Annotated in this window: 58 protein-coding genes (2 of these 58 only partly in view); 29 read left to right on the top strand and 29 right to left on the bottom strand. The window is 68.5% G+C overall.

The genetic code is table 11. The annotated features are described in order from the left end of the window. Positions 1–94 carry the end of a cytochrome c biogenesis protein DipZ gene (locus AC1RKE_RS08750; RefSeq protein WP_395942271.1) on the top strand. Its footprint begins 1637 nt before the window's first position, so 94 of the gene's 1731 nt are visible here — the last part of the coding sequence; its start codon lies beyond the left edge, outside the window; the stop codon is at positions 92–94. Positions 95–100: 6 nt separating this feature from the next. Here the strand turns inward: AC1RKE_RS08750 and AC1RKE_RS08745 are convergent, their stop codons facing one another. From AC1RKE_RS08745 to AC1RKE_RS08700, 10 genes are read right to left on the bottom strand one after another with little or no spacing between them, the layout of a single operon-like run. After that, the gene (locus AC1RKE_RS08745) at positions 101–487 is read right to left on the bottom strand and encodes a HesB/IscA family protein (protein ID WP_054765631.1); all 387 of its coding nucleotides are present in this window, start codon (positions 485–487) and stop codon (positions 101–103) included. Continuing rightward, positions 487–876 carry an SUF system Fe-S cluster assembly protein gene (locus AC1RKE_RS08740; RefSeq protein WP_054765630.1) on the bottom strand — a complete coding sequence of 130 codons (390 nt, stop codon included), beginning with the start codon at positions 874–876 and terminating at the stop codon, positions 487–489. The genes AC1RKE_RS08745 and AC1RKE_RS08740 overlap by 1 nt, the downstream gene beginning before the upstream one ends. 4 nt (positions 877–880) lie before the next feature. Next, positions 881–2134 carry an aminotransferase class V-fold PLP-dependent enzyme gene (locus AC1RKE_RS08735; RefSeq protein WP_395942270.1) on the bottom strand — a complete coding sequence of 418 codons (1254 nt, stop codon included), beginning with the start codon at positions 2132–2134 and terminating at the stop codon, positions 881–883. Beyond that, positions 2113–3135 (bottom strand): Fe-S cluster assembly protein SufD, encoded by a 1023-nt coding sequence (sufD, locus tag AC1RKE_RS08730; RefSeq protein WP_395942269.1) that lies wholly within the window; start codon positions 3133–3135, stop codon positions 2113–2115. The genes AC1RKE_RS08735 and sufD overlap by 22 nt, the downstream gene beginning before the upstream one ends. Further along, entirely contained in the window at positions 3132–3893 is a 762-nt protein-coding gene (gene sufC / locus AC1RKE_RS08725; RefSeq protein WP_492896848.1) for a Fe-S cluster assembly ATPase SufC, read from the bottom strand. Before sufC ends, sufD begins: the two co-directional genes overlap by 4 nt. A 1-nt stretch (position 3894) precedes the next feature. Further along, positions 3895–4200 (bottom strand): type II toxin-antitoxin system RelE/ParE family toxin, encoded by a 306-nt coding sequence (locus AC1RKE_RS08720; protein WP_152950192.1) that lies wholly within the window; start codon positions 4198–4200, stop codon positions 3895–3897. Beyond that, positions 4197–4457, bottom strand: a complete 261-nt coding sequence (locus AC1RKE_RS08715) for a hypothetical protein (protein WP_054765625.1) — start codon at positions 4455–4457, stop codon at positions 4197–4199. Before AC1RKE_RS08715 ends, AC1RKE_RS08720 begins: the two co-directional genes overlap by 4 nt. Positions 4458–4509: 52 nt before the next feature. Further along, positions 4510–5976: a Fe-S cluster assembly protein SufB gene (sufB, locus tag AC1RKE_RS08710; RefSeq protein WP_348684022.1), complete on the bottom strand. Its 1467-nt coding sequence runs from the start codon at positions 5974–5976 to the stop codon at positions 4510–4512. Next, complete coding sequence (locus AC1RKE_RS08705) at positions 5976–7115, bottom strand: cysteine desulfurase family protein (RefSeq protein ID WP_348684023.1); 1140 nt, start codon at positions 7113–7115, stop codon at positions 5976–5978. Before AC1RKE_RS08705 ends, sufB begins: the two co-directional genes overlap by 1 nt. Beyond that, positions 7112–7594 carry an Rrf2 family transcriptional regulator gene (locus AC1RKE_RS08700; RefSeq protein WP_054765622.1) on the bottom strand — a complete coding sequence of 161 codons (483 nt, stop codon included), beginning with the start codon at positions 7592–7594 and terminating at the stop codon, positions 7112–7114. The genes AC1RKE_RS08705 and AC1RKE_RS08700 overlap by 4 nt, the downstream gene beginning before the upstream one ends. A 158-nt stretch (positions 7595–7752) precedes the next feature. Here AC1RKE_RS08700 and AC1RKE_RS08695 point away from each other — a divergent pair, with 158 nt between their 5' ends. Beyond that, the gene (locus AC1RKE_RS08695; protein ID WP_054765621.1) at positions 7753–8403 is read left to right on the top strand and encodes an alpha/beta hydrolase; all 651 of its coding nucleotides are present in this window, start codon (positions 7753–7755) and stop codon (positions 8401–8403) included. A 21-nt stretch (positions 8404–8424) separates the two neighbouring features. On the opposite strand, the gene AC1RKE_RS08690 is transcribed toward AC1RKE_RS08695, so the two are convergent. Beyond that, positions 8425–9417 (bottom strand): TerC family protein, encoded by a 993-nt coding sequence (locus tag AC1RKE_RS08690; RefSeq protein ID WP_483458124.1) that lies wholly within the window; start codon positions 9415–9417, stop codon positions 8425–8427. Positions 9418–9590: 173 nt separating this feature from the next. Between AC1RKE_RS08690 and AC1RKE_RS08685 the strand changes: the two genes are divergently transcribed. Further along, positions 9591–10907 carry an NAD(P)/FAD-dependent oxidoreductase gene (locus AC1RKE_RS08685; protein WP_348684025.1) on the top strand — a complete coding sequence of 439 codons (1317 nt, stop codon included), beginning with the start codon at positions 9591–9593 and terminating at the stop codon, positions 10905–10907. Positions 10908–10917: 10 nt separating this feature from the next. On the opposite strand, the gene AC1RKE_RS08680 is transcribed toward AC1RKE_RS08685, so the two are convergent. From AC1RKE_RS08680 to AC1RKE_RS08660, 5 genes are all read right to left on the bottom strand, one after another. Further along, positions 10918–11880 carry a DMT family transporter gene (locus AC1RKE_RS08680; RefSeq protein ID WP_348684027.1) on the bottom strand — a complete coding sequence of 321 codons (963 nt, stop codon included), beginning with the start codon at positions 11878–11880 and terminating at the stop codon, positions 10918–10920. Between the two features lie 68 nt (positions 11881–11948). Continuing rightward, positions 11949–13535: an alkyl hydroperoxide reductase subunit F gene (gene ahpF, locus AC1RKE_RS08675; protein ID WP_492896843.1), complete on the bottom strand. Its 1587-nt coding sequence runs from the start codon at positions 13533–13535 to the stop codon at positions 11949–11951. 142 nt (positions 13536–13677) lie between these two features. Further along, a complete protein-coding gene (gene ahpC / locus AC1RKE_RS08670; protein WP_464158466.1) occupies positions 13678–14241 on the bottom strand; it encodes an alkyl hydroperoxide reductase subunit C in 564 nt (187 codons plus the stop codon). 425 nt (positions 14242–14666) lie between these two features. After that, positions 14667–15869 (bottom strand): exo-beta-N-acetylmuramidase NamZ family protein, encoded by a 1203-nt coding sequence (locus tag AC1RKE_RS08665; protein WP_492896841.1) that lies wholly within the window; start codon positions 15867–15869, stop codon positions 14667–14669. Then, on the bottom strand, positions 15866–16372 hold the full coding sequence (locus AC1RKE_RS08660; protein WP_348683682.1) for a DOMON-like domain-containing protein: 507 nt from the start codon (positions 16370–16372) through the stop codon (positions 15866–15868). The genes AC1RKE_RS08665 and AC1RKE_RS08660 overlap by 4 nt, the downstream gene beginning before the upstream one ends. Positions 16373–16571: 199 nt before the next feature. On the opposite strand from AC1RKE_RS08660, the gene tyrS reads away from it, so the two are divergent. The 5 genes from tyrS to AC1RKE_RS08635 all read left to right on the top strand — a co-directional run bounded on the left by tyrS (position 16572) and on the right by AC1RKE_RS08635 (position 20566). Further along, on the top strand, positions 16572–17825 hold the full coding sequence (gene tyrS / locus AC1RKE_RS08655; protein WP_348683684.1) for a tyrosine--tRNA ligase: 1254 nt from the start codon (positions 16572–16574) through the stop codon (positions 17823–17825). A 59-nt stretch (positions 17826–17884) separates the two neighbouring features. Further along, complete coding sequence (locus AC1RKE_RS08650) at positions 17885–18250, top strand: GIY-YIG nuclease family protein (protein ID WP_054765613.1); 366 nt, start codon at positions 17885–17887, stop codon at positions 18248–18250. Further along, a complete protein-coding gene (locus AC1RKE_RS08645) occupies positions 18240–18704 on the top strand; it encodes a peroxiredoxin (protein WP_348683685.1) in 465 nt (154 codons plus the stop codon). Before AC1RKE_RS08650 ends, AC1RKE_RS08645 begins: the two co-directional genes overlap by 11 nt. 220 nt (positions 18705–18924) lie before the next feature. Next, positions 18925–20034 carry a peptidoglycan DD-metalloendopeptidase family protein gene (locus AC1RKE_RS08640; protein WP_348683686.1) on the top strand — a complete coding sequence of 370 codons (1110 nt, stop codon included), beginning with the start codon at positions 18925–18927 and terminating at the stop codon, positions 20032–20034. Then, a complete protein-coding gene (locus AC1RKE_RS08635) occupies positions 20018–20566 on the top strand; it encodes a bactofilin family protein (RefSeq protein ID WP_224762143.1) in 549 nt (182 codons plus the stop codon). The genes AC1RKE_RS08640 and AC1RKE_RS08635 overlap by 17 nt, the downstream gene beginning before the upstream one ends. A 53-nt stretch (positions 20567–20619) precedes the next feature. On the opposite strand, the gene prfB is transcribed toward AC1RKE_RS08635, so the two are convergent. Next, positions 20620–21742 (bottom strand): peptide chain release factor 2 gene (prfB, locus tag AC1RKE_RS08630; protein ID WP_152950166.1). Its coding sequence is split into 2 segments (ribosomal slippage): positions 20620–21672 and positions 21674–21742, totalling 1122 coding nucleotides; the frame shifts between segments, so codons are not numbered across the junction. A 120-nt stretch (positions 21743–21862) separates the two neighbouring features. Further along, complete coding sequence (locus tag AC1RKE_RS08625) at positions 21863–24274, bottom strand: penicillin-binding protein 1A (RefSeq protein WP_348683687.1); 2412 nt, start codon at positions 24272–24274, stop codon at positions 21863–21865. A 136-nt stretch (positions 24275–24410) separates the two neighbouring features. Between AC1RKE_RS08625 and AC1RKE_RS08620 the strand changes: the two genes are divergently transcribed. The 7 genes from AC1RKE_RS08620 to AC1RKE_RS08590 all read left to right on the top strand — a co-directional run bounded on the left by AC1RKE_RS08620 (position 24411) and on the right by AC1RKE_RS08590 (position 31592). After that, positions 24411–24839, top strand: coding sequence for an organic hydroperoxide resistance protein (locus AC1RKE_RS08620; protein ID WP_152950162.1), 429 nt, complete (start codon positions 24411–24413; stop codon positions 24837–24839). 169 nt (positions 24840–25008) lie between these two features. Further along, positions 25009–26013 (top strand): cobaltochelatase subunit CobS, encoded by a 1005-nt coding sequence (cobS, locus tag AC1RKE_RS08615; protein ID WP_348683688.1) that lies wholly within the window; start codon positions 25009–25011, stop codon positions 26011–26013. Positions 26014–26079: 66 nt separating this feature from the next. Next, positions 26080–27852: a response regulator gene (locus tag AC1RKE_RS08610; protein WP_348683689.1), complete on the top strand. Its 1773-nt coding sequence runs from the start codon at positions 26080–26082 to the stop codon at positions 27850–27852. Between the two features lie 63 nt (positions 27853–27915). Then, on the top strand, positions 27916–29808 hold the full coding sequence (mutL, locus tag AC1RKE_RS08605; RefSeq protein ID WP_395942240.1) for a DNA mismatch repair endonuclease MutL: 1893 nt from the start codon (positions 27916–27918) through the stop codon (positions 29806–29808). Between the two features lie 195 nt (positions 29809–30003). Further along, on the top strand, positions 30004–30465 hold the full coding sequence (locus AC1RKE_RS08600) for a low molecular weight protein-tyrosine-phosphatase (protein WP_395942239.1): 462 nt from the start codon (positions 30004–30006) through the stop codon (positions 30463–30465). A 159-nt stretch (positions 30466–30624) separates the two neighbouring features. Further along, complete coding sequence (locus AC1RKE_RS08595) at positions 30625–30975, top strand: endonuclease domain-containing protein (RefSeq protein ID WP_395942228.1); 351 nt, start codon at positions 30625–30627, stop codon at positions 30973–30975. Between the two features lie 164 nt (positions 30976–31139). Further along, positions 31140–31592 (top strand): hypothetical protein, encoded by a 453-nt coding sequence (locus AC1RKE_RS08590; protein WP_348685248.1) that lies wholly within the window; start codon positions 31140–31142, stop codon positions 31590–31592. Between the two features lie 72 nt (positions 31593–31664). On the opposite strand, the gene rsmD is transcribed toward AC1RKE_RS08590, so the two are convergent. Together rsmD and AC1RKE_RS08580 are read right to left on the bottom strand one after the other, a co-directional pair. Beyond that, on the bottom strand, positions 31665–32237 hold the full coding sequence (rsmD, locus tag AC1RKE_RS08585; RefSeq protein WP_348685250.1) for a 16S rRNA (guanine(966)-N(2))-methyltransferase RsmD: 573 nt from the start codon (positions 32235–32237) through the stop codon (positions 31665–31667). 3 nt (positions 32238–32240) lie between these two features. Next, on the bottom strand, positions 32241–33695 hold the full coding sequence (locus AC1RKE_RS08580) for a pseudouridine synthase (protein ID WP_395942229.1): 1455 nt from the start codon (positions 33693–33695) through the stop codon (positions 32241–32243). 12 nt (positions 33696–33707) lie between these two features. Here AC1RKE_RS08580 and tadA point away from each other — a divergent pair, with 12 nt between their 5' ends. Genes tadA through AC1RKE_RS08565 form a run of 3 tightly spaced genes read left to right on the top strand, consistent with a single transcriptional unit; the run spans position 33708 to position 35718 of the window. After that, the gene (gene tadA, locus AC1RKE_RS08575) at positions 33708–34166 is read left to right on the top strand and encodes a tRNA adenosine(34) deaminase TadA (RefSeq protein WP_228185586.1); all 459 of its coding nucleotides are present in this window, start codon (positions 33708–33710) and stop codon (positions 34164–34166) included. 39 nt (positions 34167–34205) lie between these two features. Further along, on the top strand, positions 34206–34631 hold the full coding sequence (locus AC1RKE_RS08570) for an MliC family protein (RefSeq protein ID WP_348684348.1): 426 nt from the start codon (positions 34206–34208) through the stop codon (positions 34629–34631). Positions 34632–34671: 40 nt separating this feature from the next. Beyond that, the gene (locus tag AC1RKE_RS08565) at positions 34672–35718 is read left to right on the top strand and encodes an NAD(P)H-dependent flavin oxidoreductase (RefSeq protein ID WP_348684349.1); all 1047 of its coding nucleotides are present in this window, start codon (positions 34672–34674) and stop codon (positions 35716–35718) included. On the opposite strand, the gene AC1RKE_RS08560 is transcribed toward AC1RKE_RS08565, so the two are convergent. Genes AC1RKE_RS08560 through AC1RKE_RS08550 form a run of 3 tightly spaced genes read right to left on the bottom strand, consistent with a single transcriptional unit; the run spans position 35715 to position 37971 of the window. Continuing rightward, on the bottom strand, positions 35715–36302 hold the full coding sequence (locus AC1RKE_RS08560; RefSeq protein WP_191558903.1) for a GNAT family N-acetyltransferase: 588 nt from the start codon (positions 36300–36302) through the stop codon (positions 35715–35717). The two genes, AC1RKE_RS08565 and AC1RKE_RS08560, sit on opposite strands and share 4 nt — an antisense overlap. After that, entirely contained in the window at positions 36302–37408 is a 1107-nt protein-coding gene (gene aroB / locus AC1RKE_RS08555) for a 3-dehydroquinate synthase (protein WP_348684350.1), read from the bottom strand. The genes AC1RKE_RS08560 and aroB overlap by 1 nt, the downstream gene beginning before the upstream one ends. After that, positions 37405–37971: a shikimate kinase gene (locus tag AC1RKE_RS08550; protein ID WP_182714836.1), complete on the bottom strand. Its 567-nt coding sequence runs from the start codon at positions 37969–37971 to the stop codon at positions 37405–37407. The genes aroB and AC1RKE_RS08550 overlap by 4 nt, the downstream gene beginning before the upstream one ends. Positions 37972–38096: 125 nt before the next feature. Between AC1RKE_RS08550 and AC1RKE_RS08545 the strand changes: the two genes are divergently transcribed. The 4 genes from AC1RKE_RS08545 (at position 38097) to AC1RKE_RS08530 (ending at position 41204) form a co-directional block, all read left to right on the top strand. After that, positions 38097–38999 carry a site-specific tyrosine recombinase XerD gene (locus tag AC1RKE_RS08545; RefSeq protein WP_348684351.1) on the top strand — a complete coding sequence of 301 codons (903 nt, stop codon included), beginning with the start codon at positions 38097–38099 and terminating at the stop codon, positions 38997–38999. Positions 39000–39115: 116 nt separating this feature from the next. After that, the gene (locus AC1RKE_RS08540; RefSeq protein WP_348684352.1) at positions 39116–40063 is read left to right on the top strand and encodes an acetyl-CoA carboxylase carboxyltransferase subunit alpha; all 948 of its coding nucleotides are present in this window, start codon (positions 39116–39118) and stop codon (positions 40061–40063) included. 71 nt (positions 40064–40134) lie between these two features. After that, complete coding sequence (locus AC1RKE_RS08535) at positions 40135–40683, top strand: response regulator (protein ID WP_287396416.1); 549 nt, start codon at positions 40135–40137, stop codon at positions 40681–40683. Then, positions 40680–41204: a chemotaxis protein CheE gene (locus AC1RKE_RS08530; RefSeq protein WP_348684353.1), complete on the top strand. Its 525-nt coding sequence runs from the start codon at positions 40680–40682 to the stop codon at positions 41202–41204. The genes AC1RKE_RS08535 and AC1RKE_RS08530 overlap by 4 nt, the downstream gene beginning before the upstream one ends. Here AC1RKE_RS08530 and AC1RKE_RS08525 read toward each other — a convergent pair. The 3 genes from AC1RKE_RS08525 to AC1RKE_RS08515 all read right to left on the bottom strand — a co-directional run bounded on the left by AC1RKE_RS08525 (position 41189) and on the right by AC1RKE_RS08515 (position 45104). Then, complete coding sequence (locus tag AC1RKE_RS08525; RefSeq protein ID WP_395942231.1) at positions 41189–43075, bottom strand: ABCB family ABC transporter ATP-binding protein/permease; 1887 nt, start codon at positions 43073–43075, stop codon at positions 41189–41191. The two genes, AC1RKE_RS08530 and AC1RKE_RS08525, sit on opposite strands and share 16 nt — an antisense overlap. 62 nt (positions 43076–43137) lie before the next feature. Beyond that, on the bottom strand, positions 43138–44154 hold the full coding sequence (locus AC1RKE_RS08520; RefSeq protein WP_054765588.1) for a threonine aldolase family protein: 1017 nt from the start codon (positions 44152–44154) through the stop codon (positions 43138–43140). Then, positions 44154–45104: a mechanosensitive ion channel family protein gene (locus AC1RKE_RS08515; protein ID WP_348683842.1), complete on the bottom strand. Its 951-nt coding sequence runs from the start codon at positions 45102–45104 to the stop codon at positions 44154–44156. Before AC1RKE_RS08515 ends, AC1RKE_RS08520 begins: the two co-directional genes overlap by 1 nt. Before the next feature lie 127 nt (positions 45105–45231). Here AC1RKE_RS08515 and bamJ point away from each other — a divergent pair, with 127 nt between their 5' ends. From bamJ to AC1RKE_RS08500, 3 genes are all read left to right on the top strand, one after another. Beyond that, complete coding sequence (bamJ, locus tag AC1RKE_RS08510; RefSeq protein ID WP_348683840.1) at positions 45232–45786, top strand: BamJ family beta-barrel-assembly machinery protein; 555 nt, start codon at positions 45232–45234, stop codon at positions 45784–45786. A gap of 117 nt (positions 45787–45903) precedes the next feature. Beyond that, complete coding sequence (locus AC1RKE_RS08505; protein WP_348683838.1) at positions 45904–47859, top strand: M61 family metallopeptidase; 1956 nt, start codon at positions 45904–45906, stop codon at positions 47857–47859. A 165-nt stretch (positions 47860–48024) separates the two neighbouring features. Further along, positions 48025–50010 carry a M61 family metallopeptidase gene (locus tag AC1RKE_RS08500; RefSeq protein WP_348683836.1) on the top strand — a complete coding sequence of 662 codons (1986 nt, stop codon included), beginning with the start codon at positions 48025–48027 and terminating at the stop codon, positions 50008–50010. 4 nt (positions 50011–50014) lie between these two features. Here AC1RKE_RS08500 and AC1RKE_RS08495 read toward each other — a convergent pair whose 3' ends face one another. Beyond that, positions 50015–50818, bottom strand: coding sequence for a class I SAM-dependent methyltransferase (locus tag AC1RKE_RS08495; protein ID WP_348683834.1), 804 nt, complete (start codon positions 50816–50818; stop codon positions 50015–50017). 147 nt (positions 50819–50965) lie between these two features. On the opposite strand from AC1RKE_RS08495, the gene hemB reads away from it, so the two are divergent. From hemB to AC1RKE_RS08475, 4 genes are read left to right on the top strand one after another with little or no spacing between them, the layout of a single operon-like run. Continuing rightward, on the top strand, positions 50966–51964 hold the full coding sequence (gene hemB, locus AC1RKE_RS08490) for a porphobilinogen synthase (RefSeq protein WP_348683832.1): 999 nt from the start codon (positions 50966–50968) through the stop codon (positions 51962–51964). After that, positions 51964–52533, top strand: coding sequence for a GNAT family N-acetyltransferase (locus tag AC1RKE_RS08485; protein WP_287104428.1), 570 nt, complete (start codon positions 51964–51966; stop codon positions 52531–52533). Before hemB ends, AC1RKE_RS08485 begins: the two co-directional genes overlap by 1 nt. Positions 52534–52572: 39 nt before the next feature. Continuing rightward, positions 52573–52914 carry a hypothetical protein gene (locus tag AC1RKE_RS08480; RefSeq protein WP_348683830.1) on the top strand — a complete coding sequence of 114 codons (342 nt, stop codon included), beginning with the start codon at positions 52573–52575 and terminating at the stop codon, positions 52912–52914. A 52-nt stretch (positions 52915–52966) separates the two neighbouring features. After that, positions 52967–54310, top strand: a complete 1344-nt coding sequence (locus tag AC1RKE_RS08475) for a hypothetical protein (protein ID WP_348683828.1) — start codon at positions 52967–52969, stop codon at positions 54308–54310. A 4-nt stretch (positions 54311–54314) separates the two neighbouring features. On the opposite strand, the gene AC1RKE_RS08470 is transcribed toward AC1RKE_RS08475, so the two are convergent. Both AC1RKE_RS08470 and pyrG read right to left on the bottom strand, forming a co-directional pair. Further along, the gene (locus tag AC1RKE_RS08470) at positions 54315–54473 is read right to left on the bottom strand and encodes a hypothetical protein (protein ID WP_183215693.1); all 159 of its coding nucleotides are present in this window, start codon (positions 54471–54473) and stop codon (positions 54315–54317) included. A 99-nt stretch (positions 54474–54572) separates the two neighbouring features. Beyond that, positions 54573–54825 carry the final stretch of a CTP synthase gene (gene pyrG / locus AC1RKE_RS08465; RefSeq protein ID WP_054765579.1) on the bottom strand. It continues 1400 nt past the right edge of the window, so only the last 253 of its 1653 coding nucleotides appear in the window; the start codon falls outside the window, past its right edge — the gene reads right to left on this strand; the stop codon is at positions 54573–54575.

The following is a 54825-nucleotide window of genomic DNA, read 5'->3' as shown; positions in this document are numbered from 1 at the left end:
GCTGATCCGCCAAGCCGGCCCGGTGGGCGAACGCACCTTCGAAATCGAATTTCTGGATCCCGGCGTCCAGGTCTTCGCCTTCACCTTCGGCTAGTTCGGCTCAGCCCGCCGCCGGCACGATGGTGACGCTCTCGCCGCAGCCGCAGGCGTCGGTCTGGTTGGGATTGTTGAACACGAATTTCGAGGCCAGCCGGGTCGTCTCATAGTCGATCTCGGTGCCGATCAGGAACAGGACGGCCTTGGGCTCGATCAATATGGTGACCCCCTTGTCCTCGACCACCTCGTCCAGGGGACCGATCTCATCGGCATAGGCGAAGGTGTATTCCTGGCCTGCGCAGCCGCCGTTCTTGACCCCGATCCGCAGACCGATGTGGCTGTTGTCGGCCTTGTCCAGGATCTCACGCACCCGCTCGGCGGCCCGGTCAGTCAGGGTCACGACCTTGGGGCGCGGGCGGCGCGGACGGGATGTGGTTTGAAGTTCGCTCATCAGAACATGTTCAGGGCCAGCTTGGCCTCATCGCTCATCTTGGAGGCGTCCCACGGCGGGTCGAACACCAGATTGGCCTTGGCGCTGCGGACGCCCTCCACCTTCTCCACCGCCGTCTCCACCCAGCCCGGCATTTCGCCGGCGACGGGACAGCCGGGCGCCGTCAGGGTCATGTCCACCACCACGTCGCGGTCGTCATTGACGTCCACCCGGTAGATCAGCCCCAGCTCGTAGATATCGACCGGGATTTCCGGATCATAGACGGTTTTCAGCGCCTGAATCAGATCGTCGGTCAGCTGATCCAGCTCGGCCTGAGACAGGGCGCTCTTCTGCGGCTCGGCCCAGGCTTCCTTGAAGGCGTCGCTGTCTTGAATAGGGTCGTCTGTCATGGCGTTATACGAAGAAGTTCCGCGCCTTGATCAGCGCATCCACGAAGGCGTCGGCATCCTCCACGGTGTTATATAGGGCGAAGGAGGCGCGGGTGCTCGACGTCACCCCCATTCTTTTCGCCAGCGGCTCGGCGCAGTGCAGTCCGGCCCGCACCGCCACCCCGTAACGGTCCATGATCTGGGCCACGTCGTGGGCGTGGGCGCCCTCGACGGCGAAGGTCAGGATCGCGCCCTTGCCTTCCGCCTGACCCAGGATCCTCAGCCAGTTCTGCCCCTGCAGGCGATCAACCGCATGCTGGTACAGCGCATGCTCATGCGCCTGAACCGCTGCCCGATCATATTGGGTCAGCCATTTCAGCGCCACGCCCAGGCCGATGGCCTCCAGGATGGGCGGCGTCCCCGCCTCGAACCGATGAGGCGGCTTGGCGTAGGTTACGCGGTCCTGCTCGACCGTCTCGATCATCTCGCCCCCGCCCTGATAGGGCGGCAGGGCCTCCAGCGCCTCGGCCTTGCCGTACAGGGCGCCGATTCCGGTCGGAGCGAACAGCTTATGCCCCGTCAGCACATAGAAGTCGCAGCCGATGGCCTGAACGTCCGGCGTCGCATGGACCGCCCCCTGGCAGCCGTCGATCAGCACCTTGATCTGGGAGTGGGGGGCGCCGGCCGCGTGCGCCAGTCGCGTGATCTCGGCCACCGGATTGATGGTGCCCAGCACGTTCGACATATGGGTGACCGCGACCATCCGCGTCCTCGGCCCCAGCAGATCGGCATAGGCCGCCATGTCCAATGACCCGTCGTCCAGAACCGGAATCCATTTGATCACCGCCCCGCGCCGTTCGCGCAGCAGATGCCAGGGCACGATGTTGGAGTGATGCTCCATCTCCGAGACGATGATCTCGTCACCCGGCTGGATTTGAAGCCCCAGCCCATTGGCCACCAGATTGATCGCCTCGGTGCCGCCCTTGGTCCAGACGACCTGTTCGGGGCTCTCGGCGTTCAGGAAGCGGGCCACGATCTCGCGCGCCTTCTCGAAGGCCTCGGTCGCCTCGTTCGACAGGGTGTGCAGACCGCGGTGGACGTTGGCGTATCCGCCCTCCATCGTCGCCACCAGGGCGTCGATCACCGCGCGCGGCTTCTGGGCCGAGGCGGCGTTGTCCAGATAGACCAGCGGTCTCCCGTTCACCTGCCGCGACAGGATCGGAAACTGCGCCCGGACGGCGTAGGGATCAAACAGGGTCACGACCGAGCCGTCAGCCATTCCCGCGCCACCTCTCTTGCGCCCTCGTGCTCGATCCGGTCGATGACCTCGATCAGGAAGGCCTGGGTCAGCAGGGCGCGCGCTTCCTCGGCCGGAACCCCGCGCTGCTGCATGTAGAACAGGGCGCTCTCGTCCAGCGCCCCGACCGTATTGCCGTGGGCGCACTGCACGTCGTCGGCGTAGATGATCAGTTCCGGCTTGGCGTCGATCTCGGCCCGTTCGGAGGCGATCAGGGCGTGGTGCCCCATCCGCGCATCCGTGCCGTCGGCCCCGCGCTCGACCACGATCTTGCCCTGGAAGACGCCCCGCGCCGTGTCGCGCGCCACGCCCTTGATCAGCTGGCTGGTCGCGCCGTCATGCTCCAAGTGCCGCACCACGCTGGTCAGGTCGGCGTGGCGCGATCCGTTCAGCAGATAAAGACCGTCGGCCTGGACCTGTGCGCCCTGGGCGAAGTGGGAAATCCGGGTCTCGATCCGTTGCAGCCTGGCTCCGGTGGCGATGACGGTCTGGCGATAGACGCCGCCCGCCTCGACCTTCACATGGGCCTCGGACACGGAAATGGCGTCCTCCGGCTCCTCGACCAGGACGACGCGCGTCACCTCGGCCCCGGCCGCCACATCCAGCTCCAGCGTATTGTGGGCGACATAGGCCGAGCCCGCCCCCTCATGCGTCTCCAGCAGCAGCAGTTTGGCGCCCGCCCGCGCCGCCACCCGCGCGCTCGCCGTATGGCCCGTGCCCACGGCGTCGGAGATGTAGCGCAGCCGCAGCGTCTGCTCGCCCGAGGCGATGAAGTCGGTCACGCCCACGGCCCGCCCGTTGGCGAAGACGACAGCCTCGCCGCCCAGGTCATAGAAGGGCCCCGGCGCGCCCACCGTCGCCGTGCCGGACAGCTCAGGCGCCTCGCGAAGATACCGCTTCAGATCGCTGTATTTCCACGCCTCATCTCGCCGCGACGGAAAGGTCGAGGCGTCGGTCAGGTCGATGGCGAAGGTCGCGCTCACGCCGCCCCCTCGAGCACCGGCGGCAGGTATTTGTCATACCCCTCCGCCTCCAGCTGCAAGGCCAGTTCCGGCCCGCCCGAGGCCACGATCCGTCCCCCCGCCAGCACATGGACCCGGTCCGGTTTGATATAGTCCAGCAGGCGCTGATAGTGGGTAATGACCAGCATGGCCCGATCGGGCGAACGCAGGGCGTTGACCCCTTCGGACACGATCCGCAGGGCGTCGATGTCCAGCCCCGAATCCGTCTCGTCGAGGATCAGCAGCGACGGCTCCAGCAGGGCCATCTGCAGGATCTCCATCCGCTTCTTCTCTCCGCCGGAGAAGCCGACGTTCAAAGGACGTTTCAGCATGTCGAAGTCCATCTTCAGGCTTCGGGACGCCTCGCGGACCAGCTTCAGGAAGGCCGGCGCCGCCACCTCCTCCTCGCCCCGCGCGCGCTTCTGCGCATTCAGCGCCGTCCGCACGAAGGTCAGGGCCGGGACGCCGGGAATCTCGATCGGATACTGGAACGACAGGAAGACGCCCTTGGCCGCCCGCTCGGCCGGCTCCAGCGCCAGCAGGTCCTCGCCCGCCCATTCGACCGATCCTTCCGTCGCCTCATAGCCCGGCCGGCCCGACAGGGCGTAACCCAGGGTCGACTTTCCGGCCCCGTTCGGCCCCATGATGGCGTGCACTTCCCCCGCTGGCACTTCGAGCGTCAGCCCCTTGAGGATCGGCTTGTCGCCGACGGAGACGTGGAGGTTAGAGATGGAAAGCATCTTAGTTCGAATCTGACTTGGGCTGGACGGCGGCAAGGTCTTGCCGGGCGTCATAAAATGAAACGATCACCACCTCGTCAGGCAGAACCTGAAAGACGACGACCTTGCGCCAGCGTAGAAGGCTGGCTTCGCGAAATCCTCTCCATCGCGACGGCCGATAGCGAAAGGGATGATCGCCAAGCTTCAGCGACAAGGCTTCGCTTTCAGCCAGGGCTCGATCCGTCAGGCGCGGGTCCTGCTGCTCCAGCAGATCCAACCACTCCCTCTGCCCATCCCTGGCCTCCTTCGACCATCGGACGGTCCTCATCGCTTGAAGCGCGCCTTCAGTTCATCGAAGACCTCTTCATGGCTATAGACCCGTCCGGCCGCGACATCTTCGACGCCGCGACGGATCGAGGCGAGCTGCGCCTCCGAAAGCGGCGCTCCCAGTTGCGCTTCGCCGTCGGTGACAACCTGCTCGGCGGCCGAGGCGATGAATTCTTCCAATGGCATGCCGATCTCTGCAGCAGCGCGCTTCAGCCGATCGGCGGCGTCGGTATCGAACGGAACGGCGATGGTTTCCATTATGATTTCCCGCGCATAGGACTGATGCGCGGATCATACCACAGCGTCGCCATCACCCCACGCTCCCTTCCAGACTGATCGCCACCAGCTTCTGCGCCTCGACGGCGAACTCCATCGGCAGCTCCTGCAGCACGTCGCGGACGAAGCCGTTGACCAGCAGGGCCACCGCCTCCTCCTGCGACAGCCCGCGCTGCTGGGCGTAGAACAGCTGATCGTCCGACAGGCGCGTCGTCGTCGCCTCGTGCTCCAGCTGGGCCGAGCCGTTGCGGGCCTCGATATAGGGGATGGTGTGCGAGCCGCACTCCTTGCCGATCAGCAGACTGTCGCACTGGGTGAAGTTTCTCACCCCCGTCGCCTTCGGATGCACCGAGACCAGGCCGCGATAGGTCGAGTCTGATTTCCCCGCCGACACCGCCTTGGCGATGATCCGCGACTTCGAATTCTTGCCCAGATGGATCATCTTGGTGCCGGTGTCGGCCTGCTGACGCCCGTTGGTGATGGCGATGGAGTAGAATTCGCCCGAGCTTTCCTCGCCCTTCAGGATGCAGGACGGATATTTCCACGTCACCGCAGAACCGGTCTCGACCTGGGTCCACGACACCTTCGACCGGTCGCCGCGGCAATCGGCCCGCTTGGTGACGAAGTTATAGATGCCGCCCCGCCCTTCCGCGTCGCCGGGGTACCAGTTCTGGACCGTCGAATATTTCACCTCGGCGTCGTCCAGCGCCACGATCTCGACCACGGCCGCATGGAGCTGGTTCTCGTCGCGCATCGGCGCCGTGCAGCCTTCCAGATAGGAGACGTAAGCGCCCTTGTCGGCGATGATCAGGGTGCGCTCGAACTGGCCCGTCTGGCTCGCATTGATGCGGAAATAGGTCGACAGCTCCATCGGGCAGCGCACGCCCGGCGGGATGTAGACGAACGACCCGTCCGAAAAGACCGCGCTGTTCAGGGCCGCGAAATAGTTGTCCGAGACCGGCACCACCGACCCCAGATATTTCCGCACCAGCTCAGGATATTCGCGCAAGGCCTCGGAAATCGGCATGAAGATCACGCCCGCCTTGGCCAGCTCCTCCTTGAAGGTGGTGACCACGGACACGCTGTCGAACACGGCGTCCACGGCCACGCGCGGGGCGCCCTGCACCCCCGCCAGAACCTCCTGCTCCTTCAGCGGAATGCCCAGCTTCTTGTAGACGTCCAGGATCTCGGGATCGACCTCGTCCAGCGACTTCGGCCCTTCCTTCTTCTTCGGCGCGGCGTAGTAGAACAGGTCCTGATAATCGACGGGCTCGTAACGAACCGCCGCCCAGGTCGGCTCCTCCATCGCCAGCCAGCGTTCATAGGCGGCTAAGCGCCATTCCAGCATCCATTCCGGCTCGCCCTTCTTTTCGGAGATGAAGCGCACGATGTCGGCGTTCAGCCCCCTGGGGGCGAACTCCTGCTCCACATCCGAGGTGAAGCCGTACTTGTACCGTTCCAGTTCGGCGACGGTGTCGATGGTTTCCTTGACGGCGGCCATCAGGCGACCTCTCTCACGCGCGCGGCGGCGCGTGCCTTGTGTTTGGTCCAGGCGTCCACCCAGGCGTCGGCGAACCGCGCCCAGTCGCCCTCGGTCGTGCCCCAGCCGCCGGAGACGCGCACGCCCCCCGTGGCCAGCCTATTCAGTCCCATCGCGCTGATCGTCTTGGACGGCTTGACCTTGCCCGAGGAACAGGCCGAACCGGCGGACACCATGATCCCGGCCAGATCCAGGGTGATCAACTGTTGCGGGCTGTCCCAGCCCTCGACGGCCAAAAACAGGGTGTTGGGCAGGCGATCGGCGCCCTCGCCGATGATGGTCGCCCCGGCCGCCTTGACGCGCGCCTGGGCGGCGTCACGCCAGGCCGCATGCGACGCGACAGTCTCCAGATCGCGCGCGGCGCAAACGGCGGCGACGCCGAACCCGGCGATCCCGGGCCCGTTCTCGGTCCCGGCGCGCAGGCCCCGTTCCTGCCCCGCCCCGTGCAGGATGCGCACGCCCGACACGCCTTCCTTGAAGACCAGGGCGCCGACGCCCTGGGGACCGCCCAGCTTGTGCGCCGACAGGGTCAGGCTGTCCGCATCCAGAGCCCGTATATCGACGGCGATCTTGCCCGCCGACTGGATGGCGTCGACGTGCAGCCAGCCGCCGGCGGCCCGCACCAGGGCCGCCGCCTGCGCGATCGGCTGGATCACGCCGCTTTCATTGTTCGCATGATGGATGGCGACCACCGCCCGACCGGGCCGCGCCAAGGCCTCGGCCAGCCAGTCCAGATCGACCACCCCGTTCGCATCGACCGGCAGAATCTCGACCGGCGCGCCTGCCGCCGCCGCCGCCTCGGCCACGCACGGGTGTTCGCTCGCCGACACGATCAGCCGTTCGCACCCGGCCGCCAGGGCGCTGGCGATCGCTTGCGCATTGGCCTCGGTGCCGCCCGAGTTGAACACCACCGCCGTCGGATCGGCGCCGACCAGTTCGGCGACCTGGGCGCGCGCCGTCTCGATCCGCGCCCGCGCCCGACGGCCGGCGGCGTGGACCGCCGACGGATTGCCGTTGTCGGCCAGGGCCTTGGTCATGATCTCCAGAACCTCGGGCCGCACCAGCCCTGAGGCGTTGTAATCCAGATAGACCGCGCTCATGCCGCCGCCTCCACCGCCACGGGCGGATCGACATGCTGGCGTCGCCGGCCGGTGCGGTTCATCACCACATCCTCCAGCGAAACCCCGGCCAGATAGCGATGGATCTCGTCGCCCAGATCTTCCCAAAGGTTGTGGGTGATGCAGCGCTCGCCGGCCAGCATGCAACCCTTGGGTGTTCCGTGCGCCACGCACCGGGTCGCGCGGATCGGCTCGTCCACGGCCAGCACGATTTCCGCCACCACCGTCTCATCCGCGCCCTTGGCCAGGCGATAGCCGCCGCCGGGCCCGCGCACGCTCTTGACCAGGCCGCTCTTGCGCAGCCGGGCGAACAGCTGCTCCAGGTAACTCAGCGAAATCTCCTGCCGCGCGGCGATCTCGGCTAAGGAAACCGCCCGGATTTCCCCGCCCGCGCCGCGTCCATTCTTCGCCAGATCGGCCATCGCCATGACGGCGTATCGTCCCTTGGTCGACAGACGCATATCGCACCTTCAAAAATTGCGCGCTTTCCGGGGCTCTTGTGTTAGAACCCGCGCCTTCGCAAAGGCGGCGCGCTTGCGGAGGGACTTAGAAAGTCCCACCTCGGCGGTCAAGTATTACGCTCGCGCGAAATGACAGTTGAACGGATTCCAGAGCCCCTATGCCTGAAGTCATCCTGCCCGGCGCCTCCGGCCGCATCGAAGGCCGCTATTCTCCGGGCAAGCGCCCGAACGCCCCGATCGCCCTGATCCTGCACCCGCATCCCAAGGCGGGCGGTCATATGAACAATCCGGTCGCCGTCACCCTGCACCAGTTGTTCCAGCAGCGCGGCTTCGCCACCCTGCGCTATAATTCGCGCGGCGTCGGCAAGTCGCAGGGCGAATTCGATTCCGGCATCGGCGAGCTGGCGGACGCGGCCACGGCGCTGGACTGGCTTCAGGCCAACAATCCCGGCGCCAGCCAGACCTGGGTCGCGGGCTATCAGTTCGGCGCCTATATCGGCATGCAACTTCTGATGCGCCGACCCGAGACCGACGGCTTCATCTCGGTTTCGCCCCCGTCCAACATGTACGACTTCAGCTTCCTGGCGCCCTGCCCCGCCTCGGGTCTGTTCCTGCACGGCACGGCCGACACCATCGTCCCGCCCGTCGAGGTCGAGCGGGTGGTCAACAAGCTGCGCACCCAGAAGGGCATCGTCATCGACTATGAGCTGGAAGAGGGCGCCAGCCACTTCTGGCAGGACCATATGGCCGCCGTCGATCGCCGCGTCGGCGCCTATCTGGACAAGCGGCTGGAAGAAAAGCCGGCCTGATCGTCAGGCCGGCCTCTCGGTTCACACGGGCTTGGCGTCCTCCGATCGGGTCCGCCACAGCGAATAGCCGACGCCTGCGGCCAATATGGCCGCCGTCACGCTCAGCGAGACGGCGGGCGGGATCTTGTCCAGTCCCATCAGGGGCGCGGCGATCACCTTGCCGCCGATGAAGATCAGCAGCACGGCCAGGGCCTGTTTCAGATAGGCGAAGCGGTGGATGACCGCCGCCAGGGCGAAATACAGCGCCCGCAGGCCCAGAATGGCGAAGATGTTCGAGGTGTAGACGATATAGGGGTCGGTGGTGATGGCGAAGATGGCCGGCACCGAATCCACCGCGAACACCACATCCGCCAGTTCGATCATCAGCAGGGCGAGAAACAGCGGCGTGACGTGCAGCGCCGTCCGGCCCGCCTTGTTCGGCTGGCGGACGAAGAAGGCGTGTCCGTGCAGGGTCTCCGTCACCGGCAGGCGGCGACGCAGCCAGGCCAGCAGCCGATTGTCGGCGATGTCCTGCTCGGTCTCGTGGCGAGCGGCGAACATCTTGATCCCGGTAAAGACCAGGAAGGCCGCGAAAAGATACAGCACCCACTCATAGCGGCTGACCAGGGCCGCCCCGCCCGCGATCATCAGGGCCCGCAGGACGATCACCCCGACGATGCCCCAGAACAGCACCCGGTGCTGGTAGATGCGCGGTATGGAAAAGGCCCCGAAGATCATGGCGATGACGAAGACATTGTCCATCGCCAGGCTCTTTTCGATCGCAAAGCCGGTCAGATATTCCAGCCCCTTTTCCGACCCCAGCTCCCACCAGACGAAGCCGCCGAACGCCAGGGCGATCGCAATGTACATCGAAGACAGCAGCAGGCTCTCGCGAACCCCGATTTCATGATCCTTGCGGTTCAGAACGCCCAGGTCGAGCGCCAGCAGCAGGGCTACGATTCCGATAAAGCCGACCCACATCCATGCGGGCTTGCCCAGCCATTCGGCCAGCAGAAAATCCACGTCTACCTCCATCAATGTCGAGAGGCGGCCGACATCGCGATCGGAAGGATCGCCAGAGGAGCCCGGATCGCCGCCTCTTATGGCTAAGATAGAGCCGAATGCGCGTCAACGGGCGCGACAAACGGTCTCGCCGGGTCCACATAGGGGCCAGTGGAACCCTGCCGAGAAGGCCTCGCTAGATCCCCATGACGCAAACCGCTTCCTCCTCCCCTGCCGCCGCGCCGCGGCCCGTTCATGACATCGTCATCATCGGCGGCGGCGCAGGCGGGCTTGAGCTGGCCGCCCGCCTCGGTCGTCGGTTCGGTCCGCGCCAGGGACGCCGGCGCGTCCTGCTGATCGACCGCTCCATCTTCCACCTGTGGAAGCCCAGCCTGCACGAGGTGGCGGCGGGGTCGCTGGACAGCCATCAGGAGGGCCTGTCCTATCCGGTCTTGGCGCGCCGCAACCATTTCAGCTTCGCCTTCGGCGACCTGACCGGCCTCGATCCGGCGAACAAGACCCTGACCCTGGGCGAAATCCGCGATCAGGACGGCGCCGTGCTGGTCGCCCCGCGCACCCTGGCCTTCAACACCCTGGTCCTGGCGATCGGCAGCGGCTCGAACCTGTTCAACACGCCCGGCGCCGCCGAACACGCCCATCTTCTGGAAGACGTCGCCGACGCCGAGGCTTTCAACAAACGCTTGACCAGCGCCTTCCTGGCTGCGGCCTATTCGGATGATCGCAGGCTGAGCATCGCCATCGTCGGGGCCGGCGCGACGGGGGTGGAGCTCTCCACCGAACTGATCGAAGGCCATGACGAACTGTCTGCGGGCCTGACGCCGGACCAGAGGTTCGACATCGACGTCACCATTGTGGAGGCCGCGCCCCGTATCCTGGGCGGTCTTCCGGAACGGGTTTCGACCAAGGCGGCCCAGGCCCTGGAGGCCAAGGGGGTGAGGCTGCTGACCGACGCCAAGGTCCAGGCCGTCCATGCCGACCGGCTGGAGACGTCCAGAGGCGCAGTCCCCGCCGACCTGATCGTCTGGGCCGCCGGGGTCAAGGCCGCCGAGACCAACCGCGACCTCGGCCTGACGACGGGACGTCTCAACCAGTTCGTCGTAGACGACCGGCTGCGGACCTCCGCGCCCGACATCTACGCCCTGGGCGACTGCGCCGAAGCGCCAGGCCCCGAGGGGCGCCCGGTCCCCGCTCGCGCCCAGGCGGCCGCCCAGCAGGCCGCCTATCTGGCCCAGGCCCTGGCGGACCCTGCCCGCGATCCCGGCCCCTATGTCTATCGCGACCGGGGCTCGCTGGTGTCGCTGGGCGGGGACCGGGGCGTGGGATCGCTGATGGGCAATCTGAGCGGACCGAACTTCCTGATCGAGGGGCTGATCGCCAAATGGGCCTATATGGCCCTGCACCTGGACCACCACCGGGCCATTCTGGGCGTCCGTCGCACCGTCATCCTGGCCTTGTCGCGGCTACTGCACCGCCGCGTCTCGGGTCGGCTCAAGCTGCACTGAGCCGCCGTGATCAGTGCGGCGGCTCCTCCGCGCCGCGTGGCGGGGCGTGGGCGCGCACGCACCAGATGACGCTGACGATCATCATCAGTATGGCCAGTATCTCCACCAGGGCCGGCCCCCGCCCCTCCCAGACATAGCCGTAGACGAAGGCGAACACCGTCTCGAACACGATCATCTGGCCAAGCATGGACAGGGGCAGGCGGCGGCTGGCCTGGTTCCACAGGGCGTTGCCGATGATGGAGGCCAACAGGGCCACGCCCAGGCAGACCCCCGCCAGATGCAGCCACTGCCCCCCGCTCCAGTCCTGGGCGGTCCAAACCGCCGGGACCGCCAGGATCAATGCCAGGCCGCCGGTCACGACGCCGGTCAGCAGGGACCAGTCATGGGGCGAGACCTCGGGCAGCCGCGCCATCCAGCGGCTATTGCCCACCGCATAGGCCGACCAGGACGCCAGGGCGCCCAGGGCGCAGACCAGGCCGATCAGGGCCTGAGCCCCCGTCGGTCCCTCCGCCCCCGCCTCCCCCTGAGCCAGGGCCCGCCAGCCGATCAGGGCCACCGCCAGGGCGGCCAGGACGATGGGGGGCGCCGCGCGCGACAGGGACGGTCCGCTGCGGTCCCTCAGCCCCCACAGGGCCACCACCACCGGCACCATGCCGACGATCAGTGCCGAGGCCGCCACCCCGGCCAGATGCACCGCGACCACGACAAAGGCGAAATAGACCAGATTGCCCGCCAGGCTCAGCCAGACCAGGGCGCGCCATGTCCGCGCCTCGATCAAGGGCGCCAGCCGCCGCCAGCGCGGGGCGATCAGGACGGCGGCGATCAGCCCATAGGCCAGATACCGCCCGGCGGTCAGCAACAGGGGCGAGGCCTCGGGCGCAAACTTGGGCGCCAGGAAGACCAGCCCCCACATTGCGCCTGCGCCCAGGCCGGAGGCGACGCCCCACAGCCGGCCCGAGGATGCCGCCGTCATATCGCGCTCCGCCTTAAACCTGGCCTGCGCTTACACGGTTCGCCTTGCAGCGAAAACCGCCCTGGACGTCAGGCCGCCTCGACCGCCTCTTCGGCCGGGACGGTGCGGATCATATAGTCGAAGGCGGCCAGGCCCGCCTTGGAACCCTCGCCCATCGCCACCACGATCTGCTTATAGGGCACGGTCGTCACGTCGCCCGCCCCGAAGACGCCCGGCTGAGACGTCTCGCCCCGGTGATCCACTTCGATCTCGCCGCGCGTCGTCAGGGCGACGGCGCCGTGCAGCCATTCGGTGTTCGGCACCAGGCCGATCTGGACGAAGACGCCTTCCAGATCGACGTCGTGATGGGCGTCGGAGTTGCGGTCCTTGTAGACCAGGCCCGTCACCTTCTCGCCGTCGCCGCGCACCTCGGTCGTCAGGGCCGAGGTGACGATCCGCACGTTCGGCAGGGTCGCCAGCTTGCGTTGCAGCACCGCATCGGCCCGCAGTTCGCTGTCGTATTCGATCAGGGTCACATGGGCCACGATGCCCGCCAGGTCGATCGCCGCCTCGACGCCGGAGTTTCCGCCGCCGATCACCGCCACCCGCTTGCCCTTGAACAGCGGCCCGTCGCAGTGCGGGCAATAGGCCACACCCTTGTTCTTGTACTGGTCCTCGCCCGGCACATTCATCTGCCGCCAGCGGGCGCCGGTCGACAGGATGACGGTGCGCGACTTCAGACTGGCGCCGTTCTCCAGCACCACCTCGTGCAGACCGCCCGGAACCTTGGCCGGGATCAGCTTGGCCGCCTTCTGCAGGTTCATCAGGTCCACCTCATATTCGCGGACATGCTGCTCCAGATGGGCGGCCAGTTTCGGCCCCTCGGTATGGGGCACCGAGATGAAGTTCTCGATCGCCATGGTGTCCAGCACCTGGCCGCCGAACCGTTCGGCCACGATGCCGGTGCGGATGCCCTTGCGCGCCGTATAGATGGCGGCCGCCGCCCCGGCGGGACCGCCGCCGACCACCAGGACGTCGAACGGGTCCTTGGCCTTCAGCCGCTCGGCGGCCCGCGCCTCGGCGCCCGAATCCAGCTTGGCGACGATCTGCTCCAGCTCCATCCGGCCCTGGCCGAACAGTTCGCCGTTCAGGAAGACCGTCGGCACGGCCATGATCTTGCGCTCCTCGACCTCGTCCTTGAACAGGCCGCCCTCGATGGCGACGTGTTTGATGCGCGGATTCAGCACGCTCATCAGGTTCAGGGCCTGCACCACGTCGGGGCAGTTCTGGCACGACAGCGAGAAATAGGTCTCGAACACATAGTCGCCCTCCAGGTCCTTGACCTGCTGGATCACCTCCTGCGCCGCCTTGGACGGATGGCCGCCGACGTGCAGCAGGGCGAGAACCAGAGAGGTGAACTCGTGGCCCAGCGGAATCCCCGCGAACCGCACGCCGATGTCCGTGCCCTTCCTGCGGATCAGGAAGCTGGGCTGGCGTTCGTCGTCATAGTCGCGGCCCATCTCGACCTTGCCGTGCGAAACCGAGACGATCTCCTCCAGCAGGGTCTTCAGCTCCTGCGACTTGGGCCCGGCGCCCAGAGAGGCGACCAGTTCGACCGGATGGACGATGTTCTTGAGGTAGCTCTCGAGCTGAGATTTCAGATTGGCGTCCAGCATGGGGCAGTCCTCGAATTCCAGGGTGACGCGCCGCCTTCGAGCCGATCCCGGCGAGGCTTGCGCGATAGGGTCCGGCCCCCACGAAACAGGGCGGCGGCCGGGTGGGTCCGACCCGAAGGCCGGACCCGATAGGCGTTCCGTCTTAGATCTTGCCGACGAGGTCGAGCGACGGCGCCAGGGTGGCTTCGCCCTCTTCCCACTTGGCCGGGCAGACTTCACCCGGATGCGACCGCACATATTGCGCGGCCTTGACCTTGCGCAGCAGTTCGGCGGCGTTGCGGCCGATGCCTTCCGAGGTGGTCTCGGTGAACTGGATCACGCCGTCCGGATCGACCAGGAAGGTCGCACGGTCGGCCAGGCCCACGCCCGGCCGCATGGCGTCGAAGTTGTTGGTCACCAGGCCCGAGGGATCGCCCAGCATGGTGTAGGTGATCTTGCCGATGGCCGGGGAGGAGTCGTGCCAGGCCTTGTGCGAGAAATGGGTGTCGGTCGACACCGAATAGATCTCGACGCCCAGCTTCTGGAACTCGGCGTAGTTGTCGGCCAGGTCTTCCAGCTCGGTCGGGCAGACGAAGGTGAAGTCGGCCGGATAGAAGAAGAAGATCGCCCACTTGCCCGCCACATCGGCCTCGGTGACGGTCAGGAACTTGCCGTCCTTATAGGCCTCGGCCGTGAAGGGTTTGATGGTCGTGTTGATGAGGGCCATGCAGGGCTTCCATTCCGTTGGGAGGTTGGGGAGGCCCGCTTCCTACCGCATCGCAGCAGATAAGCCCAATCACTTATTTGCAGATGCGTGATAGATTTTGGTTATATCCATCACCCCGCCCAACTCCGTCGTCCTCGGGCTCGACCCGAGGACCGGATTATTCGCCGCATTGCGCCGGAACAGACGCACACGCGCCTCAACGCTCGATCCTCGGGTCAAGCCCGAGGATGACGAAAAGCGACATCAATCCAACAGGAACGCCCGCCTCGCCCCTTCCCAAGCTCAGCCACCCCGCCTTCGCCCTCTCCGTCATCCTCGGGCTTGTCCCGAGGATCCAGACTCCCGGTGTTTGGACAGCGTGCACACACGGCAAACACCGGGAGTCTGGATCCTCGCCACAAGGGCGAGGATGACGAGAGGTGAAATCAATACAGCAGGAACGCCCGCCGCGCCTCTTCCCACGCCGCCTCATCCGGGCGCGTCGCCGCATCCAGATCCCCCGGCCCCGCCGCCGCATCGTCCACCCATTCCCGCAGACCCGGCCCGCCGTTGATCACGTCGATGGGCAGTTTCCCGAACGCATATTCATAAGGAAAATCCCGCCACAGATCGTAGTCGGGATACAGCCGCCGGATCGCCTTGAAGCCCAGGGCCTGCACCCGCCACGGCCTGAAGGCGGCGTGGTCATAGCCGGGGTGATCGACATGGATCTGCACCCCGCTGCACAGTTTGCCGACATGTTTGTGGAAGGTCGGCTCGAACCACATGTCACGCAGCACGCCGCCGCCCAGCCACTCCGGCGCCAGGGCGTGCATCTCGGCGATCACCGCCCGCGCGTCTATGTCGGGCGCCCCGAACAGCTCCAGCGGCCGGGTCGTGCCCCGGCCTTCCGACAGGGTCGCCCCCTCCAGCATCACCGTCCCTGCGTAGCAGCGCGCCATCGACAGGTTCGGCGCATTGGGGCTGGGATTGACCCAGGCCCGCTCGCCCAGTGGCCAGCCGAAGCCCGGCCCCGCCTCGGGGGCCCAGCCCTGCATCTCCACGACGCGGTAGTCCACATCCAGCCTGAACCGGTCGATGAACCACAGGCCCAGTTCGCCCATCGTCATGCCGTGCCGCATCGGCATCGGCCCGGCCCCGACGAAACTCTCCCAGCCGGGCTTCAGCGTCATCCCCTCGACCGGCCGCCCCGCCGGATTGGGCCGGTCCAGCACCCAGACCGACTTGCCGTGTTTCGCCGCCGCCTCCAGCACATATAGAAGCGTCGTCACATAGGTGTAGATGCGGCAGCCCAGGTCCTGCAGGTCGATCAGGACGACGTCGAACGTCTCCATCCACTCGTCCTTGGGCCGCCGCACCTCGCCGTACAGGCTGAAGACGGGGAAGCCGTGCACCGGATCGCGATAATCCGGGCTCTCCATCATATTGTCCTGCAGATCGCCCTTCATCCCGTGCTGCGGCCCGAAGGCGGCGGTCAGCTCGATCTCGGGACAGGCGGCCAGGGCGTCCACCGCATGACCCAGGTCCTTCGTCACCGAGGCCGGGTGCGCCAGCAAGGCCACGCGCCGCCCCTTCAGCTGCCCCCTCACGGCGTCGTCGGACAGCAGGCGGTCGAGACCGAAATTCATGGCAGTTCCAGCGCGAACGAGTCGGGATGATGAAAGTCCGGCTTATCCGATGGATGCGCCAGGGCCCAATAGGCGATCGCCCCGTCCAGACCCTCGACCACTGCCGTCAGCCCGACCGGCCCCGTCGCATCCTCGGGCAGCTCCACATCGACCGTCAGAACGAACCGCCCCTGGGCCATGCGCGTGACGATGAAGGGCGCCGCGATCTCCAGCCCCCGCATCCCCTCGCGATAGCCGTCGAACCGATAGGCCGCCCAGGCCCCCGACGGCGACAGATTATATTCGACATAGCCGCCCTCCGTCCGCACGAAGGCCTCGAAACAGGTCGTTCGCCACAGTTCGTCCGTCCTCACCCGCGCCGCCGCCTGCGGCCACCGCACCCTCTCGACCGGCCCGGCCAACAGATACTCCAGGCTCAACACCCGCCCCGCCCGTCGCGCCTCGACCTCCAGCGTCAGCCCGGCGGGGGAACAGGTCGGGTGCGGGATCAAGGGCAGACGCATCCCGTCTTCGTAGCGCAGGCTTGACGCCGGTCAACGCTCCGCCCTATCCAGACCCCATGTTCGCCGCCCGCGCCATCGCCGGCCTGTATTACCGCCCGCTGTAAGCGAGCGGCCCGCGAACCTGCGCCGCCTTCGCTGGCGACGCGCTCTTCGGAAATGGAAGACGACCGCCGGCATCCCTGCTAACGGAGCCTCCGCCATGACCGACCAAGCTTTCAAATCCGACTTCCTCCGCACCCTCCAGGCGCGCGGCTACATCCATCAGATCACCCATCCGACCGAGCTGGACGAGGCGGCCGCCTCGGGCGGGCTTGTCGGCTATGTCGGCTTCGACGCCACGGCCAAGAGCCTTCATGTCGGAAACCTGATCTCGGTCATGATGCTGCGCCGGCTCCAGCAGGCGGGCGGCAAGCCCATCGTCCTGATGGGCGGCGGCACCACCAAGGTCGGCGACCCGACCGGCAAGGATGCGTCGCGCCCCCAGCTGACCCAAGAGACGATCCAGTCGAACATCGACTCCATCAAGACGGTCTTCGCCAAATTCCTGACCTTCGGCGACGGCCCGACCGATGCGGTCATGGTCAATAACGACGACTGGCTGTCGACCTACGGCTACATCCAGTTCCTGCGCGACTTCGGCACCCATTTCACCGTCAACCGGATGCTGAGCTTCGACTCGGTCAAGCTGCGGCTGGAACGCGAACAGCCGATGACCTTCCTCGAGTTCAACTACATGCTGATGCAGTCGGTGGACTTCCTGGAGCTGAACCGCAGCCTGAAGGTCACGCTGCAGATGGGCGGGTCGGACCAGTGGGGCAATATCACCTCGGGCGTGGATCTGGTGCGCCGGGTGGACCAGAAGGCCGCCTTCGGCCTGACCACCCCGCTTCTGACCACAGCCTCGGGCGGCAAGATGGGCAAGACCGCCCAGGGCGCCGTCTGGCTGAACGCCGAACAGCTGAGCCCCTATGACTACTGGCAGTTCTGGCGCAACGCCGAGGACGCCGACGTCGGCCGCTTCATGCGCCTGTTCACGGACCTCAGCCTGGAGCAGATCGCCGAATACGAAGCCCTGGAGGGCGCGGCCATCAACGAGGCCAAGAAGGCCCTGGCCGACGCCGCCACCACCCTGCTGCACGGGGCCGAGGCCGCCGCCACCGCCCGCGCCGCCGCCGAAAGCGCCTTCGAAAAGGGTCAGCTGTCCGCCGACCTGCCGACCGTCGAACTGCCGGCTGCCGAGGTCTACGGCGCCATGATCGCCGCCGTCGTGACCAAGGCCGGCCTGACCGCCTCCAACGGCGAGGCGCGCCGCCTGGCCCAGGGCGGGGGCTTGCGCCTCAACGACGTCGCCGTCTCCGACGGCGCCCAGCTGCTGACCGAGGCCGATCTGAAGGACGGCGTGATCAAGCTGGCGGCCGGCAAGAAGAAGATCGTGCTGGTTAGGCCCGTTTAGGGTAACTTTTCAGCTCCGCTCATCCCCGCGTAGGCGGGGACCCAGATAGGTGTCAAAGCTTGGCCTTCTTCACCTACATCGTGGCCAGTCGCCGAAACGGCACCCTTTACACGGGCTCGACCGACGATCTGATCCAACGGGTGAGGCAGCACAGGGACAAGACCTTCGCTGGATTCACGGCGAAGTACGACGTCCATTTGCTCGTCTGGTACGAGGCGCATGAAAGTAGAGACGCGGCCTTCCACCGGGAGCGGCAGATCAAGAAATGGAACCGGCTTTGGAAACTGCGGATGATTGAGCGGCAGAACCCAGACTGGCTCGACCTTTACGATCACCTTCGTCTTGGCGGCATGAAGGACGCCAAGGACTGGGTCCCCGCCTTCGCGGGGATGAGCGGAGTAAGTGAGACACCCGATGACCGATGAACGCCACCCCGCCCCCGCTCTCGACCTGCCGACCGACAACGGCGGCCGGATCTCCCTCGCCGCCCTGAGGGGCAAGCCCGCCGTCGTCTACTTCTATCCCAAGGACGACACGACCGGCTGCACCCGCGAGGCCCAGGACTTCACCGCCCTGTCCGCCGACTTCGCCGCCTTGGGCTGCCCGGTCATCGGCGTGTCCAGGGACACGGTGAAGAAGCACGACAAGTTCAAGGCCAAGTACGACCTCGCCGTCGTCCTGGCCTCCGACGAGGACGGCGCCGCCTGCGAGGCCTGGGGCGTCTGGGTGGAGAAGAAGCTCTACGGCCGCGAATATATGGGCATCGAACGCGCCACCTTCCTGATCGACGCCCAGGGTCGGATCGCCCGCGCCTGGCGCAATGTGAAGGTCGCCGACCACGCCGCCGAGGTTCTCGCAGCGGCCCGCGCCTTGGGCTGAGAACGCCGAATCGCCTTCAAGGGGAATCCCGTCCAAGCGGGTTCTCGCATTCCGGGATTCTCAAGGCACTTTTGCGTGAAAATGCCCGAAAAGGCCGGAAATGATAGTTAACAACAGGTGAACCATCTTGCCGCTGTCATAAAGGCGGCGGATAAACCCCACCTCGACGTGGGGGCGTTGCTTTATGGACCTGGAAGAGAAAGCGCCGAAACGCTCCTTCATGGATCGTTTTTTGCCCGTCCGTTACGTCTATCTCCGCAGCCATGACGAGGTTCGGGCCTACGCCCTCACCGCCCGGCGTCAGATCCTGCTCGGCCTGGCGGCATCGGCCTTCTTGGTCTGGTCTCTGGTCGCCTCGGGCGCCTTCCTCTTCGACATCGTGACCCGGCGCCACGCCGATTCCGAGGTCATCCGCGCGCGCGCCGCGTCAGAGCGGCTGAACGCGGACCTTCAGGCGCGGCTGGAAAGCGCGGTCGTCCGCATGTCCGCCACGAACGGCGCCCTGGACCAGACGGCCGCCATGATCGAGCGGCGTCACGCCGCCCTGGCCCAGATCATGACCGGTTTGAACGGCGTGGACGGGGCGGTCCAGGCCTTGGCGCCCAAGCCCCTGCGCCCCGACATGCCGCCGATCCAGCGCATCCTGGCGGTACGGCTGGACCAGGAACGGCTGCTGGATCGAGCGGAGACCTTCGCCCAGACCCGCGCCGAACGGCTCCGGCTGGCCTTCCGCCTCGCCGGCCTCAATCCCGCCGCCTATGTCGCCGCCGCCGAACCGCTGGGCGGCCCCCTGGTGGAGGCGCGCGATCCCCGGGCCCTGGCCGCTATTCTGGACGTGGACGAACCCTTCGCCGTCCGCATCCGCCACGCGGCGACCAATCTTAACGAAATGCGGACCCTGTCGGAGGCCGCCGAAGAGCTGCCGTTCAAACGACCGACCCAGGCCCGCACCACCTCCGGCTTCGGCGTCCGCTTCGACCCCTTCAACGGCCGTCCCGCCATCCACCAGGGCCAGGACTTCGCCGCACCGCTGAACACCCCCATCTACGCCACGGCGCCCGGCGTCGTTTCCTTCGCCGGCGTTCGTTCAGGGTATGGCAATACGGTCGAGATAGACCACGGGCGCGGCTTCAAGACGCGCTACGCCCATCTGAACGCCCTGGCCGTCCAGCCGGGGCAGTCGGTCGCGCTCGGCCAGAGGATCGGCGCCATGGGCACCACCGGCCGATCGACCGGCGTCCACCTCCATTACGAAGTCTGGCTGAACGGCCGGCCGCAGAACCCCGCACGCTTCCTCAGAGCAGGAGATCAACTTGTTCAACAAAATTAGCAAACCCGCGACCCCGACGCCGTCGTCGCCTCGTCCTGCGGCCCCGGCCATTCCGCCGCTGCCGGACATGCCGGCCGCCCCGCGCCCCGGCGCAGCCCCGGCCGCCACGACGCCAGGCCGCGGCCTGTCCACCCTGTCCTCCGACCTGGCCTTTGAAGGCAATATCACCGGCGCGGGCGATCTGCAGATCGATGGACAGATCAAGGGCGACGTCCGCGTCGGCCGCCTGATCGTCGGCGAGACCGGCGCGGTCGAGGGCAATGTCCAGGCCGACTATATCGAAGTGCGCGGCCGCATCGTCGGCGGCGTCCAGGGCAAGCAGATCAAACTGGTCGCCACAGCCTATGTGGAAGGCGACATCACCGCCGAACAGCTGTCGATCGACGTCGGCGCCTTCTTCCAGGGCCGCGTCGCCCAGGGCCAGCGTCAGGCCCCCGCCCCCGCGCCGGTCGCCCCCGTCGCGCTCCAGCCGACGCCCGCCCCGGCGAGCGAGGCCAAGGCTGACGTCGTGGCCCTGAAGCCGAACGCCTGATCCGCGTCGCGGCCTGATCGCCGGATTTCAGCGATCAGGCCGCGCCCTCGCCGTCAATCGGCGACCGAGCCCCGCGTCTGGCCGACCCGCGCCGCCAAGGCCGCCCCCATGAAGGCGTCAAGGTCACCGTCCAGCACCCCTTGCGTATCCGAGGTCTCGACCTCGGTCCGCAGGTCCTTCACCATTTGATACGGCTGCAGCACATAGGATCGGATCTGGTGCCCCCAGCCGATGTCCGTCTTGGCGTCGTTCAGGGCCTGGGCCGCCGCCTCGCGCTTCTGCAGTTCCAGCTCATACAGACGCGCCCGCAGCATCTTCCACGCCTGTTCGCGGTTCTGGTGCTGCGACCGGCCGGTCTGGCAGGACACGACCGTATTGGTCGGAATGTGCGTCAGACGCACGGCCGAATCCGTCTTGTTGATGTGCTGACCGCCGGCGCCCGAGGCGCGATAGGTGTCGGTGCGCACGTCGGACGGATTGATGTCGATCTCGATCGTGTCGTCGACGACTGGCGAGACGCCGATCGAGGCGAACGAGGTGTGCCGCTTGGCCGCCGCATCATAGGGGCTGATCCGCACGAGGCGATGGACGCCGGATTCCGACTTCAGCCAGCCATAGGCGTTGGGGCCGCTGATCAGAACGGTGGCCGACTTGACCCCCGCCTGTTCGCCGTCCTCCTGAGCCTCGACCGTGACTTCATAGCCGTGAGCCTTGGCCCAGCGGCTGTACATCCGCAGCAGCATGCCCGCCCAGTCGTTGGATTCTGTGCCGCCGGCGCCGGAGTTGACTTCCAGATAGGCGTCGTTTCCGTCGGCCTCGCCGGACAGCAGGGCCTCCAGCTCGGCCCGCGCCGCCCGCTCCTTGATGCCGCGCAACAGGGCGCGCGCCTCTTCCAGAGCGGCCTCGTCGCCTTCTTCATCGGCCATATCGGCCAGCATGACCCCGTCTTCCAGGTCCTGCTCCATCGCCTTGACGGCGTTGATCTGGCCTTCCAGGCGCGAACGGTCGCGGCTGACGGCCTGGGCCTCTTCCGGCCGGTCCCACAGGGTCGGGTCCTCGACCCGTGCGTTCAGCTCATCGAGCTTTCTGACGGCGACGTCCCAGTCAAAGACGCCTCCTGAGCAGAGCGACGCTCTGCTCGATGTCGGCCTTCATGGCCTCGACATCCGGTCTCATCGCAATCTCCAGCGACACTAGGCCCTCAAGCAGCGCGGCCCGCAGGTCGCGCGATAGGGCGAAAAGAATGAAGAACGGCGCGCCACGAGGACGCGCCGTTCGGAAGGCCTACCTAGAGCCTCAGTACAGTCCGCTCAAGTCCTCGGCCGGCGCCTTCTTCGGCGGCGGCGGGGCGGCGGCGGGCGGCGGGGCGTTGGCGCCGGCGGCCGCCGCCTCCTGTTCGCGACGGATCACGTCATAATAGTTCTGGGGTCCGACCGGCTGGCTCGGGGCCTGGACCGGGGCCGGCGCCTGGCGTTCAGTGCCGGGGCGGAAGGCTTCCTCGATCCCATTCACCGTGCGGAAAACGGCGTTCTTGGGCCGCACGAATGGCCGGGCCGGCCGCTCCTTCAGCGCCGTCTGCATGAATTCGGTAAAGACCGGCACGGCGGCCGAGGCGCCGGCCTCGCCGGACCCCAGCGACCGGTTGTCGTCAAAACCGATGAAGACCCCGACCACTATGTCGGTGGTGAAGCCGACGAACCAGGCCGAACGGTATTCATTGGTCGTGCCGGTCTTGCCGGCGACCCAGCGACCCAGGCCGCGCGCGCTGGCGGCCGTGCCCCGCTGGACCACGCCTTCCAGCATCGAACTCATCTGATAGGCGGTGATCGGATCGATCACCTGGGTTCCGCGCGGCTGAAGACGCGGCGATTCCTGACCGGAGAAGCCCCGCCCGCATTCGCGGCAGTTGCGGGCGTCCGCGCGGAAGATGGTCTGGCCGTCCCGGTCCTGAACATAGTCGATCAGATAGGGGGTCACGCGCCGTCCGCCGTTGGCGAAGGCCGAATAGGCGGCCGTGATCTCCAGCGGCGTCACCTCGCCCGCGCCCAGGGACACCGACAGATTCGGCGTCAGCCCCGGAATACCCATCCGGGCGGCCTGATCGACGATCTTCTTCATGCCGACCGACTGGGCCAGGCGCACCGTCATGACGTTGCGTGACAGCTCCAGCCCGCGCCGCAGCGTCTGGGGTCCGTAATATTCCCGGCTGTAGTTCTCAGGCGTCCAGCGCTGGCCGTTGGGGCCGCCGGCGAAGCTGATCGGGGCGTCCAGAACGATGGAGGCCGGGGTGAAATCCCCCTCCAGCGCCGTCGCATAGACGAAGGGCTTGAAGGCCGACCCCGGCTGTCGCTTGGCCTGGGTCGCCCGGTTGAAGCTGGACAGGGCAAAGGAATAGCCGCCCACCATGGCCAGAACCCGGCCCGACTGGGGCTCGATCGCCACCAGGGCGCCGTTGACGCGCGGCACCTGTTTCAGGGCGAACTGGCCGTTCTTCTTCTCGACAAAGATCAGCTCGCCGCGCCGCAGCTGCCGATTGGCGTTGGCCCAGGCGGCGTCGGCGGCGATCAGGGTTCCGCTCTCGTCGCCCTTGGCCGTGCGGATGCGAACCGTGTTTCCGCTGACGCTCTCGATGGCGGCGGCCTGCCAGCTGCGGCGTTCGGGCGGCGCCTGTTCCTTCAGGGCGGCGGCCTGCCAGCCCTCGGCGAAGTCGGTCGAGCCCCACCCTCCGCGCCAGCCGTGGCGACGGTCATAGTTCTCCAGACCTTGCATCAGCGCCTGACGCGCGGCCGTCTGCAAGGTCGGGTCCAGGGTGGTGCGCATATAGAAGCCGCCGGCGCGCAACTGGGCGCCGAAATCGGGATTGGCCGCCGCCTGACGCCGCGCCTCCTCCACAAAGAAGTCCGCGTCCTTATATTCCGACCGCTGCGGCGCGTCGCGCGTGACCAGGGGCCGGGCGCGCGCCTCGGCCAGCTGAGCCTGGGTCAACCAGCCGCTCTGCTCCATCTCGCCCAACACCCAATCCCGCCGGCCCTTGGCCGCGCCCGGATGACGTTTGGGGTGATAGTTGTTCGGCCCCTTGGGCAGGGAGGCCAGGAAAGCCGCCTCGTCCGGCGTCAGCTGGTTCAGCGACTTGCCGAAATAGTTGTAGGCGGCCGAGGCGATGCCGAACGACCGGTAGCCCAGGAAGATCTCGTTCAGATACAGGCTGAGGATCTGCTCCTTGGACAGGGTCGCCTCCAGGCGATTGGCCAGTATGGCTTCCTTCAGCTTGCGGTTCAGGCTCGATTCATTGGTCAGCAGGACGTTCTTGGCCACCTGCTGGGTGATGGTCGAGCCGCCCTCCAGCCGGCGCCCCTGCACCAGGTTGAAGACGTTCTTCAGAGACGCCCGGCCGATGCCGCCCACGTCGATGCCGCCGTGCTGGAAGAAGTTGCGGTCCTCGGCGGCCAGGAAGGCCTGCACCACCGTCGCCGGAATCTGATCGTAGGAGACGTAGATTCGCCGCTCGTCCGAAAACTCGCCGATCAGGGTGCCGTCGCCCGCATAGACTCGCGTCGCCGTCGGCGGACGATAGTCCGCCAGTTCCGAGGCGTCGGGCAGGTCGTGGAACAGCCAGGCCGCATAGACGGCCACCGCCACCCCCGCCAGGGCGATGCCGCCCAGCAGGACCATGCCCGCCCATACGAACCAGCGTTCGGCAATCTTCACGGCCTACTCCGACGACACGCCCCGAATTGGTGCTTTAGCCCGCGTCGGCCCCGAAAGGCTAGGGTGCGGATGCAACGCCCCCTTTCCCTGCCTCGTTCAGCCCCCATCTGAAGCCTTCCCAACACAGGAGACCGCCATGGAAGTTCTGTACCGCGCCCAGGCCACCGCCTCGGGCGGCGGCCGCGAAGACGGCCGCTCGACCACCGACGACGGCAAGATCGACGTCAAACTCTCTACGCCGAAGGAAATGGGCGGAAAGGGCGGCGACGGGACCAATCCCGAACAGCTGTTCGCCACCGGCTATGCGGCCTGTTACCTGGGGGCGCTTCGTCTGGTCAGCGGCAAGGCGGGCACGCCCGTCGGCCCCGACACCAAGATCACCGCCGGCGTCGGCTTCGGCAAGAACACCCGGGGCGAAGGCTTCAACCTGGACGTCGATCTGACCGTCACCGACCACGGCCTGGACCAGGCTGTGATCGAAGACCTGATCGAAAAGGCCCACCAGGTCTGCCCCTATTCCAACGCCACGCGCGGCAACGTCGACGTTCGCCTGGCGGCGAAGTAAGACCTCCGCTCATCCCCGCGAATGCGGGGACCCAGTGCCTTGGGCGATGATCGCCGCCGTCTTCAAAAGCGCATCGTCCAACGCACTGCCGAGCAAAAGAGCGGGATCCCCGCTTTCGCGGGGATGAGCGGGGTTTAAGTGATCCCCAACGTGCGCTAATCGCTCGGGCATGACCTCCCCGCTCGACGCCTCCCCCGATCCGCTGATCACCCTGGAACCGACCCGCCGCGTGACCCTGCGCGAGGCCTTCGGGATCGACAGCGACATGACCGTGCCCGCCTTCGCCGAGCGCGACAGCCATGTGCCCGAGATCGACGAGGCCTATCGCTTCGACCCTCAGACCACGATCGCCATCTGCGCCGGCTTCGCCTTCGACCGCCGCGTCATGGTCCAGGGCTATCACGGCACCGGCAAGTCGACCCATATCGAACAGGTTGCGGCCCGCCTGAACTGGCCCCTGGTCCGCATCAATCTGGACAGCCACGTCAGCCGCATCGACCTGGTCGGCAAGGACGCCATCGTCCTGAAGGACGGCAAGCAGATCACCGAGTTCCGCGAGGGCATACTGCCCTGGTCGCTGCAACGCCCCGTCGCCCTGGTCTTCGACGAATATGACGCCGGCCGTCCCGACGTCATGTTCGTGATCCAGCGCGTGCTGGAGGCGCAAGGCCGCCTGACGCTCTTGGACCAGAACCGCGTCATCCGCCCGAACAAATATTTCCGCCTGTTCGCCACCACCAACACCATCGGCCTGGGCGACACCACGGGCCTGTATCACGGCGCGCAACAGATCAATCAGGCCCAGCTGGACCGCTGGAACATCGTCACCACGCTGAACTACCTCGACCACGACGTCGAGGCCGAGATCGTCGCCGCCAAGGTCCCCGAATGGTCGGACGCGGAAGGGCGCCGCCGCATCGCCGCCATGGTCCGCGTCGCCGACATGACCAGGAACGCCTTCATGAACGGCGACATCTCCACCGTCATGTCGCCCCGCACCGTCATCACCTGGGCCCAGAACACCCTGATCTTCGGCGGCGACGTGGCGCTCAGCTTCCGCCTGACCTTCCTCAACAAGTGCGACGAACTGGAACGTCCCACCATCGCGGAATTCTACCAGCGGGCGTTTGGGGAAGACCTCCCCGAAGCGGCGACGCGGGTGAAGGTCGGTTAGCCCCCGGATTGAGGGCTCATTAAGGTCCTCCCCTTATGGCGAAGCTCGTAAGAGGGGCGCCGCCGCGTGATCCAGAAAGCCGACTATATTCGGGCCTATGCCGACCGGTATCGCGACATGTTCGCGGTCCGGCTGACGACCATCGTCGCCGTCATTCTGGTGGCCGCCTGGGTGCTGGACTGGGGCTGGGCGGCGAACTTCGGCCTGATCCAGCTGGGCCTCTATGTCCTTTTGTGGCGGACGGTGGAGATCGCCCGCACCCGGCCCGAGGCGCCGGGCGCCGGGCGGCGGTTCCGTCTTCGGACCGAATGGATCACCCTGGGCCTGGCCTCGCACAACGCCGTCTACATCCTGGCCGCCTGGTGGGTTCGGCCCGATACGATCGACTATCTGCGGCTGCTGCTGGCGGGCAATCTGATGGTGGGCGCCCTTCAGGTCCACATCAGCCGGCGCAGCTTCCTGGCGGCCGTGGCGCCGCCGTCGATCGCGGCCATGATCATCGCCGCCCACCAGCCCCAGGCCACGCCGACGCTGAAGTTCGCCGTCGCCCTGTTCGTCCTGGGCATCATCGCCGCCGCCTGGCGTCAGTGGCGCGGGGACCGCGAGACGGTGGAGCTGATGGTGGCCCTGACCGAACGCAGCCGCCAGCTTCAGGCCGCCCTGGGCCAGGCCGAGACCGACCGGGCCGCCGCCGAACGGGCCAACAAGGCCAAGTCCCGCTTCCTCGCCATGATCAGCCATGAGGTCCGCACCCCTCTGAATGTCATCCTGGGCCTGACCGAGGTGCTGCGCGGCCGGCGCCGGCCCAAGGCCGAGGCGGTCATCATCGACGACATGGCCGAGGCGGGCGGCATGCTGCTGCGGCTGCTGAACGGGGCGCTGGACATCTCCAAGATCGAATCGGGTCAGTCCGATCTTCAGATCGGCCCCGTCGACGTCGCCGCCCGGATCGAGGCCATCGCCCGGGTCTGGCGCACCCGCGTCGCCGAACTGGGCCTGACGCTGGAGGTCGTGCTGGACGGCGACCCTGCCGATTTCGCGGTCCTGACGGATCAGGCGCGGGTCGAACAGGTGCTGATCAACTATCTGTCCAACGCCCTGAAACTGACCCCGGCGGGAACCATCCGCCTGGTCGCCCAGGCCCGGCCCCAGGCGGACGGCCGGATCAACCTGAGCCTGGAGGTCCACGACCAGGGCCCCGGCGTGCCCGAGGATCAGCGCGAGCGCATCTTCCAGCCGTTCGAACAGCTGGCCGCCGGGCGGGCCGCAGGCGGGGCGGGTTTGGGCCTGGCCCTGTGCCGCGCCGCCGCCGAGGGGCTGGGCGGAAGCGTCGGCGTGCGTCCGGCCGAGGGCGCGGGCGCCGTCTTCTGGTTCCGTTTCACCGCCCCGCGCGCCCCCGTCGAGGCCGACGCGGAGGCCGCTCCGCCCGCACCGACGCCCGACGCGCCCCCAGCCCTGCGCGTCCTGGCGGCCGAGGACCATCCGGCCAATCGCAAGCTGCTGGCCCTCTTGTTCCAGTCGTTCGGCCTGGACCTCGCCCTGGTCGAGAACGGGCGCAACGCGGTGGACGCCCTGCGCGCCGACCGGTTCGACCTTGTGCTGATGGACGCCATGATGCCGGTGATGGACGGGGTCGAGGCGGTCAGGCTGATCCGCGCCGAGGAGGCCGCCGAGGGCCGCCCCCGCACCCCGATTCACATGCTGACGGCCAATGTGTTCGAGGACGACGTGGCCCGCTATCGGGCCGCCGGGGCCGACGGCGTCCTGGGCAAGCCGATCCAGATCGGCGCGCTTCAGGCCCTGCTGGAACAGACGGCCGCCTCCGCCGTCCCCGCCTGACGGAAACGGTCCGGCCCTGACCGGCGTGGCGCGAATCCCTTCGCCCCCCTATCTTGGCGGCCCATGCCCATTCGCCGCCTCTCCCCCGAAACCGTCAACCGCATCGCCGCCGGCGAGGTGGTCGAGCGCCCGGCCAGCGCCATCAAGGAACTGGTCGAGAACGCCCTGGACGCCGGGAGCCGCAATATCGAGATCCAGGCCGACGGCGGCGGCCTGTCGCGCATACTGATCGCCGACGACGGCAAGGGCATCCCCAAGGAAGAACTGCCGCTCGCCGTCGAACGCCACGCCACGTCCAAGCTGGAGCCCGACGACGCCGGCGACGTGGACCTGCTGCGCATCCACACCCTGGGCTTCCGGGGCGAGGCCCTGCCCTCGATCGGCTCGGTCGCCCGGCTGTCGATCACCACCCGAGCTAGGTCCGATTCCGGCGACGCGACCGAGGCCTGGGTCATTCAGGTCGAGGGCGGCGCGACCCGCCCCCTGGCCCCCGCCCCCTTCCCCGGCCCGCACGGCGCGCGGGTCGAGGTGCGCGACCTCTTCTACGCCACCCCCGCCCGGCTCAAATTCATGAAGTCCGAACGGGCCGAGGCCATGGCCATTTCCGAAGAGATCAAGCGCCAGGCCATGGCGCACGAGGCCGTCGCCTTCACCCTGTCGCTGGACGGCAAGGTCGCCCTGCGCCTGCCCGCCGAACATCCCGGCGACGAGGGCCGGCTGAAACGGCTGTCGGCCCTCCTGGGCCGCGACTTCGAGGCCAACGCCCTCTTGATCGATCAGGAGCGGGACGGGGTGCGCCTGTCGGGCTATGCGGGCCTGCCCACCTATTCGCGCGGCAATGCGGCGCATCAGTATCTGTTCGTCAACGGCCGCCCGGTGAAGGACCGGCTGCTGCAAGGGGCCCTGCGCGGCGCCTATGCCGACTTCCTGGCGCGCGACCGGCACCCGGCCGCCGCCCTCTTCCTCGACATCGACCCCCTGTACGTGGACGTCAACGTCCACCCGGCCAAGGCCGAGGTCCGGTTCCGCGATCCGGCCCTGGTGCGCGGCCTCATCGTCGGCGCCCTGAGGCACGCGCTCCACGCCGCCGGCCACCGGGCGAGCACGACCGTGGCGGCGGATGCCCTGAGCGGGTTCAGGCCGCACACGGGCGTGACGCAGAGTGGCGAGTGGCGAGTGGCGAGTGGCGAGGGCTGGTCCGGGTGGACAGGCTGGTCCCAGCCCGCGGCCGCGGCGCAAGTCCTGCCTGGCCTCCACGAACGCAGCGCCCGCGTCGAACCCGGCTGGGACGGCGCCTCATACGGCGAACTCGCCACTCGCCACTCGCCACTCGCCACTGCCCCCCAGCCACTCGCCCCTCCCCCTTCCGACATCGACCTGCCGCTGGGCGCCGCGCGGGCTCAGCTGCACGCCAACTATATCGTCGCCCAGACCCGCGACGGCCTGGTCATCGTCGATCAGCACGCCGCCCACGAGCGGCTGGTCTATGAGCGGTTGAAGGCCCAGATGGCGCAAGGCGCCGTGACCCGCCAGGCTCTGCTGACGCCCGAGGTGGTCGAGCTGGACCCGGCCGAGGCCGAACGCGTCGCCTCCCGCGCCGAGGAGCTGGCCGAGATGGGCCTGATCGTCGAGGCCTTCGGCGCCGGCGCCGTCCTGGTGCGCGAAACCCCGGCCCTGCTGGGCGACACGGACGTGCAAGGGCTGATCCGCGACATCGCCGACGACCTGGCCGAACACGGCGCCGCTCTTACGCTGAAGGAGCGGATGGCCGAGGTCTGCGGAACCATGGCCTGCCACGGCAGCGTCCGCTCCGGCCGCATCCTCACCGCCCCCGAAATGAACGCCCTCCTCCGCCAGATGGAGGCCACCCCCCATTCGGGCCAGTGCAACCACGGGCGGCCGACCTATGTGGAGTTGAAGCTGCACGATCTGGAGAAGCTGTTCGGGCGGCGGTGAACGCCTCACCGGCGCCCGCCCACCGTTCCCTAAACCGTCATCCTCGGGCTTGTCCCGAGGATCCATACGCCCGACCTAGACGCCCGCGCACCCTGCGGACACACCGGGAGTCTGGATCCTCGCCACAAGGGCGAGGATGACGAGTGGGGGAACGGCGGCCTAACCTGACGCAACCCCATCCGCTAAGATCCCCCCATGCCCTCGATCCTCTTCGTCTGCCTCGGCAACATCTGTCGCTCCCCCCTCGCCGAGGCCGCCCTCCGCGCCGAGGCTGAGCGCCTGCGTCTCGACCTGATCGTCGACTCCGCCGGCACGGGGAATTGGCATGTCGGCCACCCGCCCGATCCGCGCGCCCAGGCCGTGGCGCGCGAACATGGGATCGATATTTCCGGCTATCAGGGCCGGCAGGTGACGCCGGCCGACTTCCGCCGCTTCACCCACGTCATCGCCCTTGACCACGACAACCTGGCTGATCTGCGCCGCATCCAACCCGCCGACGCGGTCGCCGAACTCAGCCTGCTGCTCGACCACGTGCCCGGCCGCGAGGGCCAGGCCGTGACCGATCCCTATTTCGGCGACGACGCCGGGTTCGAGGTCACCTGGGCCGAGGTGACGGCGGCGGCGCGGGGGCTGGTCGAGAAGCTGGGCCGCGGCTGACCCCCTCCGTCGGCTGCGCCGACACCTCCCCCAGAGGGGGAGGATTTCGGTCGTCGCCGTTCGCATTCCTCCCCCCTTGGGGGAGGGGGACCGCCGCGCCTCTTCGCGCGGTGGTGGAGGGGGCTTGCCGCGCACGCGGTCTCGCCACACAGTCCCGCCATGGATGCGACCCGCAAAACCCAGGATCGCGCACGCGACCTCCGCCGCAACCTGACCCTGCCCGAAGTCCTGCTGTGGCAGGCGTTGCGCAGACGGGGGCTGTGCGGCGCGCGGTTCCGGCGCCAGCATCCGATCGGGCCCTATATCCTGGACTTCTACTGCGACACGGCCCGGTTGGCGGTCGAGATCGACGGGTCGAGCCATGATACGCCCGATCAGGCGCGGCATGACGCCCGCCGCACCGATTGGCTGAACCGGAGGGGCGTCGCCGTGCTGCGCATACCGGCGCGGGACGTGCTGACGGACCTGGCTGGGGTGCTGGAGGAGATCGGGCTGCGGCTCAAAGCCTAGCCTGACCCCCTCCGTCGGCTGCGCCGACACCTCCCCCAGAGGGGGAGGATTTCGGTCATCACGGTCGCATTCCTCCCCCCTTGGGGGAGGTGTCGGCGAAAGCCGACGGAGGGGGCTCGGCTCCACGTCCGACTCTGACGTATCGCCGGTTTACCGATACGGCCATGACCCAGCCCTATCGCATCCGTGAATCCCGCATCTGGGCCCAGGCCCGCGCCGACTATCTGTCGGGTCTCAGCGCCGAGGCCGTATGTCGGCGTCATGACCTGGGTCTGTCGGCCTTTCGCCGCCGCGCCCGCAAATACGGCTGGCGGCGCAGCGATCAGGTCGAGCCGCCGCCCGGCGAGACCGACCTGTCCCTGTATGAGGACATCGACCTGGACGAACTGGCGCGCACCGCCCGCCTGCGGTTCATCGAGGCGGTGGAGGGCGGGCGCGCGTCGGACGCCCGGCGCTGGCGCGCCCTGGCCGACGACCTGACCCGCGAGGCCCGCGCCTTCGACGCCGACTTCTTCAGGGGCATGAGCCACGAAGAGGTGGCCGCCTCGCTCGAAGGGATGCGGCGCGAGATCGACGAGGAGGACGAGGCCCTGCTGGGACCGCCGCCCGAGGACTGACCGTCCTGCGACTCCCTCGCAAAAATCTGCACGAAAGTGCACTAAAAGAATTCGGAGTGCACTTTCGCCCCGTCAGGCGGCGGGGGCGACCTTCAGGAACAGCACCCGCGCCGCCCCATAGTCCCGCGCGTCCAGCCGGTCATAGCCGGGGGTGTCGATGTCCGGCTCGTCCGAGCCGCGCTCGAACACCACCAGGGCGCCCGGCTTCAGCCAGTTCCCCTCCAGCAGCCGCACAAGGGTCTGCTCGCCCAGACCCTTGCCGTAGGGCGGGTCCAGGAAGGCCAGGTCGAAGGCCTCGCCGTCCGATCCGGGCCGGACGCCCAGGTCGGTCGCGCTGCGCCGATGGACCCGGGTGCGGCCCATCAGCCCGTACGCGTCGGCGTTCTCCCGGATGGCGCCCCTGGCCCCGTCGTCGGTCTCGACGAACAGGCAGAAGCCCGCCCCCCGGCTGATCGCCTCAAAGCCCAGGGCGCCCGATCCGGCGTACAGGTCGATGACCCGCAGGCCGTTCAGGCTCTCGCTCCAGGCGGCGTGCTCCAGCACGTTGAACACGGCCTGACGCGCCCGGTCCGAGGTCGGGCGCGTGCCCTGCCCCTCCGGCGCGACGATGGCCCGGCCCTTCAGGCTTCCGGCGACGATCCGCATGGATCAGCCGCGCGGCGTGCGGGGCTTGCCCCCCGGCGAACGGCCGCTGGTCCCCGACGGTCCCGCCGGCTTGCCGCCGCCCGCGCGCGGGGGCCGCACCGGTCGATCGCTGGGGCCCCCGCTGCGCACGCCGCCGCTGCGGCCTGCAGGCTTGCGCCGGTCGTCTATGAACTGGTCGTCGCGGGGTTTGAACACCCGCTTGGGCCGGTCGCCGTCGGCGCGGGCGGGGCGTTCGCCCTCGGGGGCGGTGCGCTCGCGCGGCTTGAAGCTCTTGGAATGTTCAAACTTGGGCTTGGCCTTGGCCCAGCCGTCCTTCTTGGGCGCCCGCTCGCGGCGCTCGACCGCCTCGGCCTGGGCCGTCTCGGCGGCGCGGACGCGGCTGGGCTTCCTCGACGGATCCGACATGGCCGAACCGGAGCGCCCCTTGACGATGGGGGTCGCGATCCGGCGACCGGGAATGGGCGCAGGCGTCTCGACCGTATTGCCGGTCGGCAGGTTCTCGGGCCGGATATGGTCGGCCAGCAGCTCGCGGATCACGCGCGGCCCGACCTCCTCCACCGCCCCGACCGGCAGGACGTCCAGGCGGAACGGCCCATAGGCCAGACGGATCAGCCGGTTGACCGTCAGGCCGACCGACTCCAGCACCTTACGCACCTCGCGGTTCTTGCCCTCGGTGATCGAGACCGAGATCCACAGATTGGCCGGCGCCTTGCCGTCCTCGGACTTGGACTCCTTGGCCTTGTCCAGGGTGGCCTCGATGGGCCCATAGGAGACGCCGTCCACGACGACGCCCTCCTTCAGCCTGTCGAGCTGTTCCTGGGTGATCTTGCCGCGCGCCCGCGCCCGGTACTGGCGCACCAGGGCGGTCGAGGGCAGTTCCAGCGCCCGGCTCAGCTCCCCGTCGTTGGTCAGAAGCAGCAGACCCTCGGTCGCCAGATCGAGCCGCCCGACCGAGATCACGCGCGGCAGACCGGCCGGCAGGGCGTCGAACACCGTCGGCCGGCCCGCCGGGTCCTTGTGGCTGGTCAAGAGGCCGGCCGGCTTGTGATAGCGCCAGACGCGCGTCGCCTGGGCCCCGCCGATCGGCTTGCCGTCCACGGTGATCACGTCGTCGCGCGTCACCAGGGTGGCGGGCGTGTCCAGGATGCGGCCGTTGACCGCCACCTTGCCCAGGCCGATCAGCCGCTCGACCTCGCGGCGCGAGGCGATGCCCGCCCGCGCCATGGCCTTGGCGATTCGCTCGCTGCGGACCGGGGCGGCCTCGGCCTTGGCCGGTTTGGCGCCCGCGCGGGGGCGGTCGTCGCCCGGCTTGCCGGCAAAGGCCTTGCGCGGCTTGTCGCCGAAGGGGGTCTTCCCGTCGCCGCTCTTGCGAGGACCGGAGGATTTGAAGGGCCCAGGCGACCGTCCGTCTTGACGGGCGCGGGGCTTCTTGTCGTTGTCGTTCGTATGGCGGACCATGATGAGCGGTTCATGCGCATGGCGCTGGACCAAGCGCAAGCGGCGGCGGACGCAGGAGAGGTGCCTGTGGGCGCAATTCTTGTCGATCCCGCCTCAAACGCGGTGATTTCCACCGGCGCCAACGGCCCGATCTGCGCGCACGACCCTACAGCCCATGCCGAGATCGTGGCCATGCGACGCGCGGCGACGGCGCTGCAGAACTATCGCCTCACCGGCCTGACCCTCTATGTGACGCTTGAGCCCTGCGCCATGTGCGCCGGCGCCATCAGCCACGCCCGCATCGGTCGCGTGGTCTGGGCGGCCGATGATCCCAAGGGCGGCGCCGTGCTCCACGGCCCCCGTCTGTTCGAGCAACCCACTTGCCACTGGCGTCCGGCGACGGAGTGGGGTCTGTTGGCCGAGGAGGCGTCCAGCCTGCTCAAGTCCTTCTTCCGTCAACGGAGAGGAACGGCCGCAGGCGGCGCACGTTAGACCGCCGCCCCAAGCGGCGCTGTTGTGAGGAGTATCGCCTTGTCCAAGCCGGTTCTGCGGCCGTCCTTCGCTCTCGGCGGCCTCGCCGCCGTCCTCCTTCTGACGGCCTGCGGCCCTGACCCCGACAAGGCTCCCACCACCGGCGACGAGGTCAAGGAACGCGCCATCGAGGCCCAGACCGCCCGCAAACGCACCGGCGCCGAGGTCCAGGACCGCACCCTGAACCGCGTCGTCCATACGGTCTATCTGTGCGACAACGGCGAGCGGTTGTCGGTGGATTTCGACAATCCGCGCCAGATGGCCACGGTCCGCAACTCCTCGGGCGAGGCGGTGGATCTTTATCAGGAACGCGCCGCCGACGGCATCTGGTACCGCGCCTCCAACGTCGAACTGCGCGGCAAGGGGGTGCTGGCCACCTGGTCCGTCGAAGGCCGACAGCCGACCGAATGCCGGGCCGTCGACTGACCCCATTGCCGAAGCCGACCCGGCTCCCTAGCTGCGGCCCATGTCCCTGATCGAACAGCTTGGCCTGACCGCGCCCATCGTTCAGGCGCCCATGGCGGGCGTCTCGACCCCGGCCATGGCGGCGGCCGTTTCGAACGCCGGGGCGCTGGGCTCCATCGCCGTCGGCGCGACCGATGCGGCGGGGGCCGGCCGGATGATCGCCGAGACCCGCGCCCTGACCGACCGCCCCTTCAACGTCAATCTGTTCGTCCACGCCGCGCCCCGCCGCGACGAAGGTGCAGAGGCCGCCTGGCTTCAGGCCCTGACGCCGTCGTTCGCCGCCTTCGGCGCCGCGCCCCCCGCCCTGCTGAACGCCCCCTATCGCAGCTTCGCCGACGACGACGCCATGCTGGCGCGCCTGATCGCCGACGCCCCCGCCGTGGTCAGCTTCCACTTCGGCCTGCCCGATGGAGAGCGGATCCGGGCGCTGAAACAGGCCGGCTGCCTGCTCCTGGCCACGGCGACCAATCTCGATGAAGCCCTGGCTTGCAGGGCGGCGGGCGTCGACGCCGTGGTGGCGCAAGGATGGGAGGCCGGCGGCCATCGCGGGATGTTCGATCCTGACGCCGACGACGGCCGCTTGGGGACTCTGGCCCTGACCCGCCTGCTGGCGCTTCACAGCGGCCTGCCGGTCGTCGCCGCCGGAGGGATCATGGACGGCCGGGGCGTCCGCGCCGCCCTGGACCTGGGCGCCGTTGCGGCCCAGTTGGGCACCGCCTTCATCGCCTGCGACGAAAGCGCCGCCGACGCCGCCTATCGCGCCGCCCTGTTCAGCGACGCGGCGCGCCATACCGTCATGACCTGCGCCGTATCGGGCCGACCCGCCCGCTGCCTGCGCAATCGTTTCACCGAACTAGGGGCGCAGACGACGGCCGCCGTCCCTGACTATCCCGTCGCCTATGACGCCGGAAAGGCCCTGAACGCCGCCGCCAAGGCCGTCGGCGAATACGGCTTCGGCGCCCAATGGGCCGGCCAGGGCGCGCCCCTGGCCCGCAGCCTTCCCGCCGTCGACCTGATTGCGGCCCTGGTGGCGGAGATGGTCGCCTAGCCGAACGCCGCCAGCCTTCGATCCAGCCCGTCCCGCACCTCGGGCCAGTCGTCGTCGATCACGGCGAACATGGCCGTATCCCGCGCCCGGCCGGTCCAGGTGGTCTTGTGCTTCCTCAGAACGCCCTCGGCCTTGGCGCCCAGTTTGCGGATCGCCGCCTGGCTCTGGGCATTGACCGCGTCGGTGATGATCTCGACCCGCACCGCGCCGGCGTCGAAGGCGTGGCCCAGCAACAGCCGCTTGCAGGCCGGATTGACCGGCCCGCCCCGCGCCTCGGGCCGATAGAAGGTCGAACCGATCTCACAGCGTCGATAGGCCGGGTGGATCTCGTAAAGGCTGGTCGTCCCGACCACCGCCCCGTCCGACAGCCGCCGCACGGCGTAGGCGATGCGCGTTCCGGCCCCCATGGCCTTGAGGGCGGCGGCCCACCAGCCATCGAAATGCGCGCCATAGGCGGGCGCGACCATGATCTCCCAGGCGGCCGGATCGCAATCCAGCGCCGCCTTCACCGTCTCCCGCAACCCCTCGGTGAACGGCTCCAGCCGCACGAACCGATCCTCCAGGGGAACGGCGGCGATCTGCATCAGCCCGTCGCCCCTTCGGCGATCAGGAAAGTCCGCACCTTCGCCGCATCCACCCCCTTGGCGACAAAGGCCCGGCCGACGCCGTGCGCCAGGATCAGGGTCAGGGCCCCGCCCTCGGCCTTCTTGTCCCCGGCCATCAGGGCCAGCAGCCGGTCGGCTTCGAAGGCGCCCGCCTGATCCAGCCGCGTGGGCAGGCCCGCCGCCGCGACCACCGCCTCGACCCGCGCGGCGTCCTCGGCCGAACACAGCCCCTCGCGCGCCGAATAGCGCAAGGCCATGCAGCAGCCGAGCGCCACCGCCTCCCCATGGGCCAGGGCGTCTTCGTCGAACCCGACCTCGGCCTCTATGGCGTGGCCGAAGGTGTGGCCCAGGTTCAGCAGGGCGCGGCGTCCCGCCTCCTTCTCGTCCTCCCCGACCACGGCGCTCTTGATCTCGACTGAGCGGATCACCGCCCGTTCCAGGGCCGCCGGATCGCCCGACGCTCCGGCCGCCCCCTCGCCCGCCAGCCAGTCGAAGAAGGCGGAGTCGCAGATCAGCCCGTGCTTCAGCACCTCGGCCCAGCCGGACTTCACCTGCCGCGCCGGCAGGGTCGCCAGCACGTCGATGTCGGCCAGGACCAGGCGCGGCTGATGGAAGGCGCCGACCAGGTTCTTGCCCCGCGGCGTGTCGATGGCCGTCTTGCCGCCGACGGACGAGTCGACCTGGGCCAGCAGGGTCGTCGGAATCTGCACGAAGTCGATGCCGCGCATGTAGAGCGCCGCCGCCAGCCCGGCCAAATCCCCCACCACCCCGCCGCCCAGGGCGATCACCACGTCCTTGCGGTCCAGCCCGATCTCCAGCAGCCGGTCCAGCACCCGCTCCAGCTGGGCGAAGGATTTCGCCCCCTCGCCCGGCGGCACGGCGACGATCCGGCTCTGGACCCCCGCCGCCGCCAGGGATGCGGTCACGGCGGCGCCGTGGACGGCCTCGACCGTCTCATCGGTGATGATCACCGTCCGTCCCCGGGCCAGGGGCGCGATCCGAGCGCCCGCCTGCTGCAGCAGCCCGCGCCCCACGATCACCTGATAGGCGGCGAAGGCGCCGCCGCTGACGGGAATGGTCGTCATGCTTTCGTCTCCGCACGGCGGCGTGTGCGCCAGTGTCGGCGCAGGGTCTTGTGAATGGCGTCCACCGCCTGGCCGTGAGACCCCTGCCCCACGTCCACGGTGACGTCGGCCTCGCCATAGATCGGATAACGGACCTCGGCCAAGGCCGTCAGCACCTCCAGCGGGTCCTTGCCGCGCAACAGGGGCCGGGTGTCGCGCCGCGCCACCCGTTCGGCGATGACCGCCAGATCGGCCCTCAGCCAGACCGTGTCGGCTCTTTCCTTCAGCAGGGCGCGGGTCTCCGGGTTCATCATCGCCCCGCCGCCGGTGGCCAGGACCAGGGGCGGCCCCTCCAGCAGGCGGCGGATCACCCGCGCCTCGCCGGCCCTGAACTCGGCCTCGCCCAAGGCGGCGAAGATTTCGGACACGGTCATTCCCGCCGCCTCCTCGATCTCCACATCGCCGTCGGCGAAGGGCAGTTTCAACCGATGGGCCAGCCGCCGCCCCACCGACGATTTGCCCACCCCCATCAGGCCGACCAGGGCTATGGTGCGGGTCGGACCCGGATTCGCGCGCCGCCTCATCCGGCGGCTCCGGCGGAACGGACGGTGAAGGAAACGGCGAAGGCGACGGCGCAGGCGGACATGATCGTTGGAACCTCTACACCAAGCCCGGCCTCGCGCCATCCGTTCGCAGGAACGATCGCCGCATGACGCCCCAAATCGAAGCTTTTCTGGAGATGATGGCGGTGGAGCGTGACGCCTCGCCCCACACCCTGGCGGCCTATGGACGGGATCTGGCCGACGCCGAGGCCGCCCTGTCGTCGGACGGCGGCCTGATGCAGGCCCCGGCCGAGGCGGTCGAGGCCTGGTTCGCCGACCTGTCGCGCCGGGGCCTGTCGGCGGCCACCGCCGCCCGACGCCGGTCGTCGGTGCGGCAGTTCTACCGCTTCGCCCTGGCCGAGGGCTGGCGGGCCGACGATCCGTCGCGTCGCCTGGACGCCCCCAGACAGGGCCGCCCCCTGCCCAAGTCCCTCAGCCGGGACGAGATCGACCGGCTGCTGGCCGCCGCCGCCGCCCGAGACGCGGCCGCCGGCCTGCGTCTGGTCGCCCTGGTGGAGATGGCCTACGCCTCGGGCTTGCGGGTGTCGGAACTGCTGGGCCTGAAGGTCGAGGCCGTGCGCCGCGATCCCGCCTATCTGATCGTGCGCGGCAAGGGCGGCAAGGAGCGGTTGGCCCCGCTGAACCCCGCCGCCCGCACGGCGCTGAAGGCCTGGCTGACGGCGCGCGACGCCCTGCGCAAGCCCGAGACGCCCGACAGCCCCTGGCTCTTTCCATCCTCCGGCCGGTCGGGCCATCTGACCCCGCGCCGGTTCGCCCAGCTGCTGGACGAGGCCGCCGTCGCGGCGGGCCTCGACCCCGCGCGGGTCAGCCCCCACGTCCTGCGTCACGCCTTCGCCACCCATCTTCTGGAGGGCGGCGCCGACCTGCGCGTGGTCCAGACCCTGCTCGGCCACGCCGACATCGCCACCACCCAGATCTACACCCACGTCGCCACCGACCGCCTGGCCCAGGTCGTCCACCAGAACCACCCCTTGGCGCGGGACGAATAACTCCGACTCACGGCTGTGAAAGCGACATTGTCACCCCGCTTGCCCCACGGCCCCGACCTCTCTAGTTTCCCCCGCCTTCCCCTGGGGCGCCTCGCCCGCCGTTTTCGGACGCCTTTATGGCCACGCACTATCTCGATTTCGAAAAGCCGATCGCCGATCTGGAAGCCAAGATCGAAGAGCTGTCGGCCCTGTCCGAGACCTCCGGGGGCTTCGACAACGAGATCGCCGGCCTGCGCAGGAAGGCTGAACAGCTGCGCAAGAAGACCTACGCCGGCCTTGACCCCTGGATGAAGACCCAGGTGGCGCGGCATCCGCAACGCCCCCACTTCATCGACTATGTCCAAGGCCTGTTCACCGACTGGACCGAACTGCACGGCGACCGACAGTTCGGCGACGACCAGGCCATTCTCGGCGGGCTGGCGCGGTTTCGGGGCCGCCCCGTCGTCATCATGGGGCATGAGAAGGGCCACGACACGGAAACCCGCCTGACCCACAACTTCGGCATGGCTCGACCCGAGGGCTATCGCAAGGCCGTGCGCCTGATGGACATGGCCGAACAGTTCGGCCTGCCGGTCCTCAGCTTCATCGACACGGCCGGCGCCTATCCGGGTCTGGGCGCCGAAGAGCGCGGCCAGGCCGAGGCCATCGCCCGTTCGACCGAACGCTGCCTGACCCTGGGCGTGCCCTCCATCGCCACCATCACCGGCGAAGGCGGATCGGGCGGCGCCATCGCCATCGCCGCCGCCAGCCGCGTCTTGATGCTGGAGCATTCGATCTATTCGGTTATCTCGCCCGAAGGGGCGGCCGGCATTCTGTGGCGTGACGGCGCACGGGCCCGCGACGCCGCCATGGCCATGAAGATCACCGGCCCGGACCTTATCGCGCTGAAGATCGTGGATCGTCTGATCGAGGAACCGACCGGCGGCGCCCACGCCGACCGCGACGGCGCCCTGGCCAGGGTCGGCGACGTTCTGGCCGAGGAACTCCAATCCTTCGACGGCCTCTCGCCCCAGCAGATCAAGACCCGCCGCGCCGAGCGGTTCTACGCCATCGGCGCCCTCTGATCGAACGCCGTTAACCGCGCGTCCACCTCCAGGTTCTAGCCTATAGGACCTGCGGATTGGAAAGTTCGGACATGCCGACACAGTCGGATACGCTCAGAGAAAGCGCCGTCTTCAATCTGAGCGGCGCCGTCGTGATGGTGGTCGACGATTCGCCCTTTTCCCTGACCCTGACCACAGGCGTCCTGTCGGGTTTCGGGGTACGTCCGGCCTATACGGTCACCAGCGGGGTTCAGGCCCAGAGCCTCCTGGCTGAAAAGCCGATCGACCTCTTGCTGATCGACACCGACATGCCCGACATAGACGGGTTCGAACTGGTGCGATGGTTGCGCCGGTCCGGCCCAAATCCCAACGCCTTCACCCCCGTCATCATGACGGCCAGCCACATCCGACGCGGTCGGGTGGCAGAGGCGCGGGACTGCGGCGCCAACTTTGTCGTCACCAAGCCCTTCAGCGCCGCCATGCTGCTGGAGCGCATCCTTTGGGTCGCCCGCGACACGCGCCCCTTCCTTGAGGTCGGGGACTATCTGGGCCCGGATCGTCGCTTCGTCCGCCCCGAACTCTATGAGGGCGAGGAACGGCGCGCCGACAGGCTCCGCAACAATATGGTGGAGTTCGCATGACGGTCATCACCCACGTTCAACGCCGCTCGCGCCTGGCGGAGATGGTGGATCGCCCCGGCGGCGTCAGCGTCGGCGTCGCCCTCGCTCAGGCCCAGGCCAATCTGGGCGGGTTGAGGGACCAGGCCTGCGCCATCATCGCCGACAACATCGCCGTCCTCCTGGCCGAGCCGGCGCCGGGCACGATCGAGGCCCTGCGGCTGGACCTGGCCTATTCAGCGTCCAACCAGATCATCGACGCGGCCAGCCCCTTTGCGATGGATGATCTGTGCACGGCCGCCAAGGGGCTGTGCGACCTTCTGGACGCCGCCCCGCGCCAGGGCGGTTTCGACTGGCGTATCGCCACGGTCCACGCCCAGGCGATGAAGCTGCTGCTCAGCCTGCCGACCGACGCTGCGGCGCCCCGCGCCGCCATCGTCGACAACCTGGCCGAGGTTCTGAAACGCAAACTGCCCGCCACGCCCCAGACAGCTCATCAGACAGCTCATCAGGCGGCTCATCATGCGGTTCAACCGACCGCCTGAACTGTCCGGCCCGCCCGCGTCTGTTTGCGCCACAGGGCGGCGTATTCCCCGCCCTGGCGGGCCACCAGTTCGTGATGGGTCCCGCGCTCGACGATCCGTCCCGCCTTCAGCACCAGGATCTGGTCGGCGTCGGCTACGGTGGACAGCCGGTGGGCGACCACCAGGGTGGTGCGTCCCGCGCTGACCCGCCGAAGGGTCTTCTGGATCGCCGCCTCGGTGCGGCTGTCCAGGGCGCTGGTGGCCTCGTCCAGGATCAGGATGCAGGGATCGGCCAGCAGGGCGCGGGCGATGCCCACCCGCTGGCGTTCGCCGCCCGACAGTTTCAGCCCCCGTTCGCCGACCCTTGTCTGCATCCCGTCCGGTAATCCGCGGATGAAGTCGGCCAGTTCCGCCGCCTCCGCCGCCGCCCAGACCTGGGCCTCGTCCGCATCGGGCCGGGCGAAGGCGATATTGGCCGCCAAGGTGTCGTTGAACAGGGCCACGTCCTGCGGCACCAGGGCCACGGCGGCCCGCAAGGACGCCTGGGTCACGTCGCGCACGTCGCGGCCGTCGATCAGAACCCGGCCCTCCTGCGGGTCGATCAGCCGCAGGGCCAGTTTGACGATGGTCGACTTGCCCGCCCCCGAGGGCCCGACCAGGGCGGTGGTGGTTCCGGGCGCCGCCACGAAGCTGACGTCCTCCAGCCCATTGGCGCGGGCGTCGTGGCGGAAGCCGACATGCTGGAACGCGACTTCGGCGCCGCGCGCTTCGGTCGGGCGCGGCAGAGGCTGGGCGTGGAGCGCATCGGCCACCTGGGGCGTCTGGCGCGTCACCTTCAGCATATCCTCCATGTCGATGAAGGATTGGCGGATCTCGCGATAGGCGAAGCCCAGTATGTTCAGCGGGGCGTACAGGGAGACCATGATCAGCACCGCCGCGGTCACATCGCCCGGCCCCATTCGTCCGGCCGCCGCCTCAAACCCGGCCATCACCGCCATCACCCCCAGACCAAGGTTCATGATCAGGGCCTGAATCCCGTTCAGCAGGGCCAGGGAGGTGTTGGCCTTCAAGGCCGCCGCCGCATAGTCGCCCAGCGCCCGGTCATAGGTCATGGCCGCCCGCGCCTCGGCGCCGAACGACTTGACCGTCTCATAGTTCAGAAGGGCGTCGACCGAGACCCCGGCGGCCTCCGAATCGGCGGCGTTCATCACCCGCCGATGCTCCAGCCGCCAGTTCGACAGGGCGAAGGTGGCCGCGGCGTAGACGACCACCACCGCGATCGCCACAGCGGCGAACCGCCAGTCGTACTTGCCGCCCAGCACCGCCGCCGCCAGCACCAGCTCCACCCCGGTGGGAACCAGGTTGAAGGCCAGGATGCGCAGCAGGAAGTCCACGGCCCGCGAGCCGCGATCCAGGGTCCGCGACAGGGCGCCGGAGCGTTTGGTCTGGTGGAAATCCAGCGACAGGCTCAGGGCGTGGGCGAAACCTTCGGCGGCTGTCCGCCTCTGGGCCGCCGCTCGGACCGGGGCGAAGACCACGTCCGAGGCCTGGGGCGCCGCCGCCGACAGAAACCGCACCAGGGCCCAGCCGACCGCAAAGGCGGCGAAGCCCCAGCCCATGGCGACGGCCGTTCCCTGTCCGGCCGCCAGCCGATTGACCGCCGCGCCCAGGACCAGGGGCGCCAGCACGCCCAGACCCTTGCCCGCCAGGGTCAGGGCGATCGCCGCCCCCAGCCGCGCGCGCAGCTGCGGCGCGCCCGATCGCCCGACCAGCCGCACCAGATCCGCCAGCGCCTTCAGCGTCGGCGGGCCTTCCGTCCTGTCCTGCATGCTCCCTGCCTGCTGCGCCTTGACCATCGGGTCGCGCCGACCGCCGGAGCGCTCTCCGCGCATCGCCATCTTGCGCATATGGACAGTCAAGACGGCCGGGAAAAGGCCGCCTGGCGACGGACGGCTCAGTTCAGGCCGGCGATGGCGGCGATCAGCTCGTCCACCGCCTCTTCCTGGGTCGCCCAGGAACAGACGAACCGGACTGATCCGTCGTCGAACTGATAACAGGCCCAGCCCAGGGCCTTCAGCCTCTGGTGCGCCTCGGCCGGCATGCGAACGAAGACCGTATTGGATTCGACCGGGTGGGCCAGGACGAAGGGCGAGCGCGTCGCGATCCCCGCCGCCAGACGCTGGGCCATCAGATTGGCGTGGGCGCCCCCCGCCTCCCAGTCGCCGCTTTCCAGCAGGCCCAGCATGGGCCCGGCCAGCGTCCGGGCCTTGGACGCCGTCTGCCCGGCCTGTTTCAGCCGATTGTCCAGCCGCCGCGCCAGGCTCTTGTCGAACAGGACCAGGGCCTCGACGCAAGAGGCGCCCGCCTTGGCGCCGCCGAACACCAATATGTCCACGCCCAGGCGCGCAATGTCCTTCAGGTCGAACCCGGCCGCAGCCGCGTTGGCCAGCCGCGCCCCGTCCATATGCACCCCATAGCCGCACGCCTTCACCGGCTCGATCAGATGACGCAGCTCTTCCTCAGTATAGACGGCGCCGTATTCCGTGGCCTGGGTCAGGGACAGGGCGGCCGGCGGCTGGCGATGGCCGACCTCGGGCTCGGTCAGCTGCGCCTTCAGCGCCAGGGGATCGATCCGCCCGGAAAAGCCCGGCAGGCCGATCAGCCCCACCCCCTGGCCGAAGAAGCCCGGCGCCCCCGTCTCATCGGTGCAGACATGGGCGGCGTTGTGCGCCAGCACCGCCTCGAACGGATAGGTCAGCATCGACAGGGCGATGGCGTTGGCCGCCGTGCCGCTGAAGACGAAACGGACGTCGGCGTCGGCGTCCAGCCTCTGTCGAATCTGGTCGGCGGCCCGCGCCGTGATCGCATCGGCGCCGTAGGAGGGAACGAAGCCGGCGTTGGCCTGGATCAGGCCCTCCAGGGCGCTGGGCGCCATTCCGGCGGTGTTGTCGGATCCGAAATCGTAACGCATCAGCGGGTCTTCGTACTCGTCTCTTCGGCCTTGTCCGCCTCCACCGTCCGCACACGGACGACGGGCATGACGTCCTCGTCGCCATAGGGCACGGCGACTTGGTGCGGGAAGGGAATCTCGATCTCGGCGGCGTCCAGCGCCTCCTTGCCGCCCTGCATCAGATCGGCCTGAGTCTGCCACCAGTCCTCGACCTTGACCCAGGCGTGCAGGGTGATCTGGACCGCGCTGTCCAACAGGCCGGTCACCCCGGTCCAGGGATGGGGGTCGTGCAGAACCTTGTCATGGGCTGCGGCCATGTCGGCCAGGACGCAGCGCGCCTCGTTCAGATCCTCGCCGTAGCCGACGGTGAAGTTGATCTCGATCCGCCGGGTCTGCTGACCGGTCAGATTGGTCAGGGGGTCGCTCAGGACCTTGGAGTTCGGAATGACGATCTTGTGGTTGTTGGCGTTCGACAGCTGGGTCGTGAACAGGTCCAGCCGCTGCACCGTCCCGGCCATGCCGCCGACGTCCACCACGTCCCCGACGCGGTAGGGCCGCAGGATCAGAAGCATGATGCCCGAGGCCACATTGGACAGCGTCCCCTGAAGCGCCAGGCCCACGGCCAGGGACGCCGCCCCCAGGACCGCGATGATGGAGGTGGTCTGCACCCCCAGCCTTTGCAGCACGGCGATCATGCCGATGATGATCACCACCACCCGGACCACCTGAACGGCGAAGCTGAGGACCGTCTGGTCGTGGCGGAAGGCGCCGATCCGCGACAGCGCCCTTCGCGCCAGCCCCGCCGCCCATTTGGCCGCGAACAGGGTCGCGGCGAAGATCAGGGCCGCGATGATCAGATTGATGGCGAAGTCGCCGGCCATGTCGGTCAGCTTGGCGATCATGACGGCGTCGACGGCCACGGCCTGGCGACCGGCCGCCACTGCTTCGGCGAGAGAGTTGTCTATGGACATGGTCGCGGGTCTAACGCCTTAAGTCCCGATTGGAACCCCGCCGGCTCAATTTCCCGCTCCTTCCGCGCATGTCGCCTTCGCGCAAAGACGGTTGGCGGCGGCCCGTTCGGCCTGATAGCGTCGCCTTATGACTCGCACCCTCCCGATCCTCCTCGCCGCCCTCGCCGTCTCCGCCTGTGCGACGCGCGGGACGCCGGTCTCCTACGCCGAAACGGCTTCGGCGGCCGCCCGCGCCGCAGCCCAGGTCGAGGGCCAGGCCGGCCAGACGCCGCAGCAGGCCTGGGACGCCGGAAACCAGGCCTATCTGGCGTGGAACGGCGCCCGGCGCGGCTGGACCACCACCGCCAGCGGCCTGCAATACCGCCGCGTGGGCAAGGCCCATCCCGAGGGCGCCCAGCCTTCGGCGACCGATACGGTCAAGGTCCATTATCGCGGGACCTTCATCGACGGACGCGTGTTCGACAGCTCCTACGCCCGCAACGAACCGGCCGAGTTTCCGCTGAACCGGGTCATCAAGGGCTGGACCGAAGGGGTGGCCCTGATGCGGGTCGGCGAGACCTATGAGTTCGTCATTCCGCCGGCCCTGGCCTATGGCTCGCGCTGGGTCGGCGGCGATCAGCTTCCGCCCAACTCCACCCTGCGCTTTTCGGTGGAGCTGCTGGACGTCGCCCCCGGCGCCTGACGCCGGGGTCCGGGCGAACGAGATTTTCGGAGTCCGATCGGCCGGACCGCTTGACGATCCACGCGGTGCGGCGGACTGTCGCGCCTCTCCCTTTCCAGAGTTCGAAAGTCCGCGTCCATGATCCGCACCCGCCTCCGCGCCGTCGGCCTCGCCCTCCTGCTGGCCTCCGCCGCACCGGCCGCCTTGGCGCAACAGGCGTCGACGGCGGCGCCCGCCCTGCCGGCGCCCCTGACGCCCATCCCTGCGGCGCGCGACGTCGCCTATCCGGGGGTGATCGGTCTGGAGATCGACGCGACCAACCTGGGCCAGCACATCTTCTCGATCACCGAGACCCTTCCCGTCGCCCAGAGCGGCCCCATGGTCCTGTTCTTCCCCGAATGGCTGCCGGGCAACCACGGTCCGGTCGGGCCGATCACCCAGCTGGCGGGGATCGAGATCACCGCGAACGGCCGGCGGATCGAATGGGTCCGCGACACCCTCAGCCCCTTCGCCTATCACATCACGGTTCCAGCCGGGGCGACCGAGCTGAAGATCGCCATGCAGCATCTGTCGCCGACCAGCGGCGCCCAGGGCCGGGTGACGATGACGCCCGAGATGCTGAACATCCAGTGGGAGAAGATGCTGCTCTATCCCGCCGGTCACTGGTCGCGGAACATCATGGTCCAGCCCACGGTCAAATTCCCCACCGGCTGGCGGTTCGGCACGGCCCTGGAGCCTGAGAGCAAGGAGGGCGACCTCCAGACCTTCAAGCCGGTCAATCTGGAAGTCCTGATCGACAGTCCCGTCTTCGCCGGCCTCCACTATCGCCAGATCGATCTCGATCCCGGCGGCCGCTCTCCGGTTCGCGCCAACATCGTCGCCGACGAGGCCAAGAACCTGGAAGCCACCGACGAGCAGGTCCAGATCCTGCGCAACCTCGTGACCCAGATGGACCGCCTCTACGGCGCTCGCCATTTCGACCACTACGACTTCCTGATCGCCATGACCGACAAGCTGGGCGGCATCGGTCTTGAGCATCATCGCTCCTCCGAGAACTCGGTCGATCCGGAGTTCTTCACCGGCTGGGCCACCCACCTGGGCGACCGCGACCTGCTCAGCCACGAGATGAACCACTCCTGGGACGGCAAATGGCGTCGCCCGGCGGACCAGTATGTGCCCAACTTCAACAGCCCGATGCAGAACAGCCTGCTGTGGGTCTATGAGGGCCAGACTCAATACTACGGCCAGGTCGTCGCCGCCCGTTCGGGCCTTCTGACCAAGGAACAGGCCATGGACTCCCTGGCCATGACGGCGGCCTCCTACGACTACCGGGTCGGGCGCGGCTGGCGCGCGCTTCAGGACACCACCAACGACCCGATCATCAGCCAGCGCCGGCCCAAGGCCTGGCTGTCCTGGCAGAGGGACGAGGACTACTATTCCGAGGGCCAGCTGATCTGGCTCGACGTCGACACCACGATCCGTGAGAAGACCGGCGGGCGCAAGTCGCTCGACGACTTCGCCCGCGCCTTCTACGGCGTTCAGGACGGCAGTTTCGAACCGGCGCCCTACACCTTCGACGACGTGGTGGCGGCCCTGAACGGGGTGGTCGAGAACGACTGGGCGGCCTTCCTGCGCGCCCGCCTGGACGCCGTCGGTCCCGACGCCCGCGCGCCCCTGGACGGGCTGGAGCGCGGCGGCTGGCGGCTGACCTACGGCGAGACCCCGACCGCCTATCAGAAGACCCTGTACGGCGAGTTCAAGCGCAACGACTTCACCTATTCCCTGGGCCTGCAGACCGGCGAGAACAATGCGATCCGCAGCGTCCAGTGGGGCAGTCCGTCCTTCCAGGCCGGCCTGGCGCCGGGCATGGAGATCGTCGCCGTCAACGGCCAGGCCGCCAAGCCGGACCGACTGGCCGAGGCCGTCACCGCCGCCAAGGACCCCGCCGTGCCGATCACCCTGATCGTCAAGGACGGCGACCAGTACCGGACCGTCGTCCTCGACTATCACGACGGCCTTCGCTACCCGCGCCTGGAACGCATCCCCGGAACCCCGGACCGGCTGGGCGACATACTGACGCCGCGCCGACGCTGACGCCGATAGAACCCCTCCGTCTCCTCCCCACAGGGTGGGGAGGTGGCGCGGCGCCGCTTAGCGCCGTGACGGAGGGGCTCTAAACGCCGCACCCTGCCGCCTAGACTTGACGCCCCTTCCCCGCTCCCCGACGGTGCAGGCCTGCCCTCACGTTCGGATGACCTGATGCCGCCTACCCGCCTGACCGCCGCCGCCTGCCTCGCCGCCCTGATGACGGCCGCCCCAGCCCTGGCCCAGGATTTCCCATCGACCCCAGTGGTGGTCGAGGCGCGCGACGCGGCCCTGGCCCTGCCCCGGCCCCAGCCGGCCATCCCCGCCCCTGCGGACAGGCCCTATCCGGGCGTCATCCAGTACCGGGCCGACATCACCGACCTGGACCGGCGAATCATCCGCGTCAGCCAGACCATCCCCGTCGCCGCTCCCGGCCCGCTGACCCTGCTCTATCCGAAATATCTGCCGGGCAACCACGCCGCCACCGGCCCCATCCAGCTGCTGGCCGGCCTTACCGTCACGGCGAATGGTCAGAGGCTGGAATGGCTGCGCGACACCCTCGACCCCTACGCCTTCCACCTGGAGGTCCCGGCGGGCGTGACGGCGATCGAGGTGGCCTTCGAACAGCTGACCCAGCCGGACAGCTCCAACTGGCGCGTCCTGATGACCCCGGCCATGGTCAATCTGCAGTGGGAGAAGGCCATCCTCTATCCGGCCGGCTATTTCAGCCGCCAGATCCAGGTCGCCCCCTCCATCCGCCTGCCCGCCGGCTGGAACTACGGCACGGCCCTGAAGACCGAAGGCCGCGACGGCGACCTGGCCCGGCTGGAGACCACCGACCTCTACACCCTGATCGACAGCCCGGTCTTCGCCGGCGCCCACTACCGCCGCGTCGATATCGACCCGAACGGCGCCCCGTCTGAATCAAGGGTCCACCTGAACCTCCTCGCCGACGAGGAGAAAGGTCTCGCCGCCACCGAAGAGCAGTTGAAGCTCTACGAGAACATGGTCCAGCAGGCCGACCGCCTGTTCGGCGCCCGTCACTTCGACAACTATGAGTTCCTCTTCGCCCTGACCGACCAGATGGGCGGCATCGGCCTTGAGCATCATCGCTCCTCCGAGAACACCGGCGCCCCAGGCTTCTTCACCGACTGGGCCAAGAGCGCCGGGGACCGCGCCCTTCTGCCCCACGAATACACCCACTCCTGGAACGGCAAGTTCATGCGCCCGGCGGATGAGCTGACCGCCAACCACAACGTCCCGACCCAGAACACCCTGCTGTGGGTCTATGAGGGCCAGACGGAATATTGGGGCGATGTCCTGGCCGCCCGTTCGGGCCTGCATTCCAAGGGGGTGGCCCTGGCGACCCTGGCCTCGATCGCCGCCTTCTATGACAACCAGCCCGGCCGTCAGTGGCGCGCCCTTCAGGACACCAACAACCACAATCTCCTGGGCTACCGCGTGCCCGGCCAATACCCCTCCTGGATGCGGGGCACCGGCGACTACTATCGTGAAAGCCTGCTGGTCTGGCTGGACGCCGACACCCTGATCCGGGCCGAGACGAACGGGCGCAAGTCGCTCGACGACTTCGCCCGGGCCTTCTTCGGCCACAGCGACGGCGCCTGGGCGCCCCAGGGCTACACCTTCGATCAGGTCGTCGCCTCCCTGAACGCCGTCCATCCGCACGACTGGGCCGGCTTCCTGCGCGAAAGGCTGGACGCCGTCGGCCCTGACGCCCGCGCGCCCCTGGCGGGGATCGAACGGGGCGGCTGGCGCCTGACCTATACCGACACGCCCAACGCCGATGAAAAGGCGGCGAACGGCGGCTGGGCCAATGACTTCCAATATTCGCTGGGCTTCAGCCTGTCGGGTGACAAGCTGACCAATATCCGCTGGGGCGGCCCGGCCTTCGAACAGGGGATCGGCGCCGGCTGGTCGCTTGTCGCCGTCAACGGCAAGGCGGGCTCGGCCGAGGTTCTGCGCGACGCCGTCACGGCCGCCAAGGGGACGGACACCCCCCTGGAGCTGCTGATCAAGTCCGGCGACCGGTTCCGCACCGTCGCCTTCGACTATCACGACGGCCTGCGCTATCCGCGTCTGGTGCGGATCGAAGGAACCCCGGACCGGCTGTCCGACATCCTGGCCCCGCGTCGGCGCTGAGGTCTCAGCCCGGCTTTCTGAAACGATAGACGAACTGGTCGGTCTTGCCGCGGATGGCCGCGTCGAAGACGTTCAGACTGTGGTCGTCGTCGGGATTGGCGACCGCCCGGCTCTCGGCCTCGAAGACGAAGCCGGCGGCCTCGACCTCGCGCCTCAGATAGTCGCCCTCGATCCGGTGCAGGGTCTGGACCGCCGAAATCCCCGTCCCCGGCGCCGCCTGGTGGTCGATCAGGATATAGCGGCCGCCGGGCTTCAGGGCCGCGAAGACGGCGGCGTTCATCCGGGCCACATCGGTGTTGAAACCGGGGATGTGGAAGTCGTGGTACTCCTGGCTCATGAAGACCATGTCCAGCGGCTGGTCATAGGTCATGGCGTCCAGCAGGCCGTTGACCCGCGTCACATTGGGATAGGCGGCGACCAGGGCGTCGGCCAGGGGGTTCTCCCGCGCCATGGTCCGCTCGGGCACGAATGCGTAGACCCGGCCGGTCGGCCCGACCACGTCCGAGAACAGGCGGGTGAAATAGCCGGCGCCGGGGCGCACGTCGGCCACCTTGTCGCCCGGCGCCAGCTGGGCGAAGGCCAGGATCTCGGCCGGATGGCGCAGGGGATCGCGCGCCACCTCTTCCGCTGGACGCTTCGGATCGGCGACCGCGTCGGTATAGAGCGAGACATAGGCCGGTGCGCCCAGATCGCCCGACGCCTCCTGGACGACGATCCGCTCGCCGCCGTCGGAGGCGACGATGATACATCCCGACAGCCCCGCCGCCAGGGCCAGAACCGCCGCACCCGTCGCCCATCGTCTCATCATCGCCGTCTCCCTGGATTTGATGCGATAGGCTCGCATTTCGTCGCCCGGCGCAAGCCGGTATCCCGCTGGAAACGATTGGAAGCCTCACGCGATTTGCGCCCCGGCCCCTGCGGCGCTAGTCCGGCGACAGATTTCGAAAGTCCCGCCATGCTCCCCTATCAGCCTGCTCCCTTCCCGCTCGCCCGTCCCCGGCGTCTGCGCGCCAGCCCCTGGGTGCGCCGCATGGTCGCCGAGACCGTCCTGACCCCGGCCGACCTGATCTGGCCTTTGATCGTCCACGACGGCGCCGAGGACCGCGTCCCCGTCGCCTCCATGCCCGGCGTCTTCCGCCTGTCGCCCAAGGAAGCCGCAAAGGCGGCGGTCGAGGCGCGCGATCTGGGCATTCCGATGCTCGCCCTCTTCCCGAATATCGACGGTGCCCTCAAGGACGCGGTCGGCACGGGCGCCACCGATCCCGACGGCCTGATCCCCGACTGTATCAGGGCGATCAAGGACGCCGCGCCCGAGATCGGGATCATGACCGACGTCGCGCTCGACTGCTACACCGACCACGGCCACGACGGGGTTCTGGAGGGCGAGCGGATCGTCAATGACGCCACCCTGGACCGCCTCGCCGAACAGGCCTTCATCCACGCCCATGCCGGCGCCGACGTCGTGGCCCCGTCGGACATGATGGACGGCCGCATCCAGGCCGTCCGCGAGGCCCTGGAGGCCAACGGCTTCCACGACACCCTGATCCTCTCCTATGCGGCCAAATACGCCTCGGCCTTCTACGGCCCTTACCGCGACGCCGTCGGCTCTTCGAAAGCGCTGAAGGGCGACAAGAAGACCTATCAGATGGACTACGCCAACTCGGACGAGGCCCTGAAGGAGGTCGCCATGGACCTGTCGGAGGGGGCCGACGCCGTCATGGTCAAGCCGGGCATGCCCTATCTCGACATCGTCCGCCGCGTGTCCGAGACCTTCCGCGTCCCGACCTTCGCCTATCAGGTGTCGGGCGAGTACGCGATGATCCAGGCCTCGGTCGCCAACGGCTGGCTGGACCAGGACCGGGCCATCCTTGAGACCCTGCACGGGTTCAAGCGGGCCGGCTGCGCGGGCGTCCTGACCTATTTCGCCCCCCAGGCCGCGCGGCTGCTGGGCTGATGCGGCCTGACGTTCAGATCCGCGAGGCGACCCCCGCCGACATGGCGGCGATCACCGCCATCTATGCCGACAGCGTCGCCAACGGGCGCGGCACCTTCGAGCTGGAGCCGCCGGACGAGATCGAGATGACGGCCCGGTTCGCCGCCGTCCAGGCCCTGGGTCTGCCCCGGCTGGTCGCCGAAATCGACGGCGTCGTCGTCGGCTACGCCTACGCCGGCCCGTTCCGCACCCGCCAGGCCTATCGCTACATGGTCGAGGACTCGATCTATGTCGCGCCCGAAGCCCGTGGCTGCGGCGTCGCCGGCGCCCTGCTGGATCAACTAATCAATCATTGCGAGGGGCTCGGCCTGCGCCAGATGGTCGCCGTGATCGGCGATTCCGAGAATGAGGGCTCCATCGCCCTGCACCGCGCCCGCGGCTTCGCCGACGCCGGGGTGTTCAAGGCGGCGGGCTGGAAACACGACGACTGGCGCGACGTCGTCTTCATGCAGCGGGAGTTGGGCGCCGGCGGCCGGACCCCGCCCGACGCGCCGGGCCTGCCCCTGATCGACAAGAAGCCCGTCCGATGATCCATTGCCGCGCCCCGTCCCCCGCCCTATCCTGACCCCGTGAAGATCGTCTCGTCCCTTCTGCTGTTGATCGGCGCCCTGGCGGTGCTGACCCTGGGCGCCGTCAGCGTCTCGGCAGGCCCAGCCATGGCCGGACCGCCCTGCCATGAGACGAGCGCCGAGGCCCGCCATACAGCGCCGGACCAGGCGCCCGCTCACCAGAACAAGGCGATGAAGGCCATGGCCTGTTGCGCCGCCTGCGTCATGGCGCCGGCGCTCGACCCCGCCGGCCGCCCCGGCCCGACCATCGCTCCCGCCCGCCTCGCCGCCCCCCTGATCGACTTCCCCGCCGGCCGCCTGCTCTCGCCCGAGCCCGGCCCGCCCCGCCTCCTGGTCGCCTGAACCCCTGCGCCCCTCGCGGCGCCCTCAGTCACGATCATTCAAGGAGGCCATCATGGCTCCTCATACCCTCGTCGGCGCCCTCGCCGGCGTCTCCCTGCTCGCCCTCGCTCAGGTCGCAAGCGCGCAGGACCACTCCCACCACCAGACGGCGCCCACGCCGACGACGCCCCCGGCCGCCGATCCCCACGCCGGCCACGACATGGCCGACATGCCGGCCGCCTCCCACGTCATGACCAGCCCCTACGGCCCCTGGCCCATGAGCCGCGACGCCTCAGGCACAAGCTGGCAGCCCGACGCCGGCGAGCACGCCGGGATCCACACCGTCCGAGGCGACTGGATGGTGATGACCCACGCCCTGCTGAACCTGACCTACGACACACAGTCCGGCACCCGCGGCGGCGACAAGACCTTCGTCTCGGGCATGCTGATGACCACGGCCCGCCGCGACTTCGACGACGGCTCGATCCTGAACCTGCGCGCCATGCTCAGCCCCGACCCCCTGATGGGCAAGTCCGGCTATCCGCTGCTGCTGGCCGCCGGCGAAACGGCGAACGGCGTCGATCCCCTGGTGGACCGCCAGCATCCGCACGACTTCTTCATGGAGCTGTCGGCCAGCTATTCGAAACGCCTGTCCGACAAGGACAGCGTGTACGGCTACATCGGCCTGCCCGGCGAACCCGCCTTCGGCCCGCCCGCCTTCATGCATCGGATGAGCGCCATGGACAGTCCCGAGGCGCCCATCACCCACCACTGGCTGGACTCGACCCATATCGTCTTCGGCGTCACCACCCTGGGCTGGGCCCACGACCGGTTCAAGATCGAGACCTCGGCCTTCAAGGGGCGCGAGCCGGACGAGGAACGCTGGGGCATAGATGAGCCGAAGCTGGACAGCTGGTCGGTGCGAGCCTCCTGGAACCCATCGTCCGACTGGGCCCTCCAGGCCTCCTACGCCGATGTCTCGGCTCCCGAACAGCTCGAGCCTGACGAGGACGAGACCAAATGGTCGGCCAGCGTCCTCCACACCCGCCGCCTGGGCGAGACCGGCTGGTGGTCCTCAACCCTGGCCTGGGGCCGCAAGACCAACAGTCACGACGAATCCAAGGACGGCTGGCTGCTGGAATCCGCCCTCCATCCGAACGACCGTTGGACCGTCTTCGCCCGCGCCGAGCGGATCGAAACCGACGAACTGGTTCCCGGCGACCACGGCGGTCATGGCCCGCTCTATACGGTGGGCAAGGCGTCTGTGGGCGCCGTCCGCGACTGGCGGATCGCCCCGCGCGTCCGCTTCGGCCTCGGCGCCCTCTATGCGATGAACCGCGTGCCGGACGCGCTGGAGCCGATCTACGGCGGCGATCCGGACGGCGGCATGGTCTTCATGCGGCTGAAGATCGACTGACGGCTCAGGCCCGCCCGGTTTGCGCCGGGTGGGCCGACGCCGCCGCCAGGCCGCGAACGACCTCATAGCCGATCACGCCGACGCCGAACATGAGCCCAAGGCCGGCGACAATGAGCACCAGGCGGACATGCCGGTGCAGGTAATAGAGCAAGGCGCCGATCATCGACGGTCCATCCTGTCGGATCGTCCTAATTCGATCCGTTCCAGGCATTTTATCGCAAAAAGGACGCCAACCGGAATCGCAGGTCCGTGAGCGTCGTTCTCACACCAACCGGCTCTGCACCACCGCCGCCGCAATGAAGCTGGCGAACAGCGGATGCGGCGCGAAAGGCCGGCTCTTCAGCTCCGGGTGATATTGGACGCCGATGAACCAGGGGTGGTCCGGCCGCTCTACTGTTTCGGGCAGCACGCCGTCGGGCGACAGCCCGGCGAAGACCAGACCGGCCTTGGCCTCGATCGCCTCGCGATAGTTGATGTTGACCTCATAGCGATGGCGGTGCCGTTCGCTGATGGTC

The organism is Brevundimonas sp. GW822-FHT03E11 (assembly GCF_058801445.1).
This window is presented reverse-complemented; position numbering and strand designations above follow the sequence as displayed.

Bases quoted from the DNA above. Each gene is read 5' to 3' on its own strand.
- AC1RKE_RS08560 (WP_191558903.1), bottom strand. From the start codon at position 36,302: ATGCAGATCGCCGCCGTTCCCCTGGAGGATCGGTTCGTGCGGCTGGAG.
- tadA (WP_228185586.1), top strand. From the start codon at position 33,708: ATGCGCATGGCGCTGGACCAAGCGCAAGCGGCGGCGGACGCAGGAGAG.
- AC1RKE_RS08735 (WP_395942270.1), bottom strand. From the start codon at position 2,134: ATGGCTGACGGCTCGGTCGTGACCCTGTTTGATCCCTACGCCGTCCGG.
- AC1RKE_RS08715 (WP_054765625.1), bottom strand. From the start codon at position 4,457: ATGGAAACCATCGCCGTTCCGTTCGATACCGACGCCGCCGATCGGCTG.
- AC1RKE_RS08475 (WP_348683828.1), top strand. From the start codon at position 52,967: ATGGCTCCTCATACCCTCGTCGGCGCCCTCGCCGGCGTCTCCCTGCTC.
- AC1RKE_RS08540 (WP_348684352.1), top strand. From the start codon at position 39,116: ATGGCCACGCACTATCTCGATTTCGAAAAGCCGATCGCCGATCTGGAA.
- AC1RKE_RS08660 (WP_348683682.1), bottom strand. From the start codon at position 16,372: ATGCGTCTGCCCTTGATCCCGCACCCGACCTGTTCCCCCGCCGGGCTG.
- AC1RKE_RS08590 (WP_348685248.1), top strand. From the start codon at position 31,140: ATGACCCAGCCCTATCGCATCCGTGAATCCCGCATCTGGGCCCAGGCC.
- AC1RKE_RS08665 (WP_492896841.1), bottom strand. From the start codon at position 15,869: ATGAATTTCGGTCTCGACCGCCTGCTGTCCGACGACGCCGTGAGGGGG.
- tyrS (WP_348683684.1), top strand. From the start codon at position 16,572: ATGACCGACCAAGCTTTCAAATCCGACTTCCTCCGCACCCTCCAGGCG.
- AC1RKE_RS08495 (WP_348683834.1), bottom strand. From the start codon at position 50,818: ATGATGAGACGATGGGCGACGGGTGCGGCGGTTCTGGCCCTGGCGGCG.
- AC1RKE_RS08515 (WP_348683842.1), bottom strand. From the start codon at position 45,104: ATGTCCATAGACAACTCTCTCGCCGAAGCAGTGGCGGCCGGTCGCCAG.
- AC1RKE_RS08640 (WP_348683686.1), top strand. From the start codon at position 18,925: ATGGATCGTTTTTTGCCCGTCCGTTACGTCTATCTCCGCAGCCATGAC.
- AC1RKE_RS08500 (WP_348683836.1), top strand. From the start codon at position 48,025: ATGCCGCCTACCCGCCTGACCGCCGCCGCCTGCCTCGCCGCCCTGATG.
- AC1RKE_RS08580 (WP_395942229.1), bottom strand. From the start codon at position 33,695: ATGGTCCGCCATACGAACGACAACGACAAGAAGCCCCGCGCCCGTCAA.
- AC1RKE_RS08505 (WP_348683838.1), top strand. From the start codon at position 45,904: ATGATCCGCACCCGCCTCCGCGCCGTCGGCCTCGCCCTCCTGCTGGCC.
- hemB (WP_348683832.1), top strand. From the start codon at position 50,966: ATGCTCCCCTATCAGCCTGCTCCCTTCCCGCTCGCCCGTCCCCGGCGT.
- AC1RKE_RS08720 (WP_152950192.1), bottom strand. From the start codon at position 4,200: ATGAGGACCGTCCGATGGTCGAAGGAGGCCAGGGATGGGCAGAGGGAG.
- sufC (WP_492896848.1), bottom strand. From the start codon at position 3,893: ATGCTTTCCATCTCTAACCTCCACGTCTCCGTCGGCGACAAGCCGATC.
- mutL (WP_395942240.1), top strand. From the start codon at position 27,916: ATGCCCATTCGCCGCCTCTCCCCCGAAACCGTCAACCGCATCGCCGCC.
- rsmD (WP_348685250.1), bottom strand. From the start codon at position 32,237: ATGCGGATCGTCGCCGGAAGCCTGAAGGGCCGGGCCATCGTCGCGCCG.
- AC1RKE_RS08680 (WP_348684027.1), bottom strand. From the start codon at position 11,880: ATGACGGCGGCATCCTCGGGCCGGCTGTGGGGCGTCGCCTCCGGCCTG.
- cobS (WP_348683688.1), top strand. From the start codon at position 25,009: ATGACCTCCCCGCTCGACGCCTCCCCCGATCCGCTGATCACCCTGGAA.
- sufB (WP_348684022.1), bottom strand. From the start codon at position 5,976: ATGGCCGCCGTCAAGGAAACCATCGACACCGTCGCCGAACTGGAACGG.
- AC1RKE_RS08600 (WP_395942239.1), top strand. From the start codon at position 30,004: ATGCCCTCGATCCTCTTCGTCTGCCTCGGCAACATCTGTCGCTCCCCC.
- AC1RKE_RS08545 (WP_348684351.1), top strand. From the start codon at position 38,097: ATGACGCCCCAAATCGAAGCTTTTCTGGAGATGATGGCGGTGGAGCGT.
- AC1RKE_RS08530 (WP_348684353.1), top strand. From the start codon at position 40,680: ATGACGGTCATCACCCACGTTCAACGCCGCTCGCGCCTGGCGGAGATG.
- AC1RKE_RS08470 (WP_183215693.1), bottom strand. From the start codon at position 54,473: ATGATCGGCGCCTTGCTCTATTACCTGCACCGGCATGTCCGCCTGGTG.
- AC1RKE_RS08645 (WP_348683685.1), top strand. From the start codon at position 18,240: ATGACCGATGAACGCCACCCCGCCCCCGCTCTCGACCTGCCGACCGAC.
- AC1RKE_RS08535 (WP_287396416.1), top strand. From the start codon at position 40,135: ATGCCGACACAGTCGGATACGCTCAGAGAAAGCGCCGTCTTCAATCTG.
- AC1RKE_RS08685 (WP_348684025.1), top strand. From the start codon at position 9,591: ATGACGCAAACCGCTTCCTCCTCCCCTGCCGCCGCGCCGCGGCCCGTT.
- AC1RKE_RS08485 (WP_287104428.1), top strand. From the start codon at position 51,964: ATGCGGCCTGACGTTCAGATCCGCGAGGCGACCCCCGCCGACATGGCG.
- ahpC (WP_464158466.1), bottom strand. From the start codon at position 14,241: ATGGCCCTCATCAACACGACCATCAAACCCTTCACGGCCGAGGCCTAT.
- AC1RKE_RS08745 (WP_054765631.1), bottom strand. From the start codon at position 487: ATGAGCGAACTTCAAACCACATCCCGTCCGCGCCGCCCGCGCCCCAAG.
- AC1RKE_RS08520 (WP_054765588.1), bottom strand. From the start codon at position 44,154: ATGCGTTACGATTTCGGATCCGACAACACCGCCGGAATGGCGCCCAGC.
- AC1RKE_RS08695 (WP_054765621.1), top strand. From the start codon at position 7,753: ATGCCTGAAGTCATCCTGCCCGGCGCCTCCGGCCGCATCGAAGGCCGC.
- bamJ (WP_348683840.1), top strand. From the start codon at position 45,232: ATGACTCGCACCCTCCCGATCCTCCTCGCCGCCCTCGCCGTCTCCGCC.
- AC1RKE_RS08700 (WP_054765622.1), bottom strand. From the start codon at position 7,594: ATGCGTCTGTCGACCAAGGGACGATACGCCGTCATGGCGATGGCCGAT.
- AC1RKE_RS08550 (WP_182714836.1), bottom strand. From the start codon at position 37,971: ATGAGGCGGCGCGCGAATCCGGGTCCGACCCGCACCATAGCCCTGGTC.
- AC1RKE_RS08740 (WP_054765630.1), bottom strand. From the start codon at position 876: ATGACAGACGACCCTATTCAAGACAGCGACGCCTTCAAGGAAGCCTGG.
- AC1RKE_RS08595 (WP_395942228.1), top strand. From the start codon at position 30,625: ATGGATGCGACCCGCAAAACCCAGGATCGCGCACGCGACCTCCGCCGC.
- AC1RKE_RS08690 (WP_483458124.1), bottom strand. From the start codon at position 9,417: ATGGAGGTAGACGTGGATTTTCTGCTGGCCGAATGGCTGGGCAAGCCC.
- ahpF (WP_492896843.1), bottom strand. From the start codon at position 13,535: ATGCTGGACGCCAATCTGAAATCTCAGCTCGAGAGCTACCTCAAGAAC.
- AC1RKE_RS08620 (WP_152950162.1), top strand. From the start codon at position 24,411: ATGGAAGTTCTGTACCGCGCCCAGGCCACCGCCTCGGGCGGCGGCCGC.
- AC1RKE_RS08705 (WP_348684023.1), bottom strand. From the start codon at position 7,115: ATGAGCGCGGTCTATCTGGATTACAACGCCTCAGGGCTGGTGCGGCCC.
- AC1RKE_RS08525 (WP_395942231.1), bottom strand. From the start codon at position 43,075: ATGCGCGGAGAGCGCTCCGGCGGTCGGCGCGACCCGATGGTCAAGGCG.
- AC1RKE_RS08565 (WP_348684349.1), top strand. From the start codon at position 34,672: ATGTCCCTGATCGAACAGCTTGGCCTGACCGCGCCCATCGTTCAGGCG.
- aroB (WP_348684350.1), bottom strand. From the start codon at position 37,408: ATGACGACCATTCCCGTCAGCGGCGGCGCCTTCGCCGCCTATCAGGTG.